The organism is Kitasatospora sp. NPDC114501 (assembly GCF_055633695.1).
In genome coordinates, this window is the sequence record NZ_JBVKDS010000020.1 from 1 (window position 1) to 48,899 (window position 48,899).

The 48,899-nt window shown below is 73.4% G+C and carries 44 protein-coding genes and 1 pseudogene; 35 read left to right on the forward strand and 10 right to left on the reverse strand.

What is annotated here, in order from left to right; all coding sequences use genetic code 11:
* Positions 1-398: pseudogene (locus ACZ7RU_RS31660) on the forward strand (alpha-glucosidase); the annotation flags it as partial.
* Positions 399-423: 25 nt separating this feature from the next.
* Positions 424-1,449 carry a LacI family DNA-binding transcriptional regulator gene (locus tag ACZ7RU_RS31665; RefSeq protein ID WP_470344406.1) on the forward strand — a complete coding sequence of 342 codons (1,026 nt, stop codon included), beginning with the start codon at positions 424-426 and terminating at the stop codon, positions 1,447-1,449.
* A 158-nt stretch (positions 1,450-1,607) separates the two neighbouring features.
* On the opposite strand, the gene ACZ7RU_RS31670 is transcribed toward ACZ7RU_RS31665, so the two are convergent.
* The gene (locus ACZ7RU_RS31670) at positions 1,608-3,269 is read right to left on the reverse strand and encodes a glycoside hydrolase family 13 protein (protein ID WP_470344407.1); all 1,662 of its coding nucleotides are present in this window, start codon (positions 3,267-3,269) and stop codon (positions 1,608-1,610) included.
* A 376-nt stretch (positions 3,270-3,645) separates the two neighbouring features.
* On the opposite strand from ACZ7RU_RS31670, the gene ACZ7RU_RS31675 reads away from it, so the two are divergent.
* The 18 genes from ACZ7RU_RS31675 (at position 3,646) to ACZ7RU_RS31760 (ending at position 25,009) form a co-directional block, all read left to right on the forward strand.
* Positions 3,646-4,761: a sedoheptulose 7-phosphate cyclase gene (locus ACZ7RU_RS31675; RefSeq protein WP_470344408.1), complete on the forward strand. Its 1,116-nt coding sequence runs from the start codon at positions 3,646-3,648 to the stop codon at positions 4,759-4,761.
* A gap of 55 nt (positions 4,762-4,816) precedes the next feature.
* Entirely contained in the window at positions 4,817-5,224 is a 408-nt protein-coding gene (locus tag ACZ7RU_RS31680) for a cupin domain-containing protein (protein WP_470344409.1), read from the forward strand.
* Positions 5,221-6,522 (forward strand): aspartate aminotransferase family protein, encoded by a 1,302-nt coding sequence (locus ACZ7RU_RS31685; protein WP_470344410.1) that lies wholly within the window; start codon positions 5,221-5,223, stop codon positions 6,520-6,522. Before ACZ7RU_RS31680 ends, ACZ7RU_RS31685 begins: the two co-directional genes overlap by 4 nt.
* Positions 6,519-7,535, forward strand: a complete 1,017-nt coding sequence (locus tag ACZ7RU_RS31690; RefSeq protein ID WP_470344411.1) for an ABC transporter ATP-binding protein — start codon at positions 6,519-6,521, stop codon at positions 7,533-7,535. The genes ACZ7RU_RS31685 and ACZ7RU_RS31690 overlap by 4 nt, the downstream gene beginning before the upstream one ends.
* On the forward strand, positions 7,532-8,347 hold the full coding sequence (locus tag ACZ7RU_RS31695; RefSeq protein ID WP_470344412.1) for an ABC transporter permease: 816 nt from the start codon (positions 7,532-7,534) through the stop codon (positions 8,345-8,347). The genes ACZ7RU_RS31690 and ACZ7RU_RS31695 overlap by 4 nt, the downstream gene beginning before the upstream one ends.
* A complete protein-coding gene (locus tag ACZ7RU_RS31700) occupies positions 8,344-9,150 on the forward strand; it encodes an ABC transporter permease (protein WP_470344413.1) in 807 nt (268 codons plus the stop codon). Before ACZ7RU_RS31695 ends, ACZ7RU_RS31700 begins: the two co-directional genes overlap by 4 nt.
* Before the next feature lie 2 nt (positions 9,151-9,152).
* The gene (locus ACZ7RU_RS31705; RefSeq protein ID WP_470344414.1) at positions 9,153-10,619 is read left to right on the forward strand and encodes a hypothetical protein; all 1,467 of its coding nucleotides are present in this window, start codon (positions 9,153-9,155) and stop codon (positions 10,617-10,619) included.
* Between the two features lie 5 nt (positions 10,620-10,624).
* The gene (locus tag ACZ7RU_RS31710; RefSeq protein WP_470344415.1) at positions 10,625-12,730 is read left to right on the forward strand and encodes a glycosyltransferase; all 2,106 of its coding nucleotides are present in this window, start codon (positions 10,625-10,627) and stop codon (positions 12,728-12,730) included.
* Positions 12,723-13,823 (forward strand): sugar phosphate nucleotidyltransferase, encoded by a 1,101-nt coding sequence (locus ACZ7RU_RS31715; protein WP_470344416.1) that lies wholly within the window; start codon positions 12,723-12,725, stop codon positions 13,821-13,823. Before ACZ7RU_RS31710 ends, ACZ7RU_RS31715 begins: the two co-directional genes overlap by 8 nt.
* Complete coding sequence (locus ACZ7RU_RS31720; protein WP_470344417.1) at positions 13,816-14,844, forward strand: ROK family protein; 1,029 nt, start codon at positions 13,816-13,818, stop codon at positions 14,842-14,844. The genes ACZ7RU_RS31715 and ACZ7RU_RS31720 overlap by 8 nt, the downstream gene beginning before the upstream one ends.
* Complete coding sequence (locus ACZ7RU_RS31725) at positions 14,841-15,728, forward strand: SDR family oxidoreductase (RefSeq protein ID WP_470344418.1); 888 nt, start codon at positions 14,841-14,843, stop codon at positions 15,726-15,728. The genes ACZ7RU_RS31720 and ACZ7RU_RS31725 overlap by 4 nt, the downstream gene beginning before the upstream one ends.
* Positions 15,725-16,267 carry an NUDIX domain-containing protein gene (locus tag ACZ7RU_RS31730; RefSeq protein WP_470344419.1) on the forward strand — a complete coding sequence of 181 codons (543 nt, stop codon included), beginning with the start codon at positions 15,725-15,727 and terminating at the stop codon, positions 16,265-16,267. Before ACZ7RU_RS31725 ends, ACZ7RU_RS31730 begins: the two co-directional genes overlap by 4 nt.
* A 25-nt stretch (positions 16,268-16,292) precedes the next feature.
* On the forward strand, positions 16,293-18,452 hold the full coding sequence (locus tag ACZ7RU_RS31735) for a glycogen/starch synthase (RefSeq protein WP_470344420.1): 2,160 nt from the start codon (positions 16,293-16,295) through the stop codon (positions 18,450-18,452).
* Between the two features lie 3 nt (positions 18,453-18,455).
* A complete protein-coding gene (locus ACZ7RU_RS31740) occupies positions 18,456-19,310 on the forward strand; it encodes an HAD family hydrolase (RefSeq protein WP_470344421.1) in 855 nt (284 codons plus the stop codon).
* 65 nt (positions 19,311-19,375) lie between these two features.
* Entirely contained in the window at positions 19,376-21,508 is a 2,133-nt protein-coding gene (gene malQ, locus ACZ7RU_RS31745) for a 4-alpha-glucanotransferase (RefSeq protein WP_470344422.1), read from the forward strand.
* Positions 21,509-21,654: 146 nt separating this feature from the next.
* The gene (locus ACZ7RU_RS31750; protein ID WP_470344423.1) at positions 21,655-22,581 is read left to right on the forward strand and encodes an adenosine kinase; all 927 of its coding nucleotides are present in this window, start codon (positions 21,655-21,657) and stop codon (positions 22,579-22,581) included.
* Positions 22,578-24,071 carry a GMC family oxidoreductase gene (locus tag ACZ7RU_RS31755; RefSeq protein WP_470344424.1) on the forward strand — a complete coding sequence of 498 codons (1,494 nt, stop codon included), beginning with the start codon at positions 22,578-22,580 and terminating at the stop codon, positions 24,069-24,071. Before ACZ7RU_RS31750 ends, ACZ7RU_RS31755 begins: the two co-directional genes overlap by 4 nt.
* 41 nt (positions 24,072-24,112) lie before the next feature.
* Positions 24,113-25,009 carry an aldo/keto reductase gene (locus ACZ7RU_RS31760; RefSeq protein ID WP_470344549.1) on the forward strand — a complete coding sequence of 299 codons (897 nt, stop codon included), beginning with the start codon at positions 24,113-24,115 and terminating at the stop codon, positions 25,007-25,009.
* Between the two features lie 89 nt (positions 25,010-25,098).
* Here the strand turns inward: ACZ7RU_RS31760 and ACZ7RU_RS31765 are convergent, their stop codons facing one another.
* The 3 genes from ACZ7RU_RS31765 to ACZ7RU_RS31775 form a co-directional block, all read right to left on the reverse strand.
* A complete protein-coding gene (locus ACZ7RU_RS31765) occupies positions 25,099-26,640 on the reverse strand; it encodes an MFS transporter (protein WP_470344425.1) in 1,542 nt (513 codons plus the stop codon).
* A gap of 122 nt (positions 26,641-26,762) precedes the next feature.
* The gene (locus ACZ7RU_RS31770) at positions 26,763-27,614 is read right to left on the reverse strand and encodes a hypothetical protein (protein WP_470344426.1); all 852 of its coding nucleotides are present in this window, start codon (positions 27,612-27,614) and stop codon (positions 26,763-26,765) included.
* Positions 27,615-27,706: 92 nt separating this feature from the next.
* The gene (locus ACZ7RU_RS31775; protein ID WP_470344427.1) at positions 27,707-28,876 is read right to left on the reverse strand and encodes an HAD-IIIA family hydrolase; all 1,170 of its coding nucleotides are present in this window, start codon (positions 28,874-28,876) and stop codon (positions 27,707-27,709) included.
* Between the two features lie 206 nt (positions 28,877-29,082).
* On the opposite strand from ACZ7RU_RS31775, the gene ACZ7RU_RS31780 reads away from it, so the two are divergent.
* On the forward strand, positions 29,083-30,303 hold the full coding sequence (locus ACZ7RU_RS31780) for a GNAT family N-acetyltransferase (protein ID WP_470344428.1): 1,221 nt from the start codon (positions 29,083-29,085) through the stop codon (positions 30,301-30,303).
* Positions 30,304-30,580: 277 nt separating this feature from the next.
* Here ACZ7RU_RS31780 and ACZ7RU_RS31785 read toward each other — a convergent pair whose 3' ends face one another.
* Positions 30,581-31,984, reverse strand: coding sequence for a COG1470 family protein (locus ACZ7RU_RS31785; RefSeq protein WP_470344429.1), 1,404 nt, complete (start codon positions 31,982-31,984; stop codon positions 30,581-30,583).
* Between the two features lie 216 nt (positions 31,985-32,200).
* Between ACZ7RU_RS31785 and ACZ7RU_RS31790 the strand changes: the two genes are divergently transcribed.
* On the forward strand, positions 32,201-32,941 hold the full coding sequence (locus ACZ7RU_RS31790; protein ID WP_470344430.1) for a helix-turn-helix transcriptional regulator: 741 nt from the start codon (positions 32,201-32,203) through the stop codon (positions 32,939-32,941).
* 65 nt (positions 32,942-33,006) lie between these two features.
* Here the strand turns inward: ACZ7RU_RS31790 and ACZ7RU_RS31795 are convergent, their stop codons facing one another.
* Together ACZ7RU_RS31795 and ACZ7RU_RS31800 are read right to left on the reverse strand one after the other, a co-directional pair.
* The gene (locus ACZ7RU_RS31795; protein WP_470344431.1) at positions 33,007-33,228 is read right to left on the reverse strand and encodes a DUF397 domain-containing protein; all 222 of its coding nucleotides are present in this window, start codon (positions 33,226-33,228) and stop codon (positions 33,007-33,009) included.
* On the reverse strand, positions 33,225-34,073 hold the full coding sequence (locus ACZ7RU_RS31800) for a helix-turn-helix domain-containing protein (protein ID WP_470344432.1): 849 nt from the start codon (positions 34,071-34,073) through the stop codon (positions 33,225-33,227). Before ACZ7RU_RS31800 ends, ACZ7RU_RS31795 begins: the two co-directional genes overlap by 4 nt.
* A 288-nt stretch (positions 34,074-34,361) precedes the next feature.
* On the opposite strand from ACZ7RU_RS31800, the gene ACZ7RU_RS31805 reads away from it, so the two are divergent.
* The 5 genes from ACZ7RU_RS31805 to ACZ7RU_RS31825 all read left to right on the forward strand — a co-directional run bounded on the left by ACZ7RU_RS31805 (position 34,362) and on the right by ACZ7RU_RS31825 (position 36,472).
* The gene (locus tag ACZ7RU_RS31805) at positions 34,362-34,730 is read left to right on the forward strand and encodes an ATP-binding protein (RefSeq protein ID WP_470344433.1); all 369 of its coding nucleotides are present in this window, start codon (positions 34,362-34,364) and stop codon (positions 34,728-34,730) included.
* Complete coding sequence (locus tag ACZ7RU_RS31810; protein ID WP_470344434.1) at positions 34,727-34,987, forward strand: hypothetical protein; 261 nt, start codon at positions 34,727-34,729, stop codon at positions 34,985-34,987. The genes ACZ7RU_RS31805 and ACZ7RU_RS31810 overlap by 4 nt, the downstream gene beginning before the upstream one ends.
* On the forward strand, positions 34,975-35,127 hold the full coding sequence (locus ACZ7RU_RS31815; protein ID WP_470344435.1) for a hypothetical protein: 153 nt from the start codon (positions 34,975-34,977) through the stop codon (positions 35,125-35,127). Before ACZ7RU_RS31810 ends, ACZ7RU_RS31815 begins: the two co-directional genes overlap by 13 nt.
* Positions 35,128-35,201: 74 nt before the next feature.
* On the forward strand, positions 35,202-35,336 hold the full coding sequence (locus ACZ7RU_RS31820) for a hypothetical protein (protein ID WP_470344436.1): 135 nt from the start codon (positions 35,202-35,204) through the stop codon (positions 35,334-35,336).
* Positions 35,333-36,472 (forward strand): methyltransferase domain-containing protein, encoded by a 1,140-nt coding sequence (locus tag ACZ7RU_RS31825; protein WP_470344437.1) that lies wholly within the window; start codon positions 35,333-35,335, stop codon positions 36,470-36,472. Before ACZ7RU_RS31820 ends, ACZ7RU_RS31825 begins: the two co-directional genes overlap by 4 nt.
* Positions 36,473-36,543: 71 nt before the next feature.
* On the opposite strand, the gene ACZ7RU_RS31830 is transcribed toward ACZ7RU_RS31825, so the two are convergent.
* Positions 36,544-36,888 (reverse strand): ArsR/SmtB family transcription factor, encoded by a 345-nt coding sequence (locus tag ACZ7RU_RS31830; protein ID WP_470344438.1) that lies wholly within the window; start codon positions 36,886-36,888, stop codon positions 36,544-36,546.
* Between the two features lie 99 nt (positions 36,889-36,987).
* Between ACZ7RU_RS31830 and ACZ7RU_RS31835 the strand changes: the two genes are divergently transcribed.
* Complete coding sequence (locus ACZ7RU_RS31835; protein ID WP_470344439.1) at positions 36,988-37,398, forward strand: tautomerase family protein; 411 nt, start codon at positions 36,988-36,990, stop codon at positions 37,396-37,398.
* Between the two features lie 67 nt (positions 37,399-37,465).
* Here the strand turns inward: ACZ7RU_RS31835 and ACZ7RU_RS31840 are convergent, their stop codons facing one another.
* Both ACZ7RU_RS31840 and ACZ7RU_RS31845 read right to left on the reverse strand, forming a co-directional pair.
* Positions 37,466-38,116, reverse strand: a complete 651-nt coding sequence (locus ACZ7RU_RS31840; protein WP_470344440.1) for an MOSC domain-containing protein — start codon at positions 38,114-38,116, stop codon at positions 37,466-37,468.
* A gap of 69 nt (positions 38,117-38,185) precedes the next feature.
* Positions 38,186-38,647: a pyridoxamine 5'-phosphate oxidase family protein gene (locus tag ACZ7RU_RS31845; protein ID WP_470344441.1), complete on the reverse strand. Its 462-nt coding sequence runs from the start codon at positions 38,645-38,647 to the stop codon at positions 38,186-38,188.
* Positions 38,648-38,908: 261 nt separating this feature from the next.
* On the opposite strand from ACZ7RU_RS31845, the gene ACZ7RU_RS31850 reads away from it, so the two are divergent.
* The 7 genes from ACZ7RU_RS31850 (at position 38,909) to ACZ7RU_RS31880 (ending at position 47,905) form a co-directional block, all read left to right on the forward strand.
* Positions 38,909-42,181: a hypothetical protein gene (locus ACZ7RU_RS31850; RefSeq protein ID WP_470344442.1), complete on the forward strand. Its 3,273-nt coding sequence runs from the start codon at positions 38,909-38,911 to the stop codon at positions 42,179-42,181.
* A complete protein-coding gene (locus ACZ7RU_RS31855) occupies positions 42,178-42,888 on the forward strand; it encodes a Pvc16 family protein (RefSeq protein WP_470344443.1) in 711 nt (236 codons plus the stop codon). Before ACZ7RU_RS31850 ends, ACZ7RU_RS31855 begins: the two co-directional genes overlap by 4 nt.
* Positions 42,885-45,041, forward strand: coding sequence for an ATP-binding protein (locus tag ACZ7RU_RS31860; protein WP_470344444.1), 2,157 nt, complete (start codon positions 42,885-42,887; stop codon positions 45,039-45,041). The genes ACZ7RU_RS31855 and ACZ7RU_RS31860 overlap by 4 nt, the downstream gene beginning before the upstream one ends.
* 187 nt (positions 45,042-45,228) lie before the next feature.
* On the forward strand, positions 45,229-46,761 hold the full coding sequence (locus ACZ7RU_RS31865) for a phage tail sheath family protein (RefSeq protein ID WP_470344445.1): 1,533 nt from the start codon (positions 45,229-45,231) through the stop codon (positions 46,759-46,761).
* A 57-nt stretch (positions 46,762-46,818) separates the two neighbouring features.
* The gene (locus ACZ7RU_RS31870) at positions 46,819-47,259 is read left to right on the forward strand and encodes a phage tail protein (RefSeq protein WP_049660364.1); all 441 of its coding nucleotides are present in this window, start codon (positions 46,819-46,821) and stop codon (positions 47,257-47,259) included.
* Positions 47,256-47,750, forward strand: coding sequence for a hypothetical protein (locus ACZ7RU_RS31875; protein WP_470344446.1), 495 nt, complete (start codon positions 47,256-47,258; stop codon positions 47,748-47,750). Before ACZ7RU_RS31870 ends, ACZ7RU_RS31875 begins: the two co-directional genes overlap by 4 nt.
* Positions 47,747-47,905 carry a DUF6760 family protein gene (locus tag ACZ7RU_RS31880; protein WP_181970396.1) on the forward strand — a complete coding sequence of 53 codons (159 nt, stop codon included), beginning with the start codon at positions 47,747-47,749 and terminating at the stop codon, positions 47,903-47,905. Before ACZ7RU_RS31875 ends, ACZ7RU_RS31880 begins: the two co-directional genes overlap by 4 nt.
* Positions 47,906-48,899 lie beyond the last annotated feature (994 nt).

Genomic DNA, 48,899 nt, shown 5'->3' on the forward strand with positions numbered 1-48,899 from the left:
CGTGGTCCGGCACCGAGGCCCCGTACGGCTTCGGCCCGGTGGCCGGCGGGCCGTCCTGGCTGCCGCAGCCGGCCGAGTGGGCCGCGCTGAGCGTCCAGGCGCAGACCGGCGACCCGACGTCCACCCTGGAGCTCTACCGCAGCGCGCTGGCCGTCCGCCGGGCACAGCCCGACCTCGGCGCCGGCACCGGAGTCGAGTGGCTGGAGAGCCCCGAGGGCACCCTGGCGTTCCGTCGCGGCTCCTTCGTCTGCACCGTGAACACCACCGGCGAGCCCGTCCGTGTACCTGCGCCCGGCCGGTTGCTGCTCGCCTCCCACCGCGGGGCGCCGAACCCGGACACCGCCGCCGAAGGCGAGGCCGTCCTCGAAGCGGACACCACCTCATGGTGGGCAGCCTGACGTGAGTGCCATACCCTCGGTAGCCATGACCACGGCGCGTCTTTCGGACATCGCGGCACAGGCACGGGTGAGCGAAGCCACCGTCTCCCGCGTGCTCAACGGCAAGGCGAACGTTTCCGCCGCCACCCGGCAGACCGTGCTGGCGGCGCTGGACGTGCTCGGGTACGAGCGGCCGACCCGCCTTCGCCAGCGCAGCGCCGGGCTGATCGGCCTGATCACGCCGGAGCTGAGCAACCCGATCTTCCCGGCGCTGGCCCAGGTGATCGAGCAGGTGCTCAGCCGGCACGGCTTCACGCCGGTGCTGTGCACCCAGACGCCGGGCGGCTCCACCGAGGACGAACTGGTGGAGATGCTGGTCGGCCGGGGCGTGGCGGGCATCGTCTTCGTCTCCGGGCTGCACGCCGACACCACGGCCGACCACGACCGCTACAGCCGGCTCAGGCACCGCCAGGTGCCGTTCGTCCTCGTCAACGGTCACAGCGACCTCATCGAGGCCTCCTTCATCTCCCTCGACGACCGCGCGGCCATGCGCATGGCTGTGCGGCACCTGGCCGACCTCGGCCACCGGAGGATCGGACTCGCCATCGGGCAGAAGCGTTTCGTTCCCGCGGTCCGCAAGATCGAGGGCTTCGTCACCGCGGTCCACGACATCGTCGGCATGATGAGGGAGGAGGCGGCCTACCTCGTCCACCAGACACTGTTCAGTGTCGAGGGGGGCCACGCCGCCGCAGGCGTGCTCCTGGGCAAGGGCTGCACCGCGATCGCCTGCGGCAGCGACATGATGGCGCTCGGTGCCATCCGCGCGGTGCGGCAGCGCGGGCTGTCGGTGCCACGGGACGTCTCGGTGGTGGGCTTCGACGACTCGCCGCTGATCGCCTTCACCGAGCCGCCGCTGACCACCATCCGCCAGCCGGTCGAGGCGATGGCCACCGCGGCCGCCAATGCCCTCCTTGAGGAGATCAGAGGCAATCCGACGCAACCGGGGGAGTTCATGTTCCAGCCGGAGCTGGTGATGCGCGGTTCCACCGCGACCGTTCGCGCCCCGTACTGACCCCTACCGGGTGCCGGGCGCCGGCAGTCCGGGTACTGCCGGGGCCCGAAGACCGTCACACCCCGTGGACGGGGGCGCTGGAACCCGCGTGCCCGCCGGGGCCCGGCACCGCACGAGCCGCGGCCGGAGACCTCGACCGCGGCTTCCGGGGTGCTCCGTCAGCAGGCCCGCCACCAGCAGGTGGTGTCGGCCGGGAGCACGACGTCGCCGGAGTCCGCGGCCGTCGGCGGTTCGGCGGAGGAGAGCAGCAGGGTGCCGAGGCCGGCGCCGGCGACGCGCACCGGCCCGGAGGTGGTGTTGACGGCGCAGACCAGTGCGGCTTCCTCCCCCGCGCGGCGGAAGGCGAGGACCCCGGGAGCCAGGTCCAGCCACTCGACCGAACGGCCCGCGGCCAGGGCGGGGTCGGTCCGCCGCAGGTGCAGCGCGCGGCGGTACAACTCCAGGACGGAGTGTGGATCGCCGGTCTGCGCCTCGACGCTGAGTTCGGCCCACTCGGCGGGCTGCGGCAACCAGGTGGGGCCGCCGGGTACGGGGCCGAAGCCGTACGGGGCGCCGGTGCCGGACCACGGGAGCGGCACCCGGCAGCCGTCGCGCCTGCCGTGGCCGCCGTCGGCGCGGTGGAACGCCGGGTCCTGCCGGACGTGGTCCGGGATGTCGGTGACCTCGGGCAGGCCGAGTTCCTCGCCCTGGTAGAGGTAGGCGGAGCCGGGGAGGGCGAGCATCAGCAGGGCGGCGGCCCTCGCCCGGCGCCGGCCGAGGGCCGGATCGCCCTCGGCGTACCGGGTGGCGTGCCGGACGACGTCGTGGTTGGAGAGCGTCCAGGTGGTGGGAGCGTCCGTGTCGTGCACGGCGTCCAGCGACATCCCGATCAGCTCGCGCAGCCGGGACGCCTCCCAGGGCGCTTTCAGGAACTTGAAGTTGAAGACCTGGTGGAGCTCGCCGGGGCGGACGTAGCGGGCGGCGCGGTCCAGTGTGGCGGTCCAGGCCTCCGCCACCGCGATCCGCGGGCCCGGGTACTCCTCCAGGACCTCGCGCCATGACCGGTAGATCTCGTGGACGCCGTCCTGGTCGAAGTACGGGACCCACTTCTCCCCGAGCAGGCCGGGTCGGTCGCTCCGCCCGAGGTCCGGCAGGCCGGGGGCCTTGACCAGGCCGTGGGCGACGTCGATGCGGAAGCCGTCCACGCCCAGGTCGAGCCAGAACCGCAGGATCGAGCGGAACTCGTCCTGGACGGCGTCGGACTCCCAGTTGAAATCGGGCTGCCGCGGGGTGAACAGGTGCAGGTACCACTCGCCCGGGGTGCCGTCGGGACGGGTCGTCCTCGTCCAGGCCGGACCGCCGAACAGCGAGATCCAGTCGTTCGGCGGCTCCTCGCCCCGGGGGCCGCGGCCCGCACGGAAGTGGAACCGGGCCCGCAGGGGCGAGTCGGCGCCCTCGCGCAGCGCCCGCTGGAACCACGGGTGCTGGTCCGAGCAGTGGTTGGGCACGATGTCGACGATGACCCGCAGGCCGAGGGCGTGCGCGTCGGTGATCAGGGCCTCGGCGTCGCGGAGCGTGCCGTACACCGGGTCGACGGAGCGGTAGTCGGCCACGTCGTAGCCGCCGTCTGCCTGCGGTGAGGGGTAGAACGGCGAGATCCAGAGCGCGTCGACGCCCAGCTCCCGTAGATAGCCGAGCCGGCTGCGGATTCCGGTCAGGTCGCCGCAGCCGTCGCCGTCGCCGTCCGCGAAGCTCCGCGGGTAGACCTGGTAGACGACGGCGTGCTGCCACCAGTCCTGATCTGTGTCGGTACGAGCCGGTGCCCCGGTGGGTGCGGTCATCGAAGAACTCCTCGGTTGCGGTTGGCGGTTGGCGGGGGCGGACGCGTACGGCCGGAAGTTCCGTGGTGTGCGAGGCCGACGCGACGGCACAGGTCGCGCGCGTGGCACAGCGATCTCGATGCTTTCATCGACCCCAGAAGGCTGCAAGAGCTTGCTGAAAGTTTCTGAATGCTCTTGCCGCAAAGGTCGTTCAACTGTTTGACTCTCGACTCGTTGCACGCAGTTGACGGTCAGTCCGGCGGACGGTCCGGCAGATCCGGGGAGTGTTGTGACCAAGCAGACAGCAATGGCCGGGCCCGGTGTGGAGGGCGACGACGGGGGCTTTCGGCTCCTGTCACCGGAAGGGACGTCCTACCGTGTCGACATCACCGACGGAGTGCTCGCGTCGGACAACGCGCTACTGGCGGAGTACTGCGAAGGGCGCCGGGTGATCGCCTTCCTCGGCCCCACCGTCGACCGGCTCTACGGGGCGCGGTTGCGCCGCTACCTGGCCGCCCACCTCACGCCGGGCACCTGGAGCGTGGTGACGACGGGCGGCGGCGAGGCGCAGAAGACCATGGAGTCGGTCGAGAGGATCTGTGCCGAGGCGAAGGCGGCCGGGCTGGACCGGCGTGGCGTGATGATCGGCGTCGGAGGCGGCGTCACCTGCGACACGGTGGGCTTCGCGGCGGCCGTCTACTGCCGGGGCGTGCGCTACATCAAGGTCAACACCACCTTGGTGGGCCAGGTGGACGTCGGAGTCGGCGTCAAGACCGGGGTCAACGCCCTCGGCACCAAGAACATGCTGGGGGCGTACCACCCGGCGCACGCCTCGATCAACGACCCGTCGTTCCTGCGTTCGCTGCCGGACCGTCAGATCCGGTGCGGGCTGGGAGAGATCGCCAAGATGGCGATCATCAGGGACGCCCGGCTGTTCCGCGCGCTGGAAGAGCGCCCCGAGGTCTTCAGGCAGCCCTGTACGGTGCCCGACTGGCTGACCGCCCACGCCGGCGGGCGGAGCGTCGAGGACTACGTGCTGCGCACGTCCATGGCGCTGATGATGGAGGAGCTCTGCCCGAACCTCCGGGAGCACGACCTGGCACGCCTCGTCGACTTCGGGCACACCTTCGGGCCGCTGATCGAGACGGCCAGTGACTACCGGATCGCCCACGGCGAGTCGGTGGCCATCGACATGGCGCTCTCCGCCGAACTCGCCCGGGTGCTCGGCCTGATCGCCGCCGAGGACTGCGAGCGCGTCGTCCGCCTGATCTCCGCCCTCGGCCTCCCCGTCCACGATCCGCGGACCTGCACGCCCGAACTGATGGAGCAGGCTCTGCGGGCCTCCTGGGAGCGCCGAGGACGTCGGCTGCACCTCGTGGTGCCCGACGGGATCGGTTCGGCGGTCTTCGTCGACGACCTGGAGGACATCCCCGCCGCCGCACTGGAGGAGGCACTGGACGCCCTGGCCGTCCGGCCCGGCGCCCTGCCCGGACCGCTCGCCGCCACCCGTTGAGGGCAGCCCGCCGCAGGACTTCCCACCCGCCCCGGCCGACAGGAGCCACCCCGAGATGAGTACCGCCGAACCGCCACCGGCCCGCGCCGTGTCCCGCAGCAGGGTGTCCAACCTGCATGACGGGCTCCTTCGCAGGGTGTCCGCCGACCACGGCGGAGCCGGCACGATCCTCGCCCACCGGGCCTACCGGCGCGAGGGTGCCCCGGCCCCCGTCGCGTTCATCGATCTGGTGGTGCTGCCCCCGAACACCTCCATCGGCCTGCACCGGCACGCCGACGACGAGGAGACGTACGTGATCCTCGACGGCCGGGGCCTGATGACGCTGGACGGGGAGGAGTTCGAGGTCCGGGCCGGGGACGTCGTCCCCAACCGCGCGTACGGCGAGCACGGCCTCGCCAACGCCTCCGACGGGGACCTCCGGCTGTTGGTCTTCGAGGTCGGTCCGCTGGGCGGCGTGGAGTGACCGGCCCCCGCCAGCTGGAACTGCTGGCACGGGAGGCCGCCCACCTCTCGCCGGGTGCCTCGGAGGAGTCCGCGGTCGGCCGCCGGGTCTTCGTGGAGGGCAGTGGTGCCGTCCTCACCGACCTGGACGGCGACCAGTACATCGACCTCGCCGCGGGGACCCTCACCCAGTCGCTGGGCCACTGCCACCCCGAGGTGGTCGCCGCGCTCACCGAACAGGCCGGGCGGCTGTGGAACGTCCACGACGCCGCCACCGCGGACCGGGCCGACCTGTGCGAGCTGCTCGCCCGACTGCTGCCCGAACACCTCGACACCTACGGCTTCTTCTCCACCGGCGCCGAGGTCGTCGAAGCCGCCCTGCGAGCTGTCCAGGCCGTCGCCGAGCCCGGTCGCAACCGGATCGGCGCGCTGCGCCACGGCTTCCACGGCAAGACCCAGGGCGCCCGGATGCTGGTGCACTGGGACATCGGCAACCAGGCCCACTCCGGCAACAGCATCCTCGGCTACTCGCCCTACTGCTACCGCTGCCCGCTCGAACTGGAGTACCCGTCCTGCGGCGTGCGCTGCGCGTCGCTGGTGCGGCGGCACATCACGGAGAAGGCCAACGTGGCGGCGCTGGTCTTCGAGCCGGTGCTCGGCGCGGCCGGCGTCATCGTGCCGCCTCCCGGCTACTGGGACCAGATCGCCGACAGCGCCCGCCAGAACGGCGTGCTGCTGGTCGCCGACGAGGTCCTCACCGGGGGCGGCCGCACCGGAAGCTTCCTGGCGAGCACCGGGTACGGCATCGAACCCGACCTGGTGGCCCTCTCGAAGGGCATGGCCTCGGGCTTCCCGTTCGCCGTGCTGGCCGGTCGCCAGGAGGTGCTGCGCCACCCGAGCGCGGCCCGGGCCGGGTCCACCGCGTCCACCTACGCGAACAACCCGCTGGGCATCGCGGCGGCGAAGGCCACCCTCCAGGTCGTGGCCCGTGACACCCTGATCGAGAAGGTCCGCACGCTCGGCGAACTGCTCGACGACCGGCTCGCCGAGCTGAAGTCCCGCTTCGAGGTCCTGGGCGACGTCCGCGGCCTCGGACTCCTGCACGGGCTGGAGTTCGTCCGCAGCAGGGAGAGCAGGGAGCCGGCCCCCGAGACCGCCCGCGCCGTCTACCTGGCAGCCCTCGACCTCGGACTCCGCACCTCGCTCGGCGGCCACGTCATCCGGCTGGCCCCGCCGTTCACCATCGACCGGGCCCTGCTGGAAGAGGGCGTCACCCTGCTCGGGCGGGCGCTGGAACGGGTCACGGAGGCCGGGCGGTGATCATCGTGGAGAACCTGGTCAAGGAGTTCAAGGTCTACGAGCGCAGACCCGGCCTGGCGGGCAGCCTCGGCACCCTGTTCAGCCGTAAGCACCGCCTGGTGCGTGCCGTCTCCGGCGTCTCCTTCCGGATCCCGCCCGGCGCCAGGGCCGCCTACATCGGCGCCAACGGCGCGGGCAAGTCCACCACCGTCAAGATGCTGACCGGTGTCATGACGCCCACCTCCGGCCGCTGCCTGGTGGCCGGGCTGGAGCCGTACCGGGAGCGCCGACGGAACGCCGCCAACATCGGCGTCGTGTTCGGCCAGCGCAGCCAGCTCTGGTGGGACCTGCCGGTGGCCGACTCCTTCCGGATACTGCGCCGCATCCACGAGATCCCCGATCCGGTCTACCGGCGCAACATGGCGCTCTACCGCGACCTGCTCGACCTCGACGCCCTCGGCATCACTCCGGTACGGCAGCTGAGTCTCGGGCAGCGGATGCGCGCGGAGGTGGCCGCGAGCCTGCTGCACGACCCCGCGGTGGTCTTCCTGGACGAGCCGACCGTCGGCCTCGACCTGGTGCTGAAGGAGGCCGTCCGTGAACTGGTCAACCGCGTCAACGCGGAACTCGGCACGACCGTCATGCTCACCAGCCACGACATCGGCGACATCACGTCGATCTGCGACCAGGTCCTGGTGGTCAACCGGGGCGAGGTGGTGCACCAGGGCACCGTCCACGAACTGCTGCGCGCCGCCGACACCAGGGCGGTCGTCTTCGAGCACCACGACGGGCCGCCCCCGGCCCGCGCGATCGCACTGATCGAGGACCGGCTGCCCGGGGTGACCGCCCGACAGGTCGAGGACGGACGGATCAGGGTGGAGTACCCGACCCGGCGGTCGTCCGCCCGGCAGGTGATGGCCTTCCTCCTGGAGCACTTCGACGTGACCGACTGCGTCGCCCCGGAACCGGACCTCGAAACGGTGCTCCGCCGGATCTACACCGGCCGGCCCGAGCCCGTGGAGGTGGCGCCATGACGGCCGTCGCAGCGCTTCGCCGCTACACCCCGTTCGCCTCCGCCAGTCTGCAAGGCCTGTTGCAGTACCGGTCGACCTTCCTCGTCAACGCCGTCACCGCGACGGCCGCCGTCGGCCTCCAGGTCTTCCTCTGGCGCGCGGTCTACGCGGGTCGGAGCGGCGCCCCGCCCGGCGGGTACCGCCTGTCCGAGCTGACCACCTACGTGCTGTTGGCACAGATGCTGGCGCTGCTCCAGGCCAGCCGGGTGGACGAGGAGGTGGCGGGGGAGGTCCAGCGCGGGGACATCGCGGTCTCGCTGCTGCGCCCGGTCAACCACCCGCTGGCCCGGTTCGCCGCGGGCCTTCCGGTCTCGCTGGCCAACGCCGGCGTGGTCGCACTCCCGGTGGTGCTCCTGTACGCGCTGCTGCTCCCGCTGTCCGCGCCGACCTGGGCGGGCGTGGTGCTGTTCGCGCTGTCCACCGGTCTCTCGGTGGTGATCGGCTTCGGCGTGAACCTGCTGGTCGGTCTGGCCGGATTCGTCACGACCAACATCTGGGGCGTGCGGATCGTCAAGGACAGCGTGGTCGCGTTCTTCGCCGGCCAGGTCGTGCCGCTCGCCCTGATGCCGGGGCCACTGGCGGCCGTCGCACAGGTGCTGCCGTTCCAGGGACTGGTCGACGGGCCGCTGCGGCTGTTGCTCGGCCACTACCACGGGCCGGCCGAAGCCGCCGTGATCCTCGCGGTCCAGGCCGGCTGGGCCGCCGTCCTGGTCGGTCTGGCCGCCCTCGCCTGGCGAGGTGCCGTCCGACGGGTGGAGGTGCTGGGCGGATGAGCCTGTCCGCGGCCGCGGCCCGCTACGCCCGGCTGACCTGGCACCTGAGCGCGATCAGCCTGCACCGGCTGACCGAGTACCGGATGGACTTCGTCCTCGGCGCGGGCGGCCTGCTGCTCCGCGTGGGCGGACAGCTCGCGGTGCTCGGGATGGTGTTCCGGCAGGTTCCGGTGATCGCCGGGTGGAACCTCCACCAGGTGCTGTTCCTTCTGGGCTTCTCGCTCCTGCCACGCGGCCTCGACCGGCTGTTCACCGACCAGCTGTGGATCATGGCCCGGCGGCTGGTGCAGTCCGGCGAGTTCCACCGGTACCTGATCCGGCCGGTCCACCCGCTGTTCGCGCTGCTGTCCGAGCGCTTCCTCTACCCGGACGGCTTCGGTGAGCTGATCACCGGTGCCGCCATCACCTGGTACGCCGCCGGTCAGCTCGACCCCGGCCCGGACGCCGGCCGGTTGCTGCTGATCCCGCTGCTGGTGCTGTGCGGCGCGCTGATCCTCGCCTCGATCAAGACCGCGTTCGCCGCCCTGTCCTTCTGGACCACCAACAGCTTCCCCGCCCTGTACGCGGCCAACCAACTGGGCGACTACTCCGGTTACCCCCTCGACCTCTACCACCCGTCCCTGCGGTGGCTGCTCACCTGGCTGCTGCCCTACGCCTTCACCGCCTACGCCCCCGTGTCCTTCCTGCTCTTCGGCCGGACGGACCTGCTGCTCTGGCTCCCGGTGGTGACCGCCGCCCTGGCGGCACTCGCCCTGCTGGTGTGGCACAGGGGCGTCGACCGCTACGAGATGACCGGGAGCTGAACATGGACACCCTGCTGCTCGGCAGCATTCCGCAGGCCACGGTCGAACTCCTGCGTCGAGCGCCCTGGATCGACGAGGCCGGCCGCCGCGCCGAACAGTTCGTACTCCTCGACCAGGCCACTCTGGAGACCGTCCGCCTGATGATCGTCGCCCCCGCCGGCGGGCGCTCCGGACGCTGGTTCGTCCCCGTCATGGACGACGACCCGGGCCGTGCCGCCGACCGCACCGCCGAGTACGACCGGCTGATCGTCAGGGCTCTGCGGGAGGGACTGCGCCTGCCCACCCTGCGGGGCAACCTGATCGAGTTCCGCGGGGACCCCGACGAGTTCCGCGGGCAACTGCCGTTCGACCCGGGCTGGTCCTCCAACGCCCTCTCCCTGCTCGACCTCGACGGGACGGCGTACGCCCACAAGACGTACCGGAGGGTCGGTGTCGGCACCCGCGAGCCCGAACTGCTGCGGCTGATGGCGGCCGGCGGCCGGACCCAGCAGCCGGCCGGCGACTACGTCCACGTCGACGTCTCCACCGGTCGGCGGGAGCCGCTCGGCGTGCTCTACCGCTACGCCGACGGGGAGGGGCTGAACGTCCCGCTGAGCGCGGGGATCCGGGCCATGTGGCCGCTGCTGCACGCCGGGGCCGGCCCGGGTGCCGCCGTCACCGAATCCCTGCGGACGCTGGTCCCGCCGCTGCGCGAGGCAGGCCGCTTCCTGCGGGAGTTCCACCGCGAGCTGGCCGAACGGCTCGGCCCGCACCCGGAGTTCCCCGCGGCCGAGTTCCTGGCCGAGACGGCCGGACGAGTGGACGCGCTGCGCCCCCTGATCCTCGACGACGACCGTTTCCCCGAGGGCGTCCGGAAGGCCGCCGTCGCCGGCCTCGACCGCGAGCTGGCCGGGGTCGCCGCCCTGCCGTCGCAGCCCTGGCCGGCCGGCCCGTGCCACGGGGACCTGCACCTGTCCCACCTGTTGCGCCGTGAACTCGACGACGGCCGCTGGGAGTTGTGCGTCATCGACCTCTCCACGCCGCACTCCGACCCGGCCGACCCGAGCACCGCGCAGTCACCGTGGCAGGACCTGGCCGCCCTGCAGCGCGGTCTGGAGATCTTCACCGCCGACGAGCTCGCCGACCACGCGGCGCGCGCGCTCGACATGGACGCCGAGGACGTCTGTCGCACGGCCCTGCTGCTCGCCACCGGCACGGATCCCGACACCCCCGGCTGGACCACCGGGCACGTCGCCGAGCTGTCCCGGCTGGGGACCGCGGCCAGGCTCTGGGCGGACCGGACCGCCGACCTGCTGATCACCGACGGACGACCACAGGCCGGGCACCCCGCCTGGCGGCTGCTGACACTGCGCCGACTGCTCCACGAACTCGACTACGCGTACGCCCACGACCGCGCCTACCACGCGGCGATCAACCTGCGGCACGCGGTGGAGGCCGCCGGCCCGCGGGCCGCCGGAGCGGAGGACTGACACCCGTGCACATCATCGAGACCTACTTCGAGTGCGGCGGATTCGACCACCGCCTCATCCAGGGCGGCACCTCGGTCTACCTCTGGAACCTCTCCAAGGCCCTGGCCGACCAGGGCCACCGCGTCTCCATCGTCACCCCGGCCCACGGCCGGCTGGACGACCTGCGCCGGTTCCACGACCTGGAGACGCTCGACTACCGGGACGAGTACGAGCTGCCGGTCGTCCTCGACCCGCAGACCTGGGGCGAGCGCTTCCCCGCCGAGGTGCGGATCCCGCTCACCACCACCGCGCACCTGCTGCGCCTGGACGGCGTCGACCTCTACTTCCTCTCCAACCGGCTGCTCGACGAGCTGCCCGACCGGTTCTACCCGCCCTACCAGAGCAAGGGGGAGGACCTGGTCTTCTTCAAACCGCTGGCCTACCAGGTGGACTCGGTCCGCTTCATCCGCGAGTGGTTCGCCGGGGAGAAGGCCGTCCTGCACGCCCACGAGCCGTACTACCACTACCTGATGCCCGCGGCGTTCCGCCACGACCCGAGCAAACTCGTGGTCGGCACCGTGCAGAGCAACATGCCGATCACCAAGAAGGTCTACCGCCCGAAGGTGGAACGGCTGCTCGCCTTCCTCGGAGCCGGGGTCGAGCTGCCCCCGGAGGACGCCGACCGTCCGCTGACCGAGCACGAGGCGGTCATGAGCAGCTACCAGCAACTCACCCATCTGCACTACGAGTACGGCCCCGGACACGTCCGGGTGTACGACCTGGTGGCCGAACACGCCGACCTGGTCGACTTCCTCTCGCCCGGTCACCTGGAGTTCTACACCGACTTCGCCGACACGCCGTTCGAGCAGGTCTTCACCAGGCTGCCGGTCCACGAGACGGTCCGCCGCAACGCCCACAAGAGCTTCGTCGGCGGCTGCGCCGTCGGCGACGCCTGGACCACCGGTGAACCGCCGTCCGTCGACCGGGCCCGGGTGCTGGGCGGGCTCGGCCTGGACCCCGAGCTGCCGACCTTCTTCCACAACGCGCGCTACGCGGTGAACCACAAGGGGCAGGTGGAACTGTTCCGGGCCGTCGACCGGGTGCTGAGCGAGGGCCTGGCCGCCAACTTCGTGCTGCGCTGCATCAGCGACTCCGGGATCGACGACCCGTACGTCCACGAGGTGGTCCGGCGGCACGAGGGCCGCGTCCACCTCGAATGGCAGCGCGTCGACGAACGGCGGCTCGCCGAGTACGCGGCGTCCTCGGACTTCTGCCTCTTCCCCTCCAAGTTCGAGATGGACACCTTCCTGATCGCCCAGGGCGAGGCGATGGCGGCGGGCGCGGTGCCGATAGCCACCGCCCAGCGGGGCATGGCGCACTTCGGGCACGTCGCCGACCCGCTGGCGGGCCCCGACGCCGACCGGGCCACCGGCTTCGCCGTCAACCGCTCGTTCACGGAGGACGACCCGCTGCTCGCCGACGCCCTCGCCCGGTGCATCCACCGAGCCGCCGCGCTGCTGCGCGAACGGCCCGAGGAGTACCGCCGACTGCGGGCCAACGCGATCGCCAATGCCCGGCAGTTCACCTGGCGGCGCGCCGCGGACCTCCATGTGGCGGCCTTCACCACGCTCTGGGAGGGACGCCGGCCCGAGCCGGACGTGCAACTGATGCTCCGGCACGGCTGGTTCGACCTGCTGCCGGACGAAGCCTACGGCCACCACCGCGCCGCGGTGGTGGCGGCCGCCGCCCGGTTGGGGGACGCCGAGGCCCACCGACGCTGCCAGGAGCCCGACCCGGTGACCGACCGCGCGCTGTTCGAAGCGGCCTGGGCCCGCGCCGACTTCGCCCGCTGCGAGCGGACCGCCGACAGCGACCCGGAACTGCGGGCCAGACTGGACGGCCGCTGCACCGTCGAGAACGGCGAGATCGTCTACCGGTTGCCGCACGCCGAGCGGGTGGAGCTGGTGTGGCTCTCCCCGGTCGGACCGGGCCGCCGCCAGGTGACCGTACGCCGACTCGACCGTCGGGGGGACCGGTTCACCGGCCCCCTGCCCGCCGCGGGCGAGGAGCTGCACCTGCTGCTCACGCTCACGAGCGGCCGCGCGACGTGGGACGTGGTCCGCCATGGCTGACTCGGTGCGCGCCGTCCTGCTGGCGGGCGGTGAGGGCCGCCGGATGGGCAGGCTCGGGCAGGGCAGGCTCAAACCGCTGGTGCCCTTCGGCGGTGCCTGCCGACTGATCGACTTCTCGCTCGCCAACGCCGCCGCGTCCGGCCTCGGCGAGGTGCTCCTGCTCTCCCAGTACGAGGAGAAGCAGCTGATGGACGATCTGTACCGGACGTGGTGGCGCCCCGGCTTCCGGGTCCACTTCGGACCCCACGACCGGGCGTACCGCGAGGGGGCCGTACTCGAGCCCGTACGCCCCGCCGGCCCGCCGGAGCGGGGCACGGCGGACGCCTTGATCCGCAAGGCCCGCTACGTCTTCCGCCCCGACACCTCCGAGGTGCTCGTCCTGCACGCGGACCACGTCTACCGCTTCGACTACCGCCCGCTGATCGCCCGGCACCGCCGGTCCGGCGCCGCCCTGACCCTGGCCTACCAGCGGATCGAACGCCGCTTCGTGCACCTGTTCGGCATGGTCGAATTCGACGGGGCGGGGCAGCTGACCGCGTTCGTCGAGAAGCCCGCCGAGCCGACCGGCGACCTGGTCTTCGCCGCCTTCTGCGTCTTCGACGCGGTCGTGCTCCACCGCTACCTGGAACAGCTCGACGGCACCGGCTGGCAGCACGACATCAGCCGGGACGTCATCCCCGCCATGCTGGCCGGCGGGGAGCGCATCCTCGGGTACGAAGTCCCCGGCCACTGGGAGGACATCGGCACGCCCGACCGCTACCACCTCGCGCACATGGCCATGGTGGGGAGGAACCCGCCGCTGACCCTCGACCGGCTGCCCCACACGGTCCGGCCGGCCACTGCGCGCAGGCTGGTCGCCGCCGAGCCGGGCATCGAGCGCAGCGTGGTGCCCGCGGACCTGGTCAACCACGGCCGGATCGAGCGGAGCGTCGCCTTCCCGGGTGTCCGGATCGGCGCCGGCGCGGTGGTGCGCCGCAGCGTCCTCCTGCCCGGGGCGACCGTCGACGCCGGGGCCGAGATCGACTCGGCGATCGTCCTGGAGGACGGCGTCGTGCAACGACTGGACAACGCCCGAGGAGGGGCCAGTGTCTGAATCCGCCTTCACCGTCGCCGACCTCGGTGGTACCACCCTGCGGATCGCCCGCTACGGCACCGACACCGATGCCGTCACCGACGTCCGTCGCACCCCGACCGAGGGCATGGACCGTCACCCCGGCGCGCCGGTGCCCGAACTCCAGGCCAGGGTCGTCGACCAGCTGACGGAGCTGGCCGGCCGGGCGGTGGAGCGCCACCGCAGCAGCGCCCTGGCGCTGGCCTTCGCGGGTCCGGTCACGGCCGACGGCCGGGTGACGGCCGCCCCCACCGTCTGGGGCGGCCGCGGCGAACCACTGCCACTGCGCCTGCTGCTGGAGGAACGACTCGGCCTCCCGGTGGTCGTGGTCAACGACCTGACGGCCGCGGTCTGGCGGTACGTCGCCACCGAGGGCGAGCAGCCGTTCTGCCTGATCACGGTGAGCTCCGGGATCGGCGCGAAGGTCTACCGGGCCGGGGAGGTGCTGCTCGACGCCGAGGGCCACGGCGGCGAACTCGGCCACTGGACCTGCGACCTCTCCCCCCGGGCACCGCGCTGCGACTGCGGGAGACGAGGCCACCTCGGCGCCATCGCCTCGGGTCGCGGCATGCGGGACGCCGCCCGGCGCGCGGCCCTCGCCGACCCGGACGGCTACGCGCGCTCCCGGCTCGCACGCAGCGCTCCCGATCCCGAGGGGCTCGACAACCGAGCCCTGGTCGCCGCGATCCGGGCCGGCGACGAGTTCGCGACGGCGGTGCTGCGCGACGGCCTGGTCCACCTCGCCTCCGCGATCACCTCCGTCTTCACCTCGATCGGGGTGCGCCGCTACGTCCTGATGGGCGGCTTCGCACTGGCCGTCGGCGCCAGGTACGCCGAACTGCTCACCGAGGAGCTGCAACGGCTCGGATGCTTCGGCCTGAGCGCCGAGCAGATCGGCACGATGGTCACCCTCGGCGAGCCGGACGACGACCACGGGCTGATCGGGGCCGGTCGGCTGCTCGTCGCCCGCAGTACGGTCCGGCAGGCGGTGACCGTCCGGTGACCCGCACCCTGATCGTCGGCAGCGGCTTCGTCGGGCGGGCCGTCGCGACCCGGCTGGCCGCCGGGGGTGACAGTCCCGTACTCGCCTCCCGCCGCCCGGTCTCCGACCCACCCGTCCCCTGGACCGCACTGGACGCGGCGGACCCGCAGTCCTGTGCCCGGGTCGTCGAGCAGGTCCGTCCGGACCGCCTGGTGCTGGTGCACGGCCCCTCCGACGTCACCTGGTGCGAGGCCGACCCCCGGCGCGCCATGGCACTGCACACGGCTGCCGCCGCCAACCTGACGGCTGCCGCGCCCGGTTGCCGGACGGTGCTGATCTCCACCGACAACGTCTTCGACGGCGTCTCGCCGGACAATCACGAGAACACGTCGACGGCCCCCGCCAACGCGTACGGCCGGGCCAAGCTGGCGGCGGAGCGGATCGTCCGGCGGATTCCCGACTCCACCGTGCTGAGGGTCAGCCTGGTCTACGGGTGGGAGCCGGCCGGAACGGGGAAGTGGCTCAACTTCTTCTCCGCCTGCGCCCACGGCCTGCGCCGGGGCGAGCCGGTCGAGGCCCCCGACGACCAGTGGACGACGCCCGTCCCGGTCGAGGACGTCGCCGCCGTGACCGCCGCGGTCCTGGCCGGTGGAGCACCCCCGCTGCTCCACCTGGGCGGCCCGGACCGGATCTCCAGGGCGGCCTGGGCGGACGCCATCGCCGACGGGCTCGGCGTGCCGCGCTCGCTGGTGCGCCGGGTGCCCAAGGCCGCCGGCCGGTACGCCAGCCGTCCCGCCAACACCTGTCTGACCAGCGACCGGCTGGACGGGTTCCTCGCCGTGCACGGACTGCGGGTGCGCGGCGTCGCCGAGGGCGTCCGCACACTGCTGGAGGCCGCCCCGTGATCCGAACCGTCCGTTCCCGCGAGGTCTACCGCAATCCGTGGATGACGGTCCGCGAGGACGACATAGAGCGGGCCGACGGCAGCACCGGGCTGTACGGCGTGGTCGACAAGGCCGACTACGCGCTGGTGATCCCCAGCCAGGACGGCCGGGTCCACCTCGTCGAGCAGTACCGCTACCCGGCCGGCGGCCGGTACTGGGAGTTCCCCCAGGGCTCCTGGCCGACGGGGGACCGCGGCGGGGCGCCGCTCGAGCTCGCCCGCGCCGAACTCCGCGAGGAGACCGGCCTGAGGGCCGGCCGGATGACCCACCTGGGCCGGCTGCACGTCGCCTACGGCTACTCCAGCCAGAGCTGCCACGTCTTCCTGGCGGAGCAACTGGAAGCGGGGAAGCCGGAGCGGGAGGCCTCCGAGGCCGACATGCTCCAGCGCTGGGCCGACCCGGACGAATGGCGCGGCCTCGTCCTGTCCGGCCGGATCACCGACGCCGCCACCCTGGCCGCACACGCCCTGCTCACGCTGCACGCCTCGGGCGCGGTCTGAGAACGACGACAGAGAGGACCCGACGGTGCACATCGTCAAATTCGCCTTCGAGAGCGTGGGCTTCGACGTCCGACTCATGCGCGGCGGCCTCGCCTCGCTGGTGTGGAACCTCGCCCGCGAGTTCGCCGACCAGGGGCACCGCGTCTCCGTGATCACGCCGGCGCACGGCTGCCTCGACCACCTCCGGGCCCACTACGAGCTGACGGAACTGGAGTACCTCGACCGGCACACCGTACCGCTGGTGCTCGACCGCGACGTCTGGGCCGGACACCCCGCGGAGCTCGAACTGCGGCTCACCACCCGAGCCCACCTGCTCCGGCACGAGGGCGTCGACATCTACTTCCTGTCCGACGAGTACCTCGACCTGCTCCCCGAACGCATCTACCCGGCTCGTGCGAGCGAGGGCCGGGACCTGGCCTTCTTCAAGCCGCTCGTGTTCCAGGTGTCCGGCCTGCGGTTCCTGCGCACCGGCCTCGACCTGGGCGCGGAACCCGCGGTGCTCCAGGCCTACGAGCCGTACTACCACTACCTGCTGCCGCCGGTGCTGCGCGGCGACCCGCGCTTCCTGGTGGTCAGCACGCTGGCCAGCAACATGCCGATCGACCAGCGGATCCACCGGCCCCAGCTGGAAAGGCTGCTGGAGCTGTTCGAGGCGGAGGCCGACCTGGACGCCCTCGCGGACCCGCCGAGCCGAGGTGCCCTGGCCGGCGCCATGGCCGCCGCGTTGCCGAGCACGCACCTGGCCGACCGCCCGACGGCGGACGGCATCGGCTACTTCGCCCTGATCGCGGCCGACTGCGACCTGCTCGACTTCCTCACCCCGGGCCAGCTGGACTTCTACTCCGCGTTCCGGGACACGCCATTCGAGCGCGCCTTCCAGGACCTGACCGTCGCGCGGATCGTCCGACGGTCGGCGGCCCGTCACTTCGTCGGCGGCTGTGCCGTGCCCGACGGCTGGCTGGCCCGCGATCCGGCCGAGGTCGACCGGACACGGGTGCTCACCGGGCTCGGACTGGATCCGGCGCTGCCGACCTTCTACCACGTGGCCCGGTTCTCCGTGCACCACAAAGGCCAGACCGAGCTGTTCCGGGCGATCGACGCGGTGCTCGCCGACGACCCGGACGCCAACTTCGTCGTGCGCTGCGCCGTCGCGGCCGGCGGGGACGGCGTGGTCAGTGCCGTCGGCGACCCGTACTTCCAGGAGGTCGCCGACCGCCACGCCGGGCGGGTCCGGCTGGAATGGGCGATGGTGGGCGAGGACGTGCTCTACCAGGAGGCGGTGGCCGCGGACTTCTGCCTCTTCCCGTCCAAGTTCGAACTGGACTCGTTCCTGATCGCGCAGGGCCAGCTGATGGCCTGCGGCACGGTGCCGATCGGGACCGCGCAGGAGGTCACCACCCACTACCGCCACCAGCTGCCACGCGAACACCCGGACGCGACCGGCTTCGCCGTCCCCCGCTCGTTCACCGAGGACGATCCGCTGCTCGCCGCCGCTCTGGCGGAGCGCATCAGGGAGGCCGCGCGGATCCACCGCGAGGACCCGGCCGAGTACCGTCGGCTGTCCGACAACTCACGCGCCCTCGCCCGCCGTTTCACCTGGCGCAAGGCGGCCACCACCCGGTTGGCGACGTTCGCCGCCGCCGCCGCGGGGGTCCTCCCCGGGCTGACGCCCGAACGGGCCGCCGGATACGGCTGGTTCGAGGAACTGGCCGAGACGGACTGGGTCACCCACCGGCGCGAGATAGCCGAGGCCGCCCTGCTGCGCGGCGACCTGGCGGCCTACCGCAGATGCGTGCCGTCGGTGGACCGGGCCGGGCTGCGGCGACTGCTCGCCGCCGCGTACGCCAGGGCCGACTTCGCGCGCTGCGCCGAGCTCGCGAGCCTCCTGGACGACCAGGAGACGAGCGCCCTGCTGGCCGGGCGCTGCCTGGCCGAGCCGACCGACGGAGGGCTTCGGATCGTGTACCGGCTGCCGCACGCCGAGAGCGTGCTGCTCGTGCTGCCGACCGGCGAGCACGCACTGACCGGGACCGGCGGGCTCTTCGAGACCGCACTGGCGCAGGAGCCGACCGGGCCGCTGGTCTTCCTGCTGCGGCTGCGCGACGGCCGCTCCGTCTGGGACGAGCTGTCGCTCGACGCCTGCCGGGCCGCGCTGCCCGTCGGCGTCGGCCCGGAGAGGGACTGACCGATGACCGCACCCACCCGTGACCGTCCACCCTCCTTCGCGGTCGTGGCCACCGACCTGGACGGCACGCTGTTCCGGCGCGACCTCACCGTCTCCGCCCGCACCCGGGCCGCGCTCGCGCGGGCCGAAGCGGCCGGTGCGCGCCACCTGGTGGTGACCGGCCGGGCCGCTGCCGGCTGCCGCAGCCTGCTGGAACGACTCGACTACCGGGGCCTGGCGGTGTGCGGCCAGGGCGCTCAGCTCTACGACGTCGGCGCCGACCGGCTGCTGTCCTCGGCGAGCCTGCACGGTCCCGCCGTGCGGGCGCTGGTCGGCCGGATCGCCGATGAGGCCGGGCCGTTGAAGCTCGCCGTGGTGACCGCCGGCCTGGCCGGCGAATTCATCGTCACGCCAGGCTTCGAGGGCCGGGTGCGGCACGGCTGGCGGCTCGCCGAACGGCCGTCCGACCTCTGGGAGCACCCCGTGGACAAGGTGCTGATCCGGCACGAGGCGCTGGGAGACGACGAACTCGCCGCCCTCGCCCGCCGGGTCTGCGCGGAGGAGGTCGCCGTCACCCACTCCGGCGAAGGGCTGGTGGAACTGCTCCCGGCCGGGATCAGCAAGGCGAGCGGGTTGGCCGCCGCGGCGGCCCTGCTGGGCTTCGAGTCCGCCGACACCATCGCGTTCGGGGACATGCCGAACGACATCCCGATGCTCCGATGGGCCGGTCACGGTGTCGCCATGGGCAACGCCCACGCCGAACTGCGCCGGTGTGCGGACGAGACGGCCCCCAGCAACGAGGAGGACGGTGTCGCGGTGGTGCTCGAACGCCTCTTCCCGCCCGCCGCCCTACGAGCCGCCGTACGGCTGAGCTCCTGACGGACCCGCCGCCGTGCGAACGGCCCCCGACCCGCCCACCGCCGAACGACCGGAGACCCCGACCGATGCCGTCCGACCGTCAACTGGCCGAACTGGCCGAACTCCACCGCGTCGCCACCCACTGGACCACCGACCTGGGCCAACGGGTCCAGACCCCGCCCGAGACCCTGCGCGCCGTGCTCGCCGCCCTGGGCGTCGACGCGGGCTCCGACGGCGCGGTCCGGGCGGCGCTGGCCGAGCGCCGGAACGCCCTGGCCGAGCGGCTGTTGCCGCCCAGCGTCGTGGTCCGCTCCGGACGGCCGCGCACCGACCTGCCGGTGGCACCCGGCGTCGAACTGCTGGTCGAGACCGAGGACGGTCGGACCCGGCCGCTGCGCGACCTGGAGAAGGAACCGGCCGAGCTTCCGGTGGGCCGCCATGTCCTGCACGCCGAGCGGGCCGGCCGCAGCGAGACCGTTCCACTGCTGGTCGCACCCACCCGGCTGGCGGGCCCCTCCAGGCGGGGCTGGGGCTTCCTGGTCCAGTTGTACTCGGTGCTCTCCGAGCGCTCCTGGGGCATGGGCGACCTCGGCGACCTGGCCGAGCTGGGCCGTTGGGCCGGCGGCCTCGGCGCCGACTTCATCCAGCTCAACCCGCTCCACGCGTACGTGCCCGGGCCGCTGCCGGACCCGTCGCCGTACCGGCCGAGCAGCCGGCGCTACCCGGACCCGACGAACCTGAGGATCGAGGCGGTGCCCGAGTTCGCGGCCCTGCCACCGGTGGCCCGGGCCGTCGTCGCGGAGCTGGCCGCGCGAGCCGACGCCCTCCGCGAGAACGTGCTCACCGGTGGGCTGATCGACCGGGTCGCGGTCCGCGACCTCAAGCTCCGGGCCCTGGAACTCCTCCACCGGGTCCCGCTCGACCCCGTTCGGCAGGCGGCCTACCGCAGGTACGCCGAGGCCGAGGGGCGCGGGCTGACCGATTTCGCGACCTGGTGCGCCCTCGCCGAGGAGCACGGCACCCGGTGGCGCTCCTGGCCCGTGGCGCTGCGCGATCCCGACGGGCCCGGCACCGCCGCGGCCCGTCGGGAACTGGCCGACCGCGTCGAGTTCCACCGCAAGGTCACCTGGCTGGTCGACGAACAACTCGGAGCGGCGCAGCGGGCGGCCACCGGGGCCGGCATGGCCATCGGGCTGATGCACGACCTGGCGGTCGGCGTCGACCCCGAGGGCGCGGACGCCTGGAGCCTCCAGCGCTACCTCGCCGAGGGCATGACGGTCGGGTGCCCGGCCGATGACTTCAACCCGCACGGCCAGGACTGGGGGCTGCCGCCCTGGCGGCCCGACACGCTGGCCGATGCCGGCTACGCGCCGTTCGCCGAGGTGCTGCGCGGGACGCTGCGACGCTCCGGTGCGCTGCGGCTGGACCACATCATGGGATTGTTCCGACTCTGGTGGGTGCCCGCCGGGGCCCGGGCCTCCGAGGGCGCCTACGTCCGGTACGACCACGAGGCGATGCTCGGGGTGCTCGCCCTGGAGGCGCACCGGGCCGGCAGCCTCGTGATCGGCGAGGACCTGGGCACGGTCGAGCCGGGCGTCCGGGAGGAGCTGGCCGACCGGGGAATCCTCGGGACCTCGGTCCTCCGTTTCGAGTACGTCGGCGGATCGGAACAGCGCTCGGGACCGCTTCCGCCCGAGGGGTGGCGCAGTGACTGCCTCGCCACCCTGACCACGCACGACCTGCCCAGCACCGCCGCCTGGCTCGAAGGCGAGCACGTGGACCTGCACGAGAGGCTCGGCCTGCTCGCCGAACCGGTGGAGCGGGTCGCGGCTGCGGCGCAGGCCGAACGGGACGGCTGGATGCGGGAGTTGGAGCGGGTCGATGCCCTCGGGCCACGAACCGAGGGCGTGCCGGGCCGGGAGGCGCTCGGTCTCCACCGGTTCCTGGCACTCACCCCGGCCAAGCTGCTCGGCGTCTGGCTGCCCGACACCGTCGGGGACCGCCGTCCGCAGAACCTGCCCGGCACGGTCGACGAATATCCCAACTGGCGGCTGCCGATCGCCGATCCGGAGGGCCACCCGCTGACCCTGGAGGAGCTGACCGGACGGCCGGGCCCCCGTGTCGTCGCGGAGCTCTACCGGGACCTCTCCGACCGGGGCGCCACCGACGTGGTACCGCAGGACGGCGGCTTGCCGCAGGAGTCGGCAAATAGTTTCTGAAAGATTCTGCAACATCTTGCCATGGCTCGTCGTGCCTGCTTGACTCCCTTTCCACCACTGCCGGTTGACGGCCGGTCACACCTGCGGGCCGAGCCGACCGGGGCCTCGGTCGTCGCCGCCAGGTCCCAGGCCCGAGAGGAACATCGATGAACACTGAGACGGACGTCCTCGTTCTGGGAGGCGCCGGTGTCGACACGATCGTGTACGTGCCCGAGCTTCCGCTGCCCTTCGCCGACAGCTACATGGTGCCGAGGGTCGAGATGCGGGCGGGTCAGACCGGCGACTTCGTCGCGCTCGGGCTCAGCGCGCTGGGCCTGCGCGTCCACCACCTGGACATGATCGGCGCGGACCACCCCGGCGACCTCGTCCGGGCCCTGCACCGCGACCGGGGCGTCCCGCTGACCGAGGTCCCGCTGCCCGGCGGCACCAAGCGCGCCGTCAACCTGGTCGGCCCCGACGGACGACGCCTGTCCCTCTACGACGACACCCGCTCGGACGAGGCGGACCGGCTGCCCGAGGAGACCGTCCGGGCGCTGGCCTCGGTGAGCCGCCACGCCCACGTGTCGATCACCTACCCCTGCGCGTTCGCGCTGCCGCAGCTGCGCGAGGCCGGTGTGACCGTCTCCACCGACCTGCACAACTGGGACGGCACGAACGCCTACCACGAGCCGTTCGCGTACGAGGCCGACGTCGTCTTCCTCTCCACCACCGCCCTCGCGGAGCCGGAGCGGACCATGCGGCGGATCGCCGAACGGGGCCGCGCCCGGGTGGTCGTCGCCACGGCCGGCGCCGAGGGCGCGTACCTGCTGTCCGACGGGGACGTCACCCACGTCCCCGTCGTCCCGCCGCCCGCCCCGGTGGTCGACTCCAACGGCGCCGGTGACGCCTTCGCGTCGGGCTTCCTGTTCGGTTGGCTGGCCGGCGAACCGGTCGCGCGGTGCGCCCGTTACGGCGCGATCGCCGGAGCGTTCGCCTGCACCGTGCCGGCGACCGGAACCGACTCCATCGCCCGCGACGAGCTCCTCGCCCGCGTCGCCGAACTGGACACGCCGACGGCGGAGGGGAACGCATGACGGGCCCGTCCGCCGGCTACGACGTGCTCGTCCTCGGCGGCGGTGTGGCCGGCTGTGTGCTGGCGGCCCGGTTGAGCGAGGACCCGGACCGCACCGTGTGCGTGGTGGAGGCCGGACCGGACTTCGGCCCCGAGCGGTCGGGATGGCCGGCCGGGGTGCTGAACGCCCGTGCGTTGCCGCGCGAGGAGGTGTGGGAGCGCCACGCGCCGGCCCACCGCATCCGTGCCCGACTGCTCGGCGGTTCGTCCTGCATCAACGGCTGCTGGAACACCTGGGGATCCGAGGCGGACCACGCCGAGTGGGCCCGGCTCGGAGGCCCGCGCTGGACGGCGTCGGCGATGGAGCCGTACCGCCTCGGGGCGGTGGAACGGATGGGCCTGCGCCGCGTACCGGAGCACGAGTTCTCGCAGTGGAGCCGGGCCGCCCTGGCGGCCGCCGCCGAGGTCGGCTTCCGGGAGGTGGACATGGGCACCCCCGGCGGGCCAGGGTACGGCACCCCGCTGCTCAACGCCTTCGACGGCGTCCGCCACAACGCGGCCTTCGCCTACCTGGACGCGGCGCGCTCACGGCCCAACCTCACCGTCGTCGCAGACGCCGCGGTGGACCGGCTGGACCTGCGCGACGGCCGCGTCCGGGGCGTGTCGATCGAGGTGGACGGCCGGCGCGAGACGCTGCACGCCGACAGCTACCTCCTGGCCTGCGGCACCTTCGGCTCGCCCGCCGTCCTGATGCGCAGCGGGATCGGTCCCGCGGCCCACCTGCTGGAGGTCGGCGTCCGACCCGAGATCGACCTGCCCGGAGTCGGGTCGAACCTCGTCGACCAACCCGGCGTGTTCGTGCCGCTGGCCCCGACGGACGAGCTGAACGCGGCGCTCGCCGCCAAGGAGGCCGCCGGTGACCTGTACGTCAGCAGGATGCTGGTCAGAGCGGCCAGCGGGCTCTGCCCGGACGGCTCCTGGGACCTCCACATCCTGCCGGTGGCCGGTCCGCCGCTGTTCGGAAGGCTCCCGCAGGGCCGGTACGAGGCGGGCGTCTCCGCCTTCGTGATGAAGCCGGCCTCGCGGGGCACCGTGCGGCTCGTGTCCTCCGACCACACGGCGGCGCCGGAGATCGACCCCGGCTTCCTCTCCGACGAGGGCGGCCGCGACCTCGCCGTCCTCCGCTCGGGCCTGGAGATCGTCGAACGGATGGCCGCGACGACGGCGCTGGCGCCGCTGGCCGGTCCCGTCCAGGGCCACCCGGCCCGGGACCTGTCGGATCAGGAGCTGCGTGCCCGCCTCGGCACCTACTGGCACCCCGTGGGCACCTGCGCCATGGGCGCGCCCGAGGACCCGCGGGCCGTGGTCGACGGCGAGGCCCGCGTCCGGGGCGTGTCCAACCTGCGGGTCGTCGACGCCTCCATCCTGCCGACCGTCCCGGCGGCCAACACCCAACTGCCGGTGCTCGCCGTCGCGGAGATGCTGGCGGACCTCGTCCGGGAGGCGGCGTGACGGGCCCGGCCGCCGGCGCCGACCGGGCCCTGTACGGGTGCATGGGGCTGGGCGGCAGCTGGGACGACAGCGCGTACACGGCGGCGGACGTCGGCCATGCCGAGACCGCGGTGGAAGCCGCGCTCGACGCCGGGATCACCGCGTTCGACCACGCGGACATCTACCGGCGCGGCAAGTCCGAAGCGGTCTTCGGCGAGTTGCTGTCGGCATCCCCCGGACTGCGGGCGCGCATCACCCTGCAGAGCAAGTGCGGCATCCGGCTCCCCGACGGGGAGCGGCCCGGCCTGTACGACCTCCGGGGGCCGACCATCGTACGGCGGGTGGAGGCGAGCCTCGCCCGGCTGCGCACCGACACGCTCGACGTGCTGCTGCTGCACCGACCCGATCCGCTGGCCCGTCCCGAGGAGATCGCCGAAGCCCTCGGCTCGCTGCACCGGCAGGGTCTGGTGCGGCGGTTCGGCGTGTCCAACATGAGCGCCGCGCAGATCGCCCGGCTCCGGGCGGAGCTCGACGTCCCCCTGGTCGTCAATCAGCTGGAGATGAGCCTGGGCCACCGCGCCTGGGTCGAGGACGGCGTACTGGTCAACACCGAGGCCTCCGCCGGGAACGGATTCCCGCACGGAACGGTCGAGTACTGCTCCGCCAACGGAATCGGCCTCCAGGCCTGGGGCGCCCTGGCCCGTGGTCGCTTCACCAGCGGCGGGCCGACGCCGACCGGCGACCTCGTCCGCGCCCTCGCCGCGAAGAAGGGCACGACACCGGAGACGATCCTCCTCTGGTGGCTCCGGCGTCACCCGGCCGGCATCGCACCGGTCATCGGGACCACGCGGCCCGAACGCATCACGGCCTGCCGTGACGCCGTGCTGCGCGAACCCGAACTCACCCACGAGGAGTGGTACGACCTGTGGATCAGCGCCCGCGGTGCCCCGCTGCCCTGATCCCGCACCGACCGCCCGTTCCGCCGCCCCACCGGCGGAACGGGTTCGACCGTCCCGTCCAGCGCCCCACTGCCGCAGAGGAGCGGCCGTCACGCGCGGGAATCAGGCACCGATGGCGTCCTCGTACCGGTAGCGGTCAAGCCGTCGTCGCGGACGGCGCTGAGCGGGGTGGCCAGCGATTCCAGGCTGCGCCGTTCGGCCTTGACGCCGATGGCGGCCTCGACGAGGCCCGCGGCCGTCATCAGGGCGGCGCCGATGCAGAAGGCGAGGGTCGTGTCGGCGGCCCTGCCGCTGCTGACCAGGCCGTTGAAGAGCAGCGGGCCGCTGATCCCGCCGACGGCGGTGCCGACCGCGTAGAAGAAGGCGATGCACAGGGCGCGGGTCTCCAGCGGGAAGATCTCGCTCACGGTCAGGTAGGCCGCGCTCGCGCCGGCCGAGGCGAGGAACAGCACGATCGTCCAGCAGGCGGTCATGGTGTCGGCGGAGAGCGAGCCCCGCTGGAAGAGGTAGGCGGTGCCGAACAGCAGCACGCCGGAACCGATGTAGCAGCCGGCGATCATCGGCTTGCGGCCGACGCTGTCGAAGAGGTGGCCGAGCAGGAGGGGGCCGAGGAAGTTGCCGACGGCGATGACGGCGAAGTAGTAGCCGGTGTCGCCCTCGGGGACGGCGAAGAACGTGGTGAGGACGGTGGCGTAACCGAAGGTCACCGCGTTGTAGAGGAAGGCCTGGCCGATGAACAGCGCGAGCCCGAGCACGGTGCGCTTCGGGTAGCGGCTGACCACGGTACGGGCGATCGAGAGGAAGCCCAGGGGCGCGCGTTCGCGGATGAGGACGGGCTCCTCGTCGACGGGCGGCAGCTTCCGGCCGGTCTGGCGTTCCACCGTCCGCTCGGCCTGCGCCACGATCTCCTCGGCCTCCCCGGCCCGCCCGTGGGTGAACAACCAGCGGGGGCTCTCCGGGACGTGGCGGCGGACCAGCAGGATCACCAGGCCGAGGACGACGCCGATGCCGAAGGCCAGCCGCCAGCCGACGTCGGTGGCGAAGAACGCGGTGTTCAGAAGGGCGATCGACGCGAAGGCGCCGAGAGCCGCGCCGAGCCAGAAGCTGCCGTTGATGATCAGGTCGATCCGGCCGCGCACCCGGGCGGGGATCAGTTCGTCGATGGCGGAGTTGATCGCCGCGTACTCGCCTCCGATGCCGAACCCGGTGAGGAAGCGGCAGAGGAAGAAGAACCAGGCGGTCCAGGAGAGCGCGGTGACGGCGGTGGCGGCGAGGTAGACGGCCAGGGTGAGCATGAAGAGCTTCCTGCGTCCCAGCCGGTCGGTCAGCCGCCCGAAGAAGAGGGCGCCGGCGCAGGCACCCGCCACGTAGAGCGCGGCGGCCACGGTGGTGACCTCGGCGGTGCTGATGGCGATGCCGCTGCCCTGCTCGGCCAGTCGGCCGGCCATGTTGCCGACGATCGTCACCTCCAGGCCGTCGAGGATCCACACCGTGCCCAGGCCGATGACGATCCGCCAGTGCCAGTGTGACCAGGGCAGCCGGTCCAGGCGGGCGGGGACGTCGGTGGCGACCACCCCCGGCTCGACCTCCCGTGCGGACTGTGATGTCTTCGCCTTCGCCGGATCGACCACGGCGGACTCCTTCCCCCTCGGGGCTCGCTGACGGGTCCCGTCTGCCCGTTTCCGCGCGGGTCACGCCGGGCACCGGCCGGGCCCGGTGAGGCCGGGCCCGCGACCGCTGCCCCGGCGGGTGCTCAGGTCCGCGGCGGTCGGTCGCCCTCGGCGTCCTCGCCCCCGGTGGCACCCTCGACCGACTCCGGCGCCTCGATGCCCGGTTCCTCGTCGGGCCGCCGTCGGACCGGGCCCGCCCCGGTGTCCCCGGGCTCGGCTCCGCCGTCGGAGCGGATCCGCACGGCCTCCTCCTCGGCCGACAGGCCCGCGGTGTCGCCGGGTGCGTCGGCCCGCAGGTCGCTGTGCGGGTCGGGCGGGTCGAGGCGTCCGGCGGCCTGTTCGGGCACGCCGGCCACGGCCGTCCGTTCGTCGGTCTCGGGTTCCTCCTGGGCGAGCCGGGCGTCGAGCGACTCGCCCTCGGCCTGCTCGGCCGGGGTGGTGCCGAAGGACTCGGCGGCCACCGGCGTGTCCCCGGGGACGGGCTGGACCTGGGGGTCCTGCGACCACGTCCGGGCGGGGGAGCCGTCCTGGAGGTCGGGGATGCCCTCGTCCTCCGGTTCGGCGCCGGGGTCGTGCCGGCCCCGCTCGGGCTCCTCCGGCTCCTCCAGCGGTTCCACCGTTTCCGCGGACGCCGGGGCTCCGGCGGCCGCGGTGCTCTGGGCGGGCCCGTCCGGGGACTCCTCGGCGTCCGTGGGCAGGCGTCGCGGGCCGCCGTACTCCTCGTCGGGCTGGACGCCGGGTACCGGGCCCTCGGCGATCTCCGGCTGCTGCACGTCACTCCCCGCGACGTTGGGCGTTCCGCCCTTGCCGATCGGCGACGGCCGGCGCCCCGGGTCCTCGGTCCTCTCCTCGTCCCGCTCCGTCCCGGCGGTGTCCGCCGGGCCGATCGCGCCCCCCATGTCGTGCAGCGGTCGTTCGTGCCGTTCGCCGTTCATGCTGTCCTCCGTTCGTGTCCGGGCCTGCGGACCGGGCCCGGTGAGGCGTCTTTCCGTCGTGCGGCCGCTCACACGGGCCATTGGGGGCGTGGTCAGTGGCGCAGCAGCAGAGCGGCGGCCTCGGCCGGGCCGTCGGCGGACGGGCAGGCGGTGAGGGTGCAGGGCGGGCACGCGGGATGCGGCGGCCGGCCGGCCTCGCGGACCCGGATCGCGTGCGCGCCGGCGGCCAGCGCGGCGGCGATCACGGAGTCGGCGCCGCCGATCACGGTGACGCGGGCGGGCGGCAGGCCGAGGGCCAGGCAGGCGGCCGTCACGAGGCCGGGGTCGGGCATGTGGCAGGCGCAGCCGTCGTGCGAGCCGTGCGGGCAGACCGCCCACACGTCCACCGGTCCCAGCAGCAGTTCGGCCCGGGCCTGGATGGCGTCGACCTGGCCGTGGCCGAGCATCCCCCGCGCCACGGCCGGCTGGTTGCTCAGCACGCCGAGTGCGAAGCCGGCCGCGCGCAGCGCCGCGAGGGCGGCGCGGACGCCCGCCGTCGGGTGGACCATGGCGGGGTCGCCGTTGCAGGAGACGTCCTGGAGGAGCGTGCCGTCGCGGCCGAACAGCACCGCACGGGTCCGGTCCGCCGGGCCGGGCGCGGCGGTCAGCCAGGGGCCGGACCGGTCGCAGGGGCCGGACGGCCAGGGCTGCGGAACGGTGGGGACGGGTTCTCCGAGGTACGCCATACCGCTGCGGGTTGCCGTCGGGGGGAAGATCAAACGGCCGTGCGGTGCCGGGCCGCGCCGTTGCCGTCGGTCGGCCCGCGCCGCGCTGCCGACCGCCCGCTCCGCCGTCCGGCTGGCGGCGGCGGCGGCGACGGCCGAGGCCGGGGTCCGCACCGGCGCCCGTACGGCGCTCTCCGCGACCGCCACCGCCCGGCGGGCGGCCCGGGTGGCCGGGAACGCTGCCGCGGCGGGCCGGGGCCACTGGCAGACGGGCAGCCGGATCCGGCTCTCGCTGCGCCCGGCGACGGCCCGGTGCGGGACGTGGAGGGCGCGGCCCGGCGGGTGGGCCTGGGGCTGGCGAGGCGGTCGGACGTGGTCGCCGCCTACTGGGACGGCGGGCCGGCCCGCGCTGGGCGACTGCGACGTGGTCGCCCGGGTCGCACCGGAGCAGAAGGTGCTGGTCGTCGAGGCGCCGCGGGAGGCGGGACGGGTGGTGGCGATGGTGGGGGAGGGCGCCGACGACGCCGCCATCCGCGCCGCCGACATCGGGGCGGGCATCGCCGCCCGCGGATCCGCGGCGGCCCGCAACGCCGCCGACCTGGTGATCACCCTGTGGCGCGGGCGGCCCTCGCGCGGTCCCTGGCCGCGGCCGGACCGCTGCGGCCGGGCCGGTAATTCATTTGACCGGGGGGTGACGCAAAGGTGCACTTCGGGGGGCCGCCGCGCGAGGCGGTGGCCGTCACACGGGGAGGCAGCAGCACCACATGGAGATCCGTTCCACGACCGACCAGGACCTCGGCGCCTTCGTCGACACCTTCCACGCCGCGCTGGGGCGCTTCCCGGACACCCCGAACGCGGACGGCGGCGAGGTCTGGTGGGCGGCGACCGAGATGGACCGCAACCTGCTGGCCGTGACGGCGGACGGACGGCCCGTCGGCACCGCCGGCGCGTACAGCTTCGAGCTCACCCTGCCCGGGCAGGTCGTCGTCCCGGCCCCCGGGGTGACGGCCGTCGGCGTCCTGCCCACCCACCGGCGCCAGGGTGTGCTCACCGCCATGATGCGGCGACAGTTCGCCGACCTGCGGGCCCGCGGGGAGTTCCTCGCCGTGCTGCTGGCCTCCGAGGCCGGGATCTACGGCCGGTTCGGCTACGGTCCGGCCACGTACACCCAGCGGCTGACGGTGCAGCGCCACCAGGCGGCGTTCGCCGCGCCCCGGGGGCCCCGGGCGGCCGACGCCCCGGCGGGCGGTTCGGTCGAGCTGCTGCGGCGGGCCGAGTGCGGGGAGATCGTCGAGCAGGTCTACGACCGCTACCGCCGCGTCCAGCCGGGCGCGCTGTCCCGGCCGCGCCGCTGGTGGGAGCTGGGCGCGGGGCAGGTCCCGACCGCCCCGACGCCGCGTTACGTCGCCGTCCACCGGGACGCCGACGGCACCCCGGACGGGTACGCCAGCTACTGGATGGACGGGGACGCCCTGACGGTGGACGAGACCGTCGCCGTCGACGACGCCGGCTACACGGACCTGGCCCGGTTCCTGCTCGGCCACGACCTGGCCGCCAGGGTCGTGTTCCGGCACCACCCGCCCGGCCACCCGCTGCGCTGGCAGTTCGAGGACTTCCGGGCCGGCGAGCTGAGCGGGGAGACCGACTGGCTCTGGGTGCGGCTGCTGGACGTTCCCCGCGCGCTGACCTCGCGCGGCTGGTTCACGGACGGCGAGCTGGTCCTGGAGGTCGACGACCCGTTCCTCGGCGAGCACCACCGGTACCTGCTGACCGTCCGGGACGGGAAGGCCGAGTGCGTGCCGACGGACCGGGAGCCCGACCTCTCCCTGGACGTCCGCGACCTGGGCGCGGTCTACCTCGGCGGCACCGCCCCGAGCGCGCTCGTCCGGGCCGGGCACGTCCGCGCCCACCGCCCCGGCGCGGCCGTCCTCGCCGACGCCCTGTTCCGCGCCGAGCGCACCCCGCACTGCCTGCACTGGTTCTGAGCCTCCGGCAGCCACGTCGACGCCGGTCCCGCCCCGTCAGGGCGGGACCGGCGTTCTGCGTTCCGGGGCAAACGCACCGTCCGAAGGGGCGAACCGGTTGCCCCCGGGGACCAGGCCGGTTGCCCCCGGAGGACAGACCGCGGCATGTCGCGCGCGGGTCGACTTTGTTCGTACGGGTGCACGATGCAACAGTGTCCGTCGAGTGTTGACATGGTCACGAGACGTGAGGGGAGATGCGGGGGGAGCGGGAAATCGGAGACGAACGGGCCGGAAACCTTCAGTTCACCGGCCGGATGTCGCTCAATGTCCCGCTGACGTTCAGGAGTTCGTGGCACGTGGCCGCCTGCTTGCCCGACGCCGGAGTGCCCGGCGCCTCACAGGTCACGTTCGCCGTCACGGTCTGGTCCTCGGGGACCTGGATGGGAGTCACCCAGTGGTAGTCCTGGTTGCGGAAGGTCTCCAAGGCGATGGTGGTGATCGTCTTGTTGCCGGCCGTGATGGTCACCACACCCTGGTCGCCCTGGAAGTTGGCCACCACGATGTCGGTGATGTCGAGGACCTTGCCGTGCGGCACCGGATAACTGCCCGTCCCGGCCGCGCCGTTCGCGGTCTGCACGTCGATCGTCTCGGAGAACTGGGCCCCGGTCCCCGGCACCGCCGGGCCCGCGCCCGGACCACCCTGGCCGCCCGGGCCGGTGGCCGGCTTCCCGGCGCCCGGCTTGGTCTGCCCACCGGGGGTGGCCCCGTTGGCGGGGGCGCCCGGTGCGTCACCGGCCGCAGTGGCCGCCGGCGCGAGCGGGGTGGCGCTCTGCTGGGCGACGACGGCCTGTTCGGCGGCCTGCTTCGCGGAACTGCGCACCGCCGGGCGGACCAGCGCGAACCAGGCCAGCAGCAGCGCGATCAGCGCGGCCAGCAGGGCGAGCAGCCAGGTGGGGAAGATCGGCAGCTGGACGAACTCGCCGTCCAGGAGGGGCTTCTGGGGCGCCGGTGCGGCGGCCTCCGGGGCGCTGCTCCCGGTCCTGCCGTTGGTGCCGTCCTTGTCGTTCGTGCCGTTCGCGCCGTCCTTGGTGTCCGGCCGCTCCTCCGGGCCCACCGTCACCTCGAACGGCCAGGTCGCCGGCTTGCCGAACCAGATCAGCTTGCGGGTGCGTGCCTGCACCCGCACCTCCCCGGACTCACCGGGCTCCAGCCGCAGCTTCTCCGGCGTGACCCCGAACCGCAGGTCCTCACCGGCCTGTCCGGGCGTGAAGGCCACCGTGGTGGGAGCGTTGCCCTGGTTGCGCACCGAGGCCCGGTAGCGCCCGCGCAGCCAGCCCCGCCGACGGCGCGGGGCGAGCGCGGCCTGCAACTCGTGGAACGGCGTCACGGTGACCGTGGTCTCCGGCACCGTCACCAGGTCGGGGCGCTCGACCGGCAGCACCCGGACGCCGAGCGGGAACTCGCCGGCCCGGGCCGCGGAGGAGCGCGGCGGGGCCAGCCGGATCGTCACCGTCTCGGAGGTCCCGGGGAAGAGCGACACCCGGGCCGGCTCGACCGTCGTCCAGGCGGCGCAGTCGCCGACCACCTCGAACGTGTAGGCCTCAACGATGTCGAGGTCGTTGCGTACCGTCAGGGTCGTGGTGGCCACGCCACCGGGGGCCACCGTCAGTGCGGGCAGGCCGAGTTCGGCGGATGTGGTCATAGCGTGACGGTAGGGCCGTACGGCGCCGGAGAAGAGGGCCGTACGGGCAAGCTGTGGGCACACCCCTTGCCCGTACGGACCGCCCGGAGACCCCGCCCGGTGCGGCCGCGGGCCCGGCCCCGTCGCGCGTGACCGCTCCCACATTCCCCCGGCCGGCCCCGCCTCGCGGGCAGTCGGCCGTCACCCTCGCAGGCTCAGAAAGAATGGAGTAGTTCGATGACGTCGACCGATACAACCCGTGAGGAAGTCGTCACCGCGCGCCGGACCGGGGTGGCGCCCCGTTCCGGCACCGCCGCCGCCGCGTTGCGCGTCCCCGAGCAACTGCGCGGCAGGCGCGGCCAGGTGCGGGTCGCGGTCTTCGCCGAGGACCTCATCCTCCAGACCGGCGTGGTCCAGCAACTGCGCCAGCGCCCCGAGGTGGAGCTGCTGAACGAGGGCGAGGCCGGGCGGGCCGAGGTCTCCCTGCTGGTCGTCGACGCGTTGACCGACACGGTGACCGAGCACCTGCGCCGGCTGCGGCTCGCCAACTCCGGCCGGATAGGCCTGGTGGTGGGGCAGTTCGAGGCGGGCGGGCTGCAGACCATCGTGGAGCACGGGGTCGGCGCCGTGCTGCGCCGCTCGGAGGCCACCCAGGACCGGCTGGTGCACCTGATCACGGCGTTGGCCAACGGAGAGGGCGTGATGCCCGGTGATCTGCTGGGGGAGTTGCTCGACCGGATCGGGATGTTGCAGCGCACCATGCTCGATGGGCGGGGCCTGACCCTCTCGACGTTGACGGCACGGGAGGCGGAGATGCTGAAGCTGGTGGCGGAGGGCTTCGACACCAGTGAGATAGCCGCCAAGACCTCGTACTCCGAGCGCACGGTGAAGAACGTGCTGCACGAGATCATCACCCGCCTGGGCCTGCGCAACCGCGCCCACGCCGTGGGCTACGCCATGCGGCGCGGCCTGATATAGGCGAAAGGGAGCGGGAAGCGGTGCCTCGCCCCGGGCAGGGCGAGGCACCGCTCGAAGAGGAGTTGTCAGAGGAGTCCGAAGTCGAATTCCCCGGTGCCGACAGCGGCAATGAAGGCTGCGTGGGCCGTGCGGTCGAAGCCCAAGGCAGGGCCGAAAGGGTCCTTGCTGTCTCGGACCGCGACGGCCTCGGGGAGGAGTGCGTATTCGACGCAGTTCTCGTTGCCGCCGCTGTAGCTCGACTTCCGGAAGGTGAAGCCAGTCGCCTCGGCGTCGGGGTAGTGGGTCACTTGATCAGTTCTCTCTGTGCGGTGATGAACTCGAGCGAGGAGCCGACAGAAAGGGCTTCGGCCGTGATCTCCTGGAACTTCGCCCGGTACAGCTCGACGTCGGTCGGGTCCTCGATCCAGAAACCGGCGAGCATGCCTTCGACGAAGACCACGTCGAGGTCCTTCCGCTGAGGGAATCCGAGCAGGGCGAACGCTCCGCTCATGCCCGGGTGGATGGCCGCACCCGCAGGCATTACCTGGATGTTGACGTTCGCAAGTCGGCTCAGCGTGAGCAGCTTGTCGAGTTGTGGGCCCATGACGTCGGGACGATCTGCGATGGCTCGGAGCGTGGCCTCGTGGATGACCGCCCAGACCTCGACGGGGTTCGGGCGGGTCAGGATGGACTGCCGGGCCATGCGGACCTGTACCAGATCGTCAACCGTGCCGCGGTTGGTGGTCCGGAGCCGATCGATGACCAGCCGAGCGTATTCGGCAGTCTGGAAGAGCCCTGGGATGAAAGCGGGTTCGTAGGTCTTGAAGGTCGAAGCCTCGGTTTCGAGCATGATCAGGTCGGTTGCTGACACGTTGATCACGTCGCGATAGCTCAGCCACCAGCCGCGCTTGCTGCCGTCCTTCGTGATGGCGATCAAGCTGGCGCGGAACTCTTCGTCGTCGCAACCGTAGTGGTCGAGGAGCTTGTTGACGTCCTCGATCTTGGCCGCCGTGCGGGCGTTCTCGATCCGGTTCAGCTTGGCCAGGCTCATGCCGGTGGCGTCGGCCGCCGTGTCCGCGGCGATCATCGCTTGCTCGCGGAGCCTTCGCAGCTCCTCGCCCAGCCGACGACGGCGAACGGTTGATACCGCCATGCGATGCCCCTCCTGACTTCTCGGTGGACCAGTCTGCCCTTGCCGATTGCACGGGCGCTACCGGCAACTGACAGGGAGAGGCACCGAATTCGGGTTCGATATGAGATTTTGCAGATTAGTTGAGCCGACTTGCACATGTGACGGCCCTCACGTCATGCTGAGTGTAGCCGACCGCATGCTCTGAGTGATCAGGGTTGGGATCCGGTTGCGTTTTTCCGTCATTCCATCGCTTCGATCGCGCGTTTGATCGATTGATGGTCACATCCGAAGCCCTGCGGAGGTTTCATCGTGCTCTCCCACGAACTCCCCCCTGACTGGTCGGCCGCGCGCGAGGAGTTGCGCGAGGCCACGGCGCGCGCCGGGTGGAAGCCCGACCTGGTCGCCGATGCCGAGGTCGCGCTCCTCGAACTCTTCGTCAACGCCTGGCGTCACGGCGGCAGTGCGGCGCCGATCGTCGTCATCGCCCTGCTCGACCACGTGCTCCGGGTGTCCGTCAGCGACGGGAGCCCGATCCTCCCGATCCAGCGCGACGGCTCCGACCTCCTCGGAGTCTCCGGCCGGGGCCTGCGCCTCGTCCGCTCCCTCACCGACCGCTTCGGTACGGAGCCCCGGAAGTCCGGGAAGTCCTGCTGGTTCGAGCTGGACTCCGCCGCGTGACCGCCGACCACCGCCGCCCGACCGGGCCGGCCGACCCGGTCATGCGCACTTACACCGAACCGGAGGTCGCCTCCCTGCTCGGCGAACTCCGCGCGCGGGGCCGCAAGTTCGGCCTCCTCTGGCCCTCCCTGGCCACGGACCGGGTGGTCGACGGCCGTGTCCTGGTCCGCTTCGGCGCCGCTCCGGCGAGCACCGTGCTCAACCTCCTCGCGATCCTCCGCCACTACGACAAGGCCGAGGCCCCGTGCGACTCCTGATCGGCCTCGCGCTTCCCCTCCTCCTGCTCCTCGCGATCGCCGTCGTCGGCCTCGGCGCGGTCGCCGTCCTGCGGATGCCCCACCGCCCGGACCTCGCCGCGGCCCCGGATCGAAACCGCGACCGCCACCCCGTCTCCTGAAGTCCCCGCGCAGGAAGTCGGTCCCGCCGACTTCCTGCTCCATCGAAGTACCGAACCCAGAGAGGACCTTGACCATGGGTGACGAGAACAAGGGCGGCCCGAACGACGGCAGGAGCCCCGGGCACGCCAAGCCCGGCGGACCGTCGATCGGCCCGAAGCCGTCGTCGGACAGCCAGAAGCCCGCCCCGGACCCGAAGCACAAGAAGTGAGCCCCGATGAACTGCGCGCCGCGCTGGTGGCCGCACTGACCGGGAAAGGGTCGCTGACCCCTGCCTGGGCCCCGTCCGTGGCGGCCGTTCCCCGACACGCGTTCCTCCCGGAGACCATCTGGGCGGCGGAGGAGGGAGGCGGCGACGCCGGGTGCAGCCGCTCCGAGGAACCCGAACGGTGGATGCGGCTCGCCTACAGCGATCTGCCGATCATCACGCAGTGGGACGACGGAGCCGACGACGGGACCCGCAGCACGCCCACGTCGTCGGCGTCCATGCCCACGGTGGTCGCCGAGATGCTGTCCGACCTGGACGCGGAACCCGGTCACCGGGTGCTCGAGATCGGAACCGGTACCGGGTACAACGCGGCGCTGCTGGCGCACCGCCTGGGCGCTGAGACGGTGTCCACCGTCGAGGTGGACGCCCGGGTCGCCGCCCAGGCGAGCGCCGCACTTCGCGGCGCCGGCTACACGCCCGAGGTCGTGTGCGGGGACGGGGCGCTCGGGTGGGCCGTGCGCGCTCCGTACGATCGGATCATCTCCACCGTGTCACTGCGGCACCTCCCGCCCGCCTGGCTGCCGCAGACCCGGCCGGGCGGGGTGATCGTCAGCCCCGTCTCGCCGCTGCTGGGCGGCGGCGCGGTCGTACGCCTCACGGTGGACGGCGAGGGGACGGCAAGCGGCCGGTTCACCCGCTCGTCCGCCTTCATGATGCTGCGACAGCAGCGTTACGGGGGCGCCCCGGTGGACGCCTACCTGCCGGGGGAGTGGCCGGGCGACTCCGGGCGGTCCTGGACGGAGCTCGACCCCGAGGCCATCGGGGACGACTGGTTGGCGCAGTTCGCCTGTGCCCTCGCCCTGCCGGACGTGTACTACCGGCGCAACGCGTTCGGCGAGGGCTGGACGTGGTGGCTGTTCGACACGGCCGTCACCTCCTGGGCGACCGTGGATTCCGTGCCCGGGGAATCCCGGTTCGACGTCCGGCAGTCCGGCCCGCGCCGACTCTGGGACGAGGTGGAGGGCGCCTACCGCCGATGGGAGTCCGCCGGACGCCCCGGGTACGAGCGGTACGGGCTCACGGTGACCCCGGCCGGACAGACGGCCTGGCTGGACGAGCCCGACCATCCCCTGAAGTGACGGCCGGGACACGGACGCGCACGAGAAGTCGGCCCGGCCGACTTCTCGTGCGGCATCGGCGGTCCCTCGTGCTACTCCGCGGACCCGCCACGGTCCGTCGCGGACTCCGCCAGCACCAGATCGAGGAGGCCGGGGAAGCGCCGGTCGAACTCGGGGCGGCGGAGCCGGTTGAGCCGGCGCGGTCCCTCGTCGCGCTGCTCGACGAGGCCGGCGGCACGCAGCACGGTGAAGTGGTGACTGCGCGTCGCCTTGGCGACCGGAAGGTCGAACGTGCCGCAGGCGCGGGTCCAGTCGGGGGCACCGGCCAACTCCCTGAGGATGGCGCGTCGTACCGGGTCGCCGACCGCGTCGAGCGCGTCCTGGAGCGACACTTCGGTCGGATGGGTGTGGGTGAGGCTGCGGGTGCGGGCGGACATGGACCGGTCCTCTGTAGAGTGTTCGACGGCCGCCGTACACTGGTATGGTCGATGGTCATCGAACACTCTAGCTGGATCTTCCGGAAAGCGAGCGTTCCCATGCCTCTGGTCCGCATCGACCTGTCCACCGACCGGTCGCCCGCCGTCCGACGCGCGATCGCCGACGGCGTGCACCAGGCCCTCGTCGACGCCATCGGCATCCCGGCCGATGACCGCTTCCAGATCGTCACCCCGCACGATCCCGAAGAGCTGATCTTCGACCCGAACTACCTCGACGTGGCCCGCCGGGACGTCGTCTGCGTCCAGATCTCCCTGGTGGCCGGTCGGCCCAGGGAGCTCAAGCTCGACCTGTACCGGCGGATCGCGGCCAACCTGACCGAGGTCGGCGTGCGGCCCGAGGACGTGTTCGTCACGCTCGTCGAGAACGCCCTCGACGACTGGTCGGTGGGCAACGGCAGGGCGCAACTGGTCGAGCTGGGTGCCGTGGCGGGAGCGCCCGTCGAGCCGTGATCCGGCGCAGCGCGCCCGTTCCCCGCATGCCGAGGGTGCCGATCGCGCGGGCGGAGAGACTGATCGGCTACGAGTCCGTGCGCCTGCGCACCAGTTCCCTGCTCTCCTCCGGCAGCGCGTCAGCGACCAGCAGCCGCGGCAGCAGGTCCGGTTCGAGCGTCATCGCACGGAACGCGAGTGCGACGGTCACGTCGTGGTCGGGCCGGTGCACGATCTCGACGGGGTCGGAAGCCCGGACGTCTCCCGGCTCGATCACGCGCAGGTAGGCGCCCGGCACCGCGGCCCGGGTGAACCGCTTGATCCAGCCCTCTCGCTCCAGCCATCCCTGGAACGTCGCGCACGGGATCCGCGCGCACGACACCTCCAGGACCACGTCCGGCCCGATCCGCCAACGCTCACCGATCAGGGCGCCGTTGACGTCGAGGCCCAGGGTCGTGAGGTTCTCCCCGAAGACGCCGTTGGCAAGCGGCCTGCCCAACTCGGCCTCCCACCCGTCGAGATCCTCGCGGGCGTAGGCGTAGAGGGCCTGATCGGGACCGCCGTGGTGCTTCACGTCGTAGACGCGGTCGCCCACGAGACCGACCTCGCCGGTGCCCTTGGGGCCGGGGGCGATGACGGCGACCGGACCGTGGACGGGCTGCTTGTCGATTCCTGTCGCGCTGAGGCCCTTCCACGGGTTGGGCCGGGGCCTGCCGACATTGACGGAGAGCAGTTTCATGCGCGCGACGATACGGGCCTCCGCGTGCCGGGGCGACCCCTTTCCCTGCCGCCTCAGACCGGCCACGCCTCAGTCCGGCCACGCCCCGTCGCGCATGATGACCCTGCCGCGCAACTCCGGTTCGCCGCGCCAGGCGCGGACGGTCACCGGCACCACGCGTACGTACAGGAAGGAACCCTCCTCCGTGCGCGGGTCCCACCCGAACTTGGCGGCGAACGCCTCCGCCGCGTCGCCTGGCACGTCCTGGTCCGGGAAGCACTCCGCCTCGCCCTGGAGGAGCACCACGTCGAAGGTGTCGGGCAGCGCCAGACGCACGCGCGGCTCCACGCGGAGGTTCCGCGCAGTCGGGGAAGCGGCGCCGGTGCACAGCCACACCGCTCGCCCGTCCCACAGGAACCACAGCGGCACCTGGTGCGGCCCGTGATCGGGATGCGCCGTCGACACCCAGACGTCCCGCTCGGTGACGAGCCGTTCGAGAGTGTCGCGCCTGCGTTCCGCCGCCGGGCGGAGTCCGTTCCCCGTGTTCCGCATGAGTGCCGACGATAGATAGGCGGTTCGAGGCGCGCATGGGGCGGTGGACCTACGCCCGGCGACCGATGAACCCTCCGCCTCCAGCCCGGGGAGGCCGTCTCCACAGCGTCGCGCGGGAAGTCGGCCCGGCCGACTTCCCGCGCGAGGGGCGGGCGGGCTGCCCTTTGGGGACACCGGTTGCTTCCCCCGCCGAGGGTGCCCGGGCTCTCCCGCCGGGCCCCAGGGGCGGGGACACTGCGGGGGAGACCGCCCCTGCAACCTGTGAGGTCGAGCGTGATCGGCGCCTCCGCCACCCCCCGCTCCGTCCGGCGGCCGGCCCGGGCCGCCGTCGCGGTGCTGCTCGCGTTCGCGGCCGCCCTGGTGACCCTGACCGGCGCCGCCCCCGGCGGGCCGGGCGCCACCGCGGCCCCGGTGGCCGCGGTCGACCCGGCGGCCGGGCGGATCGTCTACGCCGGCACCGACCACCGCGGCCTCGGCAAGGTGACCGGCACGGAGTCGAGCACCCCGCTGTTCGGGCCGGGGCCGATCCACTTCGACCGGGACCCTTCGGCCCGCGGCGACGAGGTGGTCTTCACCAGCCTGCGGGACGGCCCGCTGCCCCAGGTCTACCTGCGCGACGCGGCCGGCGCCGTGCACCGGGTCACCACCGGCATGGACACCTCCCGCCCCGCCCTCGCCCCGGACGGCAAGGGCGTCGTCTTCGAGGCGCTGGAGGACCGCGGCGGTGACAGCAGGCCCCAGCACGTGCTGTGGGCGGTCAACCGGGACGGCAGCGGCCTGCGCCGGATCACCGACGGCGCGGCCGACGAGACCCACCCGACCGTCTCACCCGACGGCAAGTGGATCGCGTACTCCTGCGACGGCGAACCGTCGCACCGTCAGGTCTACCTGAGGCCGTTCCAGGGCGGCGCCCCGGTCAAGGTCACCAACGTGACCGACGGCGACGCGGTCGACCCGACCTGGAACCCGGTGGACACCGACGAGCACCGCAACGAGATCGTCTACACCTGGGACCGGGGCGACCAGGGCCGGACCCTGATGCTCACCTCGCCCACCGGCGGCGACAAGGCCTACTTCCCCGGCACCGGCTCCACCTGGAAGACCGGCTCCGCCGCCTGGACGGCCGACGGCAAGGGGGTGGTGTTCCTCAGCGCCGACCTGCTCGACCCCAACAACCCGAGCCCGCAGCCCGACCCGTCCCGGCCGCCGGTGGTGAACCTCTACCACGCGCTGACCTGCAACTGCGAAGCGCCCAGACTGCTCTACCGCGCGGACCGGTTGATCGCCTCACCGGCCTGGCTCGGCACCCAGAACGACGGCGGCCCGGTGGTGGAGCAGACCAGCGCCTCCGGTTCCAACGTCGCCGACGTGCAGGACATGCGCCCCGACGGGTCCGACCCGCGCGACCTCGGCATCAGCGTGCTCCGCGAGGACCCGGCCGCCGACAGCAACACCAGCACCGACCCGGCCGCCGACCCGCTGTTCCACCCCCGCCCCGGCTTCGACCCCTGGTACGAGCGCCAGACCTACACCCCCGACGGCCGGCAGATCGTGGTGACCCGATACGAGGACGGGCCCGCCGGGCGGATCCTGCGGATCTGGCTCGCCGACGCCGACGGGGCGAACCCGCACCCCATGAACCTCGCCGGGCGCGGCCCGAGCGACCGGGACACCGACCCGTCCCTCTCCCCGGACGGCAGGCTGATCGTGTTCAGCCGCAGCACCCCGGCCACCGGCGGGCAGCCGGCCCGGCCCGGGCGCGTCCTGATCGCCGAGGTGTCCACCGGGAGGATCGTCGGCACCGTCCAGCCGCCGGCCGGCCAGCAGGGCGCCTCCGACGGCCAGCCGTTCTGGTCCCCCGACGGCAAGCTGATCGCCTTCTCCCGGACGGCCGTGGTCGACGGCAACGCCGGCAACCTGCACGTCTGGACCGTCGCCGCCGACGACCTCAGCCGGCAGAACGACCTGAGCCGGACGGCCTGCCCGGGCAGCTGCGACGTCATCGACGACAGCCCCGCCTTCGCCCCCGACGGCCGTCGCATCGCCTTCAACCGCAAGGCCGGTGACGGCGGGAACAACCACCAGGACGGCGTGGTGGTCACCACCCCGACCGGCGCCGACTGCACGGTGATCGTGCCCGCCGGGCTCGGCCAGGGAGCCTGCACCCGGCCGCTGCCCGAACGCCCCACCAGCGGCCCCTTCCAGCCCCGCGACGTCGCCTGGACGGCGAACAGCGCGCAGCTGTTGATGACCTCCCGCCGTGCCGCCCCGCCGAGCTCGCCGGAGGGCCTCAAGGTCTACGACTTCGCGACCGGCCGGCTCACCGAACTCGACTGGCGGCTGCCGGGCCGCCAGAAGGAGCCGGCCGTCCAGCAGTCCGTCGACCTGGCGGTCAGCGTGCCCGAGCGGACCCCGGCCGTCCCCGTCGACGGCAGCACCGACGTGACGGTCACCGTCACCAACAAGGGCCCCGCGCCCTCGCCCGGCACCGCCCTCACCGTCTCGGTGCCGACCGGCGCCCGGCTCGGCAGGCTGACCACCCCGACCGGGTCGTGCGACGCCGCGGCGCTGCGCTGCGAACTCGGCACCATGGCACCGCGCGCGGTGATCCGGATCACGGCCACCCTGATCGGCACCCGGCCCGGCAACCCGGACTTCGGCTGGAGCGTCACCGGGACGGTCGTCGACCCGAACCCCGACGACGACTCCGCCCGGACCTTCCTGCCGGTGCTGGAGCCGTCGACCCCCTCGCCGACGCCCACCCCGTCACCGACCGCCACCCCGACTCCGACGCCCACCCGGATCCCGACGCCCACACCCACACCGACGGCCACCACCGCCACGCCCACCCCCGCACCGCCGCCGCCCCCGGCCCCCGCACCCCCGCCCCAGGCCGGCCCCGGCGTCACGGTCGACGCCCAGCCGAACCCCGGCTACGTCGGCGGCCACGTGACCGTCAGCTACACGGTGCGCAACAGCGGCCAGGCCCTCGCCACCGGCCTGCGCCTCACCCTCGGCCTGCCCGCCGGAGTGCCCACCGAGGCGCTGCCCCCCGGCTGCCGCAACGGCACCTGCACGGTGAGCGACCTCGCCCCCGGCCGCAGCGCGGTGATCCGGGTGGTGCTCTCGCCCGTGGCGGCGCTGGACACCGTCGTCACCGCCGAGCTGACCACCACCGGCACCGACGCCACCCCGGGGCCGCACCGGGCGAGCACCCCGCTGCGCATCCTCCAGCCCCGCATCGTCGCGGTGCCGCCGATCGGCAAGCCCGGCTTCGTGACCTCCGTACGCGGGGTGGACTTCCCGCCCGGCGCGCCGGTCCGCTTCACCTGGCAGCCCGGCATCACCGCCGCCGCCGCGCCCACCCGCCCGAAGGCCGACGGGACCTTCGCCGGGCAGCTGCTCATCCTCCCCAAGGACGAGACGGGCCCGCGCACCATCACCGCCGAAGGCCCCGGATTCTCCCCGGTGACCTGCCCCTTCCTGGTGGTCGAGGGCAGCATCGGCCCGCCCGGGGAGGTGGAGCGGCGGTGATCCACGAAGTCGACGAGGCGCTGCGGCGACTGCTCGCCGAGACCGGCCTGACCGAGCGCGGGATCGAGGTGGTCTTCGACGCCCCCACCCGGGACTTCGCCGCCCGCCGCAACGCGCCCACGGTCAGCGTCTTCCTCTACGGGCTCCGCGAGGACACCGGCCGCCGGCAGACCGGCACCGTCGCGGAGTACGACGAGCAGGGCCTGGTGACCGGCCGGCGCCCGGCGCCGCGCTGGTTCGAGCTGGCCTACCTGGTCACCGCCTGGACCAACCGGCCGCAGGACGAACACCGGCTGCTGGCCGAGGTGTTGCAGTGCCTCACCGCCACCGACACGCTGCCCGCCCGGCTGCTCACCGGCACGCTCGCCGAGCTCGGACTGACCGTCACGCTGGACATCGCGGGGCACGACACCGGCCTGCCGTCGGTCTCCGACGTCTGGTCCTCGCTCGGCGGGGAACTGCGGCCCTCGGTCGACCTCCGGGTGCTCGCCCCGCTGCCCGGCGAGCGCGCCCCGGCCGGACCGCCGGTCACCGAGGGGCTGGTGCTGCACGCCGGCGACACCACCGAGGACGGCCCGCCGCCCGCCGACGGCCCGGGCCGCCGACTGCGCTACCAGGGCACCGCCGACCCCGGGCCGGACGGCTTCGCCGCGCCCCGAGAACGCGGGCTGCCGCCCGGCCGCCGGCCCCGGGGCAGGGCGCGATGAGCCTCGACCTCGACCAGGCCCCCGAGGCCCCGGCGGTGAACGGCGGCGCGCCGAGCCCCGACCACCCGAGCCCCGACCACCTCTGGGAGCGGCTGCGGCGGGTCGAACAGCGGGTGCGTGCCGCGGTGCGCGAACGCCGGGCCGTCGACCCCGACCCGGACGACCCGTACCGCGGCCAGTACCTCGGCCCGGAGGCCGTGGACCGCATCCTGGCGGCCTCCGCCACGGTGCACCGGGAGACCGCGGACCCCGGCGACGGGACGGCGCCGCCGCCCGGCTCCCGGCTCGGGCGGCTCAGCGCCGCCTTCGGGCTGCTCCCGCTGGACCTCGACCTGCTGCTGGTGGCGCTCGCCCCCGACCTCGACCCCCGCTTCGAACAGCTCTACGGCTACCTCAACGACGACCTGACCCGCCGCCGGGCGACCGTCGGCCTCGCCCTGGAACTGTGCGGACAGCCCGGGGCCGGCGCCGGCCGCTTCCGTTTCTCCACCCGGGCCCCGCTGATCGCGGGCGGGCTGCTGGAGGTCACCGAGCCGGACCGCCCGCTGCTCTCCCGCACCCTGCGGGTCCCGGACCGGGTGACGGCCCACCTGCTCGGCGACGACGAGCCGGACGGCGCGCTCGCCGGGCTGGCCCGCCGCGCCGATCCGCCCGGCCACCGGCGAGCGGACCAGAGGCGGCCTGACGAGGGGCATCCCGACGAGCGGCGGTCCGACGAGAAGTCGCCCGACGAGCGGCTGCGCGCGGTGGTCGCCGTCGGCGGCCTGGTGCACCTGCTGGACCGCGGCGGGCACGCCGGTGCGCTCGCGGTGGCCGTCCTCGCGGCCGACGGCCCGCCGCCCCTGGTGGTCGACGCCGCCGCGCTCGCCGCCCGCCCGCCGGAGGGCACCGTACGGGTGCTCGCCCGCGAGGCGCGGCTGGGCGGGGGCGGTGTGGTGCTCGGACCGCTGGACCGGCTCCAGCCCGAACGGCCGGAGCGGGCCGCGCTGCTGCGCGAGCTGTGCGCGGAACTCGCCGACGTCCCGCTGGTCGTGCACGGCCCGCAGGTCTGGGACCCGGCCTGGGCGGCGCAGAGCCCGGTGGTGGTCACCGTCCCGCCGCCGGACCCGAGCGAGCGGGCCGAGCAGTGGGCCCGCGCGCTGAACCAGGAGCTGAGCGAGGAACTCGCCGAGGGGGTGGCCGCCTACCGGCTGGACCAGGAGCAGCTGGCGCGGGCCGCCTCGGTGGCGGCCCGGACGGCGGCCGCCGAGCGGCGCCCGGTGCGGGCCGAGGACCTGCGGACGGCGGTGCGGGCGCAGAACGCCGCGGGCCTGGCCCGGCTCGCCCGCCGGATCGAGCCCGCGGTCGGCTGGTCCGACCTGGTGCTGCCCGGCCCCACCGCCGGCCGGCTGCGCGAACTCGTGCTCCGGGCCCGGCACCGCGACCAGGTCCTCGGGCGCTGGCGGATGCGCCCCGGCGGCGGCCGGGGGAACGCGGTGATCGCCCTGTTCGCCGGGGAGTCCGGCACCGGCAAGACCATGTCGGCCGAGGTGGTCGCCGCCGAACTCGGCATGGAGCTGTACGTGGTGGACCTCTCCACCGTGGTGGACAAGTACATCGGCGAGACCGAGAAGAACCTGGAACGGATCTTCACGGAGGCGGCCCAGGTGAACGGCGTCCTGCTGTTCGACGAGGCGGACGCGCTGTTCGGCAAGCGCTCCGAGGTCAAGGACGCCCACGACCGGCACGCCAACGTGGAGACGGCCTACCTGCTCCAGCGGATGGAGTCCTTCGACGGGATCGCGGTGCTGACGTCCAATCTGCGGGCCAACCTCGACGAGGCGTTCACCCGGCGGCTGGACGTCATCGCGGAGTTCCCGCTGCCGGACGAGGCGCAGCGGCGCCTGCTGTGGGACCGCTGCCTGGGGCCGCTGGTGCCCCGCGGCGACGACCTCGACCTGGACTTCTGCGCCCGGAACTTCGAGCTCACCGGCGGCTCCATCCGGGCCTGCGCGGTCTCCGCGGCCTACCTGGCCGCCGGGACGGGCACCCCGCTGGGCATGGCGCAGCTGGTCTCCGCGGTGGTCGGCGAGTACCGCAAGCTCGGCCGGCTGGTGCTGGCCGGCGAGTTCGGGCCGTGGCTGGGCGTCATCGGGGACGCCGGGCACGGCTGAGCGCTCCCGGCGCTCCCGGCGCTCCCGGGACGCCCAGGGCACCGGCGGGGACGTACGGCGGTGTCCGCCGGGGGCAGTGGTCGCTGCCCCCGGTCCGGGACCTGTGGACATGTTTCCGGGTGGGGCCCGGGCAGCAGACTCGGGGGCGAATGACCGGCGAAATGCATGGCCAGCCGAAGGAGCGCGTATGCCGTCGTACCTCACCCCGGGCGTGTACGTGGAGGAGGTCCAGTCCGGTGCCCGGCCGATCGAGGGCGTCGGCACGGCCGTCGCCGCCTTCGTCGGCTTCGCCGAGACCGGGCCCTTCCACGAGCCCACACTGGTCACCAACTGGGACCAGTACGTCCAACGCTTCGGGGGCTTCACCGAGGGCACCTACCTGGCGCACTCGGTGTACGGCTTCTTCGCCAACGGCGGCGGCTCCGCCTACGTGGTGCGGGTCGGCGACCCGGCCCGGCGGACGCCCGGCGCCGCGCCCGCCGTCACCGCGGCCCCGCCCGTCGAGATCGCCGGCTTCCTCTTCTCCGCCCTGCCCGGCGCGGGCGGCGAGGTCTCCGTCGAGGTCGCCGACCTGGAGGGGGAGAACGTCCCCGAGGACCGCTTCCGGCTGCTGGTGCGCCGGGGTGCCGAGGTCGCCGAGACGTACGACGTCTCGACCCGCAAGAGCACCAAGGGCTACGTCGTCACCCAGCTGCGCGAGTCGAAGCTGGTCGCCGTCGCCGAGCAGCCCGGCACCGCGCCGAGCCGCCCCGAGCGCCGCACCCACGCCCTGGCCGCCGCGTCCGCGCCGGCCGCGGTCCCGGCCGGCCGGCTCGACCCCGCCGAGTACGTCGGCGACGCCGCCGCCCGGACCGGCTTCGGCGGCCTGGAGGCGATCGACGAGATCACCATGGTCGCGGTGCCCGACCTGATGAGCGCCTACCAGCGCGGCGACCTCGACGACGAGGGCCTGCGCACCGTCCAGCTGGCGGTGATGTCGCACTGCGAGCAGATGGGCGACCGGATCGCCGTCCTGGACCCGCCGCCCGGTCTGAACGCCCAGCGGATGCGCACCTGGCGCAACGACGAGGCGGGCTTCGACTCCCGCTACGCCGCGCTCTACTACCCGTGGATCAAGGTGTTCGACCCGGCGAGCGGCCGCAACGTGCTGGTCCCGCCGAGCGGGCACGTCGCCGGGGTGTGGGCGCGCAGCGACGCCGAGCGCGGCGTGCACAAGGCGCCCGCCAACGAGGTCATCCGCGGTGCGGTGGACCTGGAGATCCGCCTCAGCAAGGGCGAGCAGGACCTGCTGAACCCGATCGGCGTCAACTGCGTACGGGCGTTCCCCGGGCGCGGCATCCGGATCTGGGGCGCGCGCACCCTCTCCTCCGACCCCGCGTGGCGCTACCTGAACGTGCGCCGGCTGTTCAACTACCTGGAGGAGTCCATCCTCCTGGGGACCCAGTGGGTGGTCTTCGAACCCAACGACGACCGGCTGTGGTCCAGTATCCGCCGGAACATCACCGCGTTCCTCACCGAGGAGTGGCGGCGCGGGGCCCTGTTCGGCCAGACCGCGGCCGAGGCCTTCTACGTCAAGTGCGACCGCGACAACAACCCGCCGGAGTCCATCGACCTCGGCCAGGTGATCTGCGAGATCGGCGTCGCCCCGGTGAAGCCCGCGGAGTTCGTGGTGTTCCGGCTGTCCCAGTTCTCCGACAGCACGAGCCTCGTCAACGAGTGACCGGCCCGGTCGGCACCACCCCTCGGCACCCCTCGCATCGGAAGGTGACACAAACCCATGGCTGAAGGCGATCCGCTCTCCACACACATATTCGGCGTCCAACTCGGCGGCTACAACGTCGAGTCCGTCAAGGAGATCAGCAACCTGACGGTGGAACAGGACGTCGTCGAGTACAAGCAGGTGACCCAAGAGGGCAAACTGATCGTCCGCAAGCAGCCCGGCGCCCGGCTCCCCGGCGAGGTGACCATCACCCGCGGCCTGGACAAGAGCGGCGCGTTCACGGACTGGATCAAGGAGACCCTCAACAACGGGGCGATCAACACCGCGCGGCAGAACCTCACCATCGAGGTCAAGGACACCACCGGTGCCACCCTGCGGCGCATCCAGCTGCTCAACGCCTGGGCGAGCCGCTGGGAGGGCCCGACCCTCAGCGCCGGCGAGTCCAGCGCCGCCACCGAGACCGTGACCATCGTGTTCGAGGAGATCTCGGTCGAGTGAGGAGGAAGATCGGCCTGGAGGAGCTGCTGGAAGGGGCTCCGGCCCCGCAAGCCGCCGTGCCCCAGCACACCGCGCCCCAGCAGCAGGCCCCCGCGGCCGCGGCCCAGCCCCAGGGGCGGACGCCGCACACCGAGTTCGAGTTCGAGCTGCCGCTCGGCTACGTCGACGACGCGGGCACCGTGCACCGGCACGGTGCCATGCGCCTGGCCACCGCCCGCGACGAACTGATGCCGCAGATCGACCTGCGGGTCAAGGAGAACCCGGCCTACCTCAGCGTCGTGCTGCTCAGCCACGTCATCACCCGGCTGGGCGACATCACCGACGTGCACGCCGGGGTCGTCGAGCGGATGTACGCCACCGACGTGGCCTTCCTCCAGGACCTCTACCAGCGGATCAACAGCGAGGGCCACACGCGCGCCGCGGTGACCTGCCCGCACTGCGACGGCGCCTTCGAGGTCGACCTCGCCGGTGGGCGCCTGGGGGAATCGTGACGTACGCGCCTGCTCGGCTGTACGAGGAGATCGCGTACATCGCCTACCACTTCCACTGGCAGCGGGAGGACATCCTCGACCTGACCCACCGCGAACGCGGGCAGTGGGTCAGGGAGATCGCCCGGCTCAACACCCGCATCAGCGAAGGCGGGTGAACCGGGTGGGGCTTCGGGACTGGATCGGCCGCCGGAAGGGCGGCGAGGGCGGGGGTGCTGGGGCTGCCGGTGATTCTGCCGGTGGCGTTTCGGGCAGCGCCTCCGGCGGTGCTTCCGCGGGCGCCTCCGGCGGTGCTGAGGCCGCACGGCGGCGCCCGGCGGGCGGGGACGGGGGATGGCGCGCGGTCGCGCCGCTGGTCCCGACCCTGGCCGGGCCGGCCCACGGCGTCAGCGACGGCCTGAAGTTCCGGTCCCGGCTCACCGCCTGGCAGGACCCGTCGCTGTGCGGCCCGCTCGGCCACGCGGTCCTTCCGACCGCCCCGGCGGGCATCCTGCGGGCGGTCGCGCGGCCGGGCTCGCCGTCCCCGGCGCTCACGGGCGGGGACGACCTCGTCGTGCCGGTCCTCCCGGCGGAGCCCGGGGCGGAGGGGCCCTCGGCGGAGGAGCCCTCGGCCGACGGCCGGGCGGGCTCGTCGCGGCGGGCCCGGCCGGTCCAGCGGTCCGTCCGGATGCGGCGGCTTCCGGTGCGCTCGGGCCCGCGCCCGGCGCGTGCGGGCGGGGCCGACCGGCGGGCTGTGCCGGACGGCGCCGGCGGCGAGCCGAAGCCGGGTGCGCCCAGCTCCGGTGCGCCGAAGTCCGACGTGGTGAGGGCGAGTTCGCCGAAGCCTGCGGCGACGAGGCCCGCTGCGCCGGTGCCCGCCACGACGGGGCCCGCTGCGCCGGTGCCTTCCGCTGCTCCGGCGCCCGCCGAGTCGACGCCCGAGGCGGGCACCGCCTCCGTGCGCCGGAACGACCCGGTGGTCCGGGCCGACCGTCCGGTGCGTCCGCGTTCCGTCGGCGCCCCGCTGGTCGTGGCGCGGCGGCCCCGGTCGCTGCCCGTGCGCCCGGTGGCGGGGGGGGGGGGAGGGAAGGGGGGGGAAGGAACAAAAACCGACACACCACGACCGCTCCCAAAGAACAAAAACAAAGCAACGAAAAGACAGGAGCAAGCCAA

Bases quoted from the DNA above. Each gene is read 5' to 3' on its own strand.
- ACZ7RU_RS31870 (WP_049660364.1), top strand. From the start codon at position 46,819: ATGGCTGAAGGCGATCCGCTCTCCACACACATATTCGGCGTCCAACTC.
- ACZ7RU_RS31760 (WP_470344549.1), top strand. From the start codon at position 24,113: ATGGGGCTGGGCGGCAGCTGGGACGACAGCGCGTACACGGCGGCGGAC.
- ACZ7RU_RS31830 (WP_470344438.1), bottom strand. From the start codon at position 36,888: ATGTCCGCCCGCACCCGCAGCCTCACCCACACCCATCCGACCGAAGTG.
- ACZ7RU_RS31715 (WP_470344416.1), top strand. From the start codon at position 12,723: ATGGCTGACTCGGTGCGCGCCGTCCTGCTGGCGGGCGGTGAGGGCCGC.
- ACZ7RU_RS31770 (WP_470344426.1), bottom strand. From the start codon at position 27,614: ATGAACGGCGAACGGCACGAACGACCGCTGCACGACATGGGGGGCGCG.
- ACZ7RU_RS31835 (WP_470344439.1), top strand. From the start codon at position 36,988: ATGCCTCTGGTCCGCATCGACCTGTCCACCGACCGGTCGCCCGCCGTC.
- ACZ7RU_RS31790 (WP_470344430.1), top strand. From the start codon at position 32,201: ATGACGTCGACCGATACAACCCGTGAGGAAGTCGTCACCGCGCGCCGG.
- ACZ7RU_RS31695 (WP_470344412.1), top strand. From the start codon at position 7,532: ATGACGGCCGTCGCAGCGCTTCGCCGCTACACCCCGTTCGCCTCCGCC.
- ACZ7RU_RS31840 (WP_470344440.1), bottom strand. From the start codon at position 38,116: ATGAAACTGCTCTCCGTCAATGTCGGCAGGCCCCGGCCCAACCCGTGG.
- ACZ7RU_RS31785 (WP_470344429.1), bottom strand. From the start codon at position 31,984: ATGACCACATCCGCCGAACTCGGCCTGCCCGCACTGACGGTGGCCCCC.
- ACZ7RU_RS31845 (WP_470344441.1), bottom strand. From the start codon at position 38,647: ATGCGGAACACGGGGAACGGACTCCGCCCGGCGGCGGAACGCAGGCGC.
- ACZ7RU_RS31865 (WP_470344445.1), top strand. From the start codon at position 45,229: ATGCCGTCGTACCTCACCCCGGGCGTGTACGTGGAGGAGGTCCAGTCC.
- ACZ7RU_RS31775 (WP_470344427.1), bottom strand. From the start codon at position 28,876: ATGCCCGCCCCGATGTCGGCGGCGCGGATGGCGGCGTCGTCGGCGCCC.
- ACZ7RU_RS31750 (WP_470344423.1), top strand. From the start codon at position 21,655: ATGAACACTGAGACGGACGTCCTCGTTCTGGGAGGCGCCGGTGTCGAC.
- ACZ7RU_RS31860 (WP_470344444.1), top strand. From the start codon at position 42,885: ATGAGCCTCGACCTCGACCAGGCCCCCGAGGCCCCGGCGGTGAACGGC.
- ACZ7RU_RS31755 (WP_470344424.1), top strand. From the start codon at position 22,578: ATGACGGGCCCGTCCGCCGGCTACGACGTGCTCGTCCTCGGCGGCGGT.
- ACZ7RU_RS31670 (WP_470344407.1), bottom strand. From the start codon at position 3,269: ATGACCGCACCCACCGGGGCACCGGCTCGTACCGACACAGATCAGGAC.
- ACZ7RU_RS31665 (WP_470344406.1), top strand. From the start codon at position 424: ATGACCACGGCGCGTCTTTCGGACATCGCGGCACAGGCACGGGTGAGC.
- ACZ7RU_RS31740 (WP_470344421.1), top strand. From the start codon at position 18,456: ATGACCGCACCCACCCGTGACCGTCCACCCTCCTTCGCGGTCGTGGCC.
- ACZ7RU_RS31820 (WP_470344436.1), top strand. From the start codon at position 35,202: ATGGGTGACGAGAACAAGGGCGGCCCGAACGACGGCAGGAGCCCCGGG.
- ACZ7RU_RS31800 (WP_470344432.1), bottom strand. From the start codon at position 34,073: ATGGCGGTATCAACCGTTCGCCGTCGTCGGCTGGGCGAGGAGCTGCGA.
- ACZ7RU_RS31700 (WP_470344413.1), top strand. From the start codon at position 8,344: ATGAGCCTGTCCGCGGCCGCGGCCCGCTACGCCCGGCTGACCTGGCAC.
- ACZ7RU_RS31780 (WP_470344428.1), top strand. From the start codon at position 29,083: ATGGAGATCCGTTCCACGACCGACCAGGACCTCGGCGCCTTCGTCGAC.
- ACZ7RU_RS31705 (WP_470344414.1), top strand. From the start codon at position 9,153: ATGGACACCCTGCTGCTCGGCAGCATTCCGCAGGCCACGGTCGAACTC.
- ACZ7RU_RS31680 (WP_470344409.1), top strand. From the start codon at position 4,817: ATGAGTACCGCCGAACCGCCACCGGCCCGCGCCGTGTCCCGCAGCAGG.
- malQ (WP_470344422.1), top strand. From the start codon at position 19,376: ATGCCGTCCGACCGTCAACTGGCCGAACTGGCCGAACTCCACCGCGTC.